The 57,671-nt window shown below is 42.9% G+C and carries 48 protein-coding genes and 1 other RNA gene (2 of these 49 cut by a window edge); 16 read left to right on the top strand and 33 right to left on the bottom strand.

From position 1 onward, the window contains the following. Positions 1-6 carry the start of a dicarboxylate/amino acid:cation symporter gene (locus HRQ85_RS22365; RefSeq protein ID WP_048614334.1) on the bottom strand. 1,269 nt of this gene lie to the left of the window's left edge, so only the first 6 of its 1,275 coding nucleotides appear in the window; the start codon lies at positions 4-6; the stop codon falls past the left edge of the window. 392 nt (positions 7-398) lie between these two features. Then, positions 399-980: a nucleotide exchange factor GrpE gene (gene grpE / locus HRQ85_RS22360; RefSeq protein WP_172380639.1), complete on the bottom strand. Its 582-nt coding sequence runs from the start codon at positions 978-980 to the stop codon at positions 399-401. A 143-nt stretch (positions 981-1,123) separates the two neighbouring features. Between grpE and nadK the strand changes: the two genes are divergently transcribed. The 3 genes from nadK to bamE all read left to right on the top strand — a co-directional run bounded on the left by nadK (position 1,124) and on the right by bamE (position 4,480). After that, a complete protein-coding gene (nadK, locus tag HRQ85_RS22355) occupies positions 1,124-2,008 on the top strand; it encodes an NAD(+) kinase (protein ID WP_017066747.1) in 885 nt (294 codons plus the stop codon). A 280-nt stretch (positions 2,009-2,288) separates the two neighbouring features. Then, a complete protein-coding gene (gene recN / locus HRQ85_RS22350) occupies positions 2,289-3,953 on the top strand; it encodes a DNA repair protein RecN (protein ID WP_017059862.1) in 1,665 nt (554 codons plus the stop codon). A gap of 167 nt (positions 3,954-4,120) precedes the next feature. Further along, complete coding sequence (bamE, locus tag HRQ85_RS22345) at positions 4,121-4,480, top strand: outer membrane protein assembly factor BamE (RefSeq protein ID WP_009848326.1); 360 nt, start codon at positions 4,121-4,123, stop codon at positions 4,478-4,480. Between the two features lie 167 nt (positions 4,481-4,647). On the opposite strand, the gene HRQ85_RS22340 is transcribed toward bamE, so the two are convergent. Together HRQ85_RS22340 and HRQ85_RS22335 are read right to left on the bottom strand one after the other, a co-directional pair. Continuing rightward, the gene (locus HRQ85_RS22340) at positions 4,648-4,959 is read right to left on the bottom strand and encodes an RnfH family protein (RefSeq protein ID WP_004735158.1); all 312 of its coding nucleotides are present in this window, start codon (positions 4,957-4,959) and stop codon (positions 4,648-4,650) included. A 3-nt stretch (positions 4,960-4,962) separates the two neighbouring features. Further along, a complete protein-coding gene (locus HRQ85_RS22335) occupies positions 4,963-5,391 on the bottom strand; it encodes an SRPBCC family protein (protein ID WP_012603332.1) in 429 nt (142 codons plus the stop codon). 119 nt (positions 5,392-5,510) lie between these two features. Between HRQ85_RS22335 and smpB the strand changes: the two genes are divergently transcribed. The 4 genes from smpB to HRQ85_RS22315 all read left to right on the top strand — a co-directional run bounded on the left by smpB (position 5,511) and on the right by HRQ85_RS22315 (position 8,638). Then, positions 5,511-5,996: an SsrA-binding protein SmpB gene (gene smpB, locus HRQ85_RS22330; RefSeq protein WP_004735156.1), complete on the top strand. Its 486-nt coding sequence runs from the start codon at positions 5,511-5,513 to the stop codon at positions 5,994-5,996. Positions 5,997-6,062: 66 nt separating this feature from the next. Then, positions 6,063-6,429: a transfer-messenger RNA gene (gene ssrA, locus HRQ85_RS22325) on the top strand. Between the two features lie 644 nt (positions 6,430-7,073). Then, on the top strand, positions 7,074-7,322 hold the full coding sequence (gene hipB / locus HRQ85_RS22320; RefSeq protein WP_017110259.1) for a type II toxin-antitoxin system antitoxin HipB: 249 nt from the start codon (positions 7,074-7,076) through the stop codon (positions 7,320-7,322). After that, positions 7,322-8,638: a type II toxin-antitoxin system HipA family toxin gene (locus HRQ85_RS22315; RefSeq protein ID WP_172380638.1), complete on the top strand. Its 1,317-nt coding sequence runs from the start codon at positions 7,322-7,324 to the stop codon at positions 8,636-8,638. The genes hipB and HRQ85_RS22315 overlap by 1 nt, the downstream gene beginning before the upstream one ends. Positions 8,639-8,768: 130 nt before the next feature. On the opposite strand, the gene HRQ85_RS22310 is transcribed toward HRQ85_RS22315, so the two are convergent. The 4 genes from HRQ85_RS22310 to HRQ85_RS22295 form a co-directional block, all read right to left on the bottom strand. Continuing rightward, the gene (locus HRQ85_RS22310; protein WP_172380637.1) at positions 8,769-10,658 is read right to left on the bottom strand and encodes an ATP-dependent zinc protease family protein; all 1,890 of its coding nucleotides are present in this window, start codon (positions 10,656-10,658) and stop codon (positions 8,769-8,771) included. 305 nt (positions 10,659-10,963) lie between these two features. Then, positions 10,964-11,773: a M15 family metallopeptidase gene (locus HRQ85_RS22305; protein WP_172380636.1), complete on the bottom strand. Its 810-nt coding sequence runs from the start codon at positions 11,771-11,773 to the stop codon at positions 10,964-10,966. A 99-nt stretch (positions 11,774-11,872) separates the two neighbouring features. Then, the gene (locus HRQ85_RS22300; protein ID WP_172380635.1) at positions 11,873-12,601 is read right to left on the bottom strand and encodes a DUF429 domain-containing protein; all 729 of its coding nucleotides are present in this window, start codon (positions 12,599-12,601) and stop codon (positions 11,873-11,875) included. A 45-nt stretch (positions 12,602-12,646) separates the two neighbouring features. After that, positions 12,647-13,441, bottom strand: a complete 795-nt coding sequence (locus tag HRQ85_RS22295; RefSeq protein WP_172380668.1) for a YeeE/YedE thiosulfate transporter family protein — start codon at positions 13,439-13,441, stop codon at positions 12,647-12,649. Between the two features lie 187 nt (positions 13,442-13,628). Between HRQ85_RS22295 and HRQ85_RS22290 the strand changes: the two genes are divergently transcribed. The 4 genes from HRQ85_RS22290 to HRQ85_RS22275 all read left to right on the top strand — a co-directional run bounded on the left by HRQ85_RS22290 (position 13,629) and on the right by HRQ85_RS22275 (position 19,853). Continuing rightward, complete coding sequence (locus tag HRQ85_RS22290) at positions 13,629-14,156, top strand: hypothetical protein (RefSeq protein WP_172380634.1); 528 nt, start codon at positions 13,629-13,631, stop codon at positions 14,154-14,156. A gap of 26 nt (positions 14,157-14,182) precedes the next feature. Further along, on the top strand, positions 14,183-16,204 hold the full coding sequence (locus HRQ85_RS22285) for a DNA phosphorothioation-associated putative methyltransferase (RefSeq protein WP_172380633.1): 2,022 nt from the start codon (positions 14,183-14,185) through the stop codon (positions 16,202-16,204). Positions 16,205-16,274: 70 nt separating this feature from the next. Next, entirely contained in the window at positions 16,275-18,575 is a 2,301-nt protein-coding gene (locus tag HRQ85_RS22280; protein ID WP_172380632.1) for a DUF262 domain-containing protein, read from the top strand. 183 nt (positions 18,576-18,758) lie between these two features. Continuing rightward, a complete protein-coding gene (locus HRQ85_RS22275) occupies positions 18,759-19,853 on the top strand; it encodes a cysteine desulfurase family protein (protein WP_172380631.1) in 1,095 nt (364 codons plus the stop codon). Between the two features lie 53 nt (positions 19,854-19,906). Here HRQ85_RS22275 and HRQ85_RS22270 read toward each other — a convergent pair whose 3' ends face one another. Genes HRQ85_RS22270 through HRQ85_RS22240 form a run of 7 tightly spaced genes read right to left on the bottom strand, consistent with a single transcriptional unit; the run spans position 19,907 to position 29,978 of the window. Then, positions 19,907-20,401 (bottom strand): hypothetical protein, encoded by a 495-nt coding sequence (locus HRQ85_RS22270; RefSeq protein WP_172380630.1) that lies wholly within the window; start codon positions 20,399-20,401, stop codon positions 19,907-19,909. Beyond that, positions 20,395-22,446 carry an AAA family ATPase gene (locus HRQ85_RS22265; RefSeq protein WP_172380629.1) on the bottom strand — a complete coding sequence of 684 codons (2,052 nt, stop codon included), beginning with the start codon at positions 22,444-22,446 and terminating at the stop codon, positions 20,395-20,397. The genes HRQ85_RS22270 and HRQ85_RS22265 overlap by 7 nt, the downstream gene beginning before the upstream one ends. After that, the gene (locus HRQ85_RS22260; protein ID WP_172380628.1) at positions 22,443-22,652 is read right to left on the bottom strand and encodes a hypothetical protein; all 210 of its coding nucleotides are present in this window, start codon (positions 22,650-22,652) and stop codon (positions 22,443-22,445) included. The genes HRQ85_RS22265 and HRQ85_RS22260 overlap by 4 nt, the downstream gene beginning before the upstream one ends. Next, complete coding sequence (locus HRQ85_RS22255; RefSeq protein WP_172380627.1) at positions 22,649-24,844, bottom strand: DEAD/DEAH box helicase family protein; 2,196 nt, start codon at positions 24,842-24,844, stop codon at positions 22,649-22,651. Before HRQ85_RS22255 ends, HRQ85_RS22260 begins: the two co-directional genes overlap by 4 nt. An 8-nt stretch (positions 24,845-24,852) precedes the next feature. After that, a complete protein-coding gene (locus tag HRQ85_RS22250) occupies positions 24,853-25,803 on the bottom strand; it encodes a phosphoadenosine phosphosulfate reductase domain-containing protein (protein ID WP_048615222.1) in 951 nt (316 codons plus the stop codon). Then, positions 25,800-29,057: a hypothetical protein gene (locus HRQ85_RS22245; RefSeq protein WP_172380626.1), complete on the bottom strand. Its 3,258-nt coding sequence runs from the start codon at positions 29,055-29,057 to the stop codon at positions 25,800-25,802. Before HRQ85_RS22245 ends, HRQ85_RS22250 begins: the two co-directional genes overlap by 4 nt. A gap of 6 nt (positions 29,058-29,063) precedes the next feature. After that, positions 29,064-29,978 carry a DUF4007 family protein gene (locus tag HRQ85_RS22240; protein WP_172380625.1) on the bottom strand — a complete coding sequence of 305 codons (915 nt, stop codon included), beginning with the start codon at positions 29,976-29,978 and terminating at the stop codon, positions 29,064-29,066. A gap of 464 nt (positions 29,979-30,442) precedes the next feature. On the opposite strand from HRQ85_RS22240, the gene HRQ85_RS22235 reads away from it, so the two are divergent. From HRQ85_RS22235 to HRQ85_RS22220, 4 genes are all read left to right on the top strand, one after another. Further along, positions 30,443-31,381: a hypothetical protein gene (locus HRQ85_RS22235; protein WP_172380624.1), complete on the top strand. Its 939-nt coding sequence runs from the start codon at positions 30,443-30,445 to the stop codon at positions 31,379-31,381. A 197-nt stretch (positions 31,382-31,578) separates the two neighbouring features. After that, on the top strand, positions 31,579-32,346 hold the full coding sequence (locus HRQ85_RS22230) for a 1-acylglycerol-3-phosphate O-acyltransferase (RefSeq protein WP_172380623.1): 768 nt from the start codon (positions 31,579-31,581) through the stop codon (positions 32,344-32,346). A 147-nt stretch (positions 32,347-32,493) separates the two neighbouring features. Further along, a complete protein-coding gene (locus tag HRQ85_RS22225) occupies positions 32,494-33,864 on the top strand; it encodes an MBL fold metallo-hydrolase RNA specificity domain-containing protein (RefSeq protein ID WP_172380622.1) in 1,371 nt (456 codons plus the stop codon). A 454-nt stretch (positions 33,865-34,318) separates the two neighbouring features. Further along, entirely contained in the window at positions 34,319-35,866 is a 1,548-nt protein-coding gene (locus HRQ85_RS22220) for an alanine/glycine:cation symporter family protein (RefSeq protein WP_172380621.1), read from the top strand. Positions 35,867-36,011: 145 nt separating this feature from the next. Here the strand turns inward: HRQ85_RS22220 and HRQ85_RS22215 are convergent, their stop codons facing one another. The 5 genes from HRQ85_RS22215 to guaB all read right to left on the bottom strand — a co-directional run bounded on the left by HRQ85_RS22215 (position 36,012) and on the right by guaB (position 44,687). Next, the gene (locus HRQ85_RS22215) at positions 36,012-36,605 is read right to left on the bottom strand and encodes an acetate uptake transporter (protein WP_010440610.1); all 594 of its coding nucleotides are present in this window, start codon (positions 36,603-36,605) and stop codon (positions 36,012-36,014) included. Positions 36,606-37,470: 865 nt separating this feature from the next. After that, positions 37,471-39,021, bottom strand: a complete 1,551-nt coding sequence (locus HRQ85_RS22210) for a Na+/H+ antiporter NhaC family protein (protein ID WP_145575581.1) — start codon at positions 39,019-39,021, stop codon at positions 37,471-37,473. A gap of 274 nt (positions 39,022-39,295) precedes the next feature. Continuing rightward, positions 39,296-40,993 (bottom strand): chitinase, encoded by a 1,698-nt coding sequence (locus HRQ85_RS22205; protein WP_172380620.1) that lies wholly within the window; start codon positions 40,991-40,993, stop codon positions 39,296-39,298. Between the two features lie 311 nt (positions 40,994-41,304). Next, the gene (gene guaA, locus HRQ85_RS22200; RefSeq protein WP_172380619.1) at positions 41,305-42,858 is read right to left on the bottom strand and encodes a glutamine-hydrolyzing GMP synthase; all 1,554 of its coding nucleotides are present in this window, start codon (positions 42,856-42,858) and stop codon (positions 41,305-41,307) included. A 365-nt stretch (positions 42,859-43,223) separates the two neighbouring features. Next, a complete protein-coding gene (guaB, locus tag HRQ85_RS22195) occupies positions 43,224-44,687 on the bottom strand; it encodes an IMP dehydrogenase (protein WP_017062496.1) in 1,464 nt (487 codons plus the stop codon). Between the two features lie 269 nt (positions 44,688-44,956). On the opposite strand from guaB, the gene xseA reads away from it, so the two are divergent. Then, positions 44,957-46,303 (top strand): exodeoxyribonuclease VII large subunit, encoded by a 1,347-nt coding sequence (gene xseA / locus HRQ85_RS22190; protein WP_172380618.1) that lies wholly within the window; start codon positions 44,957-44,959, stop codon positions 46,301-46,303. A 94-nt stretch (positions 46,304-46,397) separates the two neighbouring features. Here xseA and ureG read toward each other — a convergent pair whose 3' ends face one another. The 13 genes from ureG to urtA all read right to left on the bottom strand — a co-directional run. After that, a complete protein-coding gene (gene ureG, locus HRQ85_RS22185; RefSeq protein WP_048614361.1) occupies positions 46,398-47,036 on the bottom strand; it encodes an urease accessory protein UreG in 639 nt (212 codons plus the stop codon). A 46-nt stretch (positions 47,037-47,082) separates the two neighbouring features. Further along, on the bottom strand, positions 47,083-47,763 hold the full coding sequence (locus HRQ85_RS22180) for an urease accessory protein UreF (protein ID WP_048615213.1): 681 nt from the start codon (positions 47,761-47,763) through the stop codon (positions 47,083-47,085). Between the two features lie 42 nt (positions 47,764-47,805). Next, positions 47,806-48,402, bottom strand: coding sequence for a HupE/UreJ family protein (locus HRQ85_RS22175; RefSeq protein ID WP_172380617.1), 597 nt, complete (start codon positions 48,400-48,402; stop codon positions 47,806-47,808). 62 nt (positions 48,403-48,464) lie between these two features. Further along, the gene (gene ureE / locus HRQ85_RS22170) at positions 48,465-48,917 is read right to left on the bottom strand and encodes an urease accessory protein UreE (protein WP_172380616.1); all 453 of its coding nucleotides are present in this window, start codon (positions 48,915-48,917) and stop codon (positions 48,465-48,467) included. Positions 48,918-48,994: 77 nt separating this feature from the next. After that, on the bottom strand, positions 48,995-50,698 hold the full coding sequence (gene ureC / locus HRQ85_RS22165; protein WP_172380615.1) for an urease subunit alpha: 1,704 nt from the start codon (positions 50,696-50,698) through the stop codon (positions 48,995-48,997). Between the two features lie 39 nt (positions 50,699-50,737). Next, complete coding sequence (locus HRQ85_RS22160; protein ID WP_004735120.1) at positions 50,738-51,073, bottom strand: urease subunit beta; 336 nt, start codon at positions 51,071-51,073, stop codon at positions 50,738-50,740. Positions 51,074-51,084: 11 nt separating this feature from the next. Then, a complete protein-coding gene (ureA, locus tag HRQ85_RS22155; protein ID WP_172380614.1) occupies positions 51,085-51,387 on the bottom strand; it encodes an urease subunit gamma in 303 nt (100 codons plus the stop codon). 132 nt (positions 51,388-51,519) lie between these two features. Next, positions 51,520-52,467, bottom strand: a complete 948-nt coding sequence (locus HRQ85_RS22150; protein WP_050619867.1) for an urease accessory protein UreD — start codon at positions 52,465-52,467, stop codon at positions 51,520-51,522. Then, positions 52,464-53,159, bottom strand: coding sequence for an urea ABC transporter ATP-binding subunit UrtE (urtE, locus tag HRQ85_RS22145; protein WP_017090946.1), 696 nt, complete (start codon positions 53,157-53,159; stop codon positions 52,464-52,466). The genes HRQ85_RS22150 and urtE overlap by 4 nt, the downstream gene beginning before the upstream one ends. A 1-nt stretch (position 53,160) precedes the next feature. Then, positions 53,161-54,003: an urea ABC transporter ATP-binding protein UrtD gene (gene urtD, locus HRQ85_RS22140; protein WP_052879463.1), complete on the bottom strand. Its 843-nt coding sequence runs from the start codon at positions 54,001-54,003 to the stop codon at positions 53,161-53,163. Continuing rightward, positions 54,000-55,172 carry an urea ABC transporter permease subunit UrtC gene (gene urtC / locus HRQ85_RS22135; protein WP_052879462.1) on the bottom strand — a complete coding sequence of 391 codons (1,173 nt, stop codon included), beginning with the start codon at positions 55,170-55,172 and terminating at the stop codon, positions 54,000-54,002. The genes urtD and urtC overlap by 4 nt, the downstream gene beginning before the upstream one ends. Before the next feature lie 10 nt (positions 55,173-55,182). Next, positions 55,183-56,811 carry an urea ABC transporter permease subunit UrtB gene (urtB, locus tag HRQ85_RS22130; RefSeq protein ID WP_172380613.1) on the bottom strand — a complete coding sequence of 543 codons (1,629 nt, stop codon included), beginning with the start codon at positions 56,809-56,811 and terminating at the stop codon, positions 55,183-55,185. Between the two features lie 160 nt (positions 56,812-56,971). After that, positions 56,972-57,671, bottom strand: partial view of an urea ABC transporter substrate-binding protein gene (gene urtA, locus HRQ85_RS22125; protein ID WP_004735113.1) — the 3' portion only. Its footprint extends 587 nt past the window's final position; 700 of the gene's 1,287 nt are visible here — the last part of the coding sequence; its start codon lies off the right edge, out of view; its stop codon occupies positions 56,972-56,974.

Genomic DNA, 57,671 nt, shown 5'->3' with positions numbered 1-57,671 from the left:
ATCCATCGTTCTTCTCCAGTTTGTTGTGTTTAAAATTTGTACTTTTATAGTTATATATGCGACCAGAATCGCTATATTGCAGTGGATTTTACATACAAAGATAACAATTAAAAGCATTTATTTACAAAAACATTACAAGTGTGACATCGAAACATTTCTTCAATTACAACCAGTTTCATAATATAAAACTCTAAATCATTGTTCTGGATAAAATAAAAAGAACGACATTCTTAATGCCATATTGGTGACTATTTACGTGGACTCTCAAGTTATAGGCATAAAAAAAGAGAGGCATATGCCTCTCTTTCCATTTCACGTTAACCAGTGAATTATTTTGTCGCCGCTATTTTGTTACTTCACAATTGCCATTATCAACTGCTTAGCAAACGGCCACTCAATTACTTAGCAACCATTACCATTGCAGGGCGAATAACACGGCCGTTAAGCTCGTAGCCTTTCTGCATAACAAACATCACAGTGTTTGATTCGTGGTCTGGGCTTTCTTGAATAGACATTGCTTGGTGGTATTCAGGGTTGAATGCTTCACCTTCAGGGTTGATCTCTTTAAGACCAAACTTAGCAACTGTGTCTACGAACGTTTTGTGCGTTAGCTCAACACCTTCATACAGTGGCTTAACCACTTCGTTTTCAGCGTCTGCCGCTTGCATTGCACGCTCTAGGTTGTCGATTACAGGAAGCAGACCTTCAGCAAACTTGTTCAAAGCGAATTTACGCGCTTTATCAATTTCTTGTTCGCTACGGCGACGCATGTTTTCAACTTCAGCTTTCGCGCGAAGAACAGAATCTTGCTGCTCTTTCACTTTAGATTCGCTAGAAAGCAGTGCAGCTTCCAGTTGAGCGATTTTTGCTTCCTGCTCATCAGCAGCATCTTCATTCAGTTCAGCTTCTTCAACTTTCTCAGCTTCAGCGATGATCTGATCTAGCTCTGCTTCGGTTACTTTGTTTTCTTCGTTGCTCATGATATCTCCAGAATTCGTTTTCAATGCAAGTGACAGGCGTGTTTGCGCCCCAAATTGATATAAAACACTCGCATAGACGTTCAACTTGCCTTTATTATGGGGATGAAGAATTTTGATTCAAGCCTAATTCGTTTGGAAACGTTATGAAAAAGCCATTTGAAGTCATCGCCATTATCGGTAAACCTCGAGATCAGCAAGCAATTCAGACTCATAGAGAGCTCTATCAGTGGTTAAGTGCTGAGGGTTATCAAGTGTTTGTTGATGACAGACTCGCCACTATTTTAGACGACATCCCAAAAGAACATTTTTCTAGCCTGATTGAGTTAGGTAAACGCGCCGATCTCGCCATTGTGGTCGGCGGTGACGGAAATATGCTCGGTGCCGCTAGAATCCTGTCACGTTTCGACATTTCAGTAATTGGTGTTAACCGAGGCAACCTTGGTTTCCTAACCGATCTCAACCCTGAAAACTTCCAGAGTGCACTGACTGATGTACTCAAAGGCGAGTTCATGGAAGAAGAGCGCTTCTTACTTGAAACGGAAATTCATCGTCACGGCCAGATAAAAAGCCACAATGCAGCACTTAATGAGGCTGTACTGCACCCCGGACAAGTTGCTCACATGATCGAGTTCGAAGTGTACATCGATGACAGCTTCGCCTTCTCACAGCGCTCTGATGGCTTAATCGTCTCAACACCGACAGGTTCTACCGCCTACTCGCTTTCTGGCGGCGGCCCTATCCTGTCATCAAGCCTAAATGCTATTTCACTCGTGCCAATGTTCCCGCACACCCTTTCAAGCCGCCCACTTGTAGTAGATGGCAAGCGTCGTATTAAGCTGATCGTATCGCCTGATAACCGCGGAACTCAGGAAGTGAGCTGCGATGGTCAAATCTCTCTGCCTGTTTCTCCTGGCGATGAGATCCACATTTACCAAAGCCCAAATGTGCTCAAACTGATCCACCCTAAAGACTACAACTACTACCACGTTCTGCGTAACAAGTTAGGCTGGTCGAGCAAGCTGTTCTAAGTAAAAAGCGAACGATTTTAAAAGGCTGACGACATTCGTCTGCCTTTTTTATTGCCGATTCAAAGCCCACCGCCTCTATCTTTACGCCAATTCACCACATCGTCATTCCCAAGAGGGAGGAACGACTGAGTTGGGAATCTATAGCGGTTTCAGTGATCTACAGACAAGCTCAATTCTGAGAGCTGTCGCAAAAAATTTTCACCTGTCGACTTTACTGTGTAAAGAAACAGTATATACTGAGCTTATATACAGTATTGTTCAGTTATACAGGTAAATAAAAATGCTGGCTCATTTAAGTGTTAATAATTTCGCTATTGTTAAGTCTTTACAGCTAGAACTCTCTAAAGGCATGACAACAATCACCGGGGAAACTGGTGCGGGTAAATCTATCGCTATCGATGCTTTAGGCTTATGCCTTGGAGGAAGATCCGATGCAGGAATGGTTCGACAAGGTGAAGAAAAAACCGAAGTCAGTGCCGCTTTTTTACTTGAGAACAATCTGCATGCTACCCGCTGGTTAGAAGACAACGAATTGCTTGATGGCAGTGAGTGCATCCTGCGCAGAACCATCTCAAAAGAAGGTCGTTCTCGTGCATTCATCAACGGTAGCCCTGTCCCTCTTTCGCAATTGAAATCACTTGGACAACTGCTGATCAACATCCATGGTCAACACGCGCATCACCAGTTGATGAAAAGCGACTACCAAATGGCCATGCTTGATCAATACGCAGGCCACTTGAATCTATTGAAATCAACACGTAATGCTTACCAAGCGTGGCGACAAGCGGATAACCACTTAAAAGAGTTACGTGAAAATAGCCAGCAAAACCAAGCTCAAAAACAACTTCTTGAATACCAAATCAAAGAGTTAAATGAGCTGTCTATTGGGGAGGAAGAATATGAAGACCTCGAACAAGAGCATAAGCGCCTCTCCAATAGCGGAGAACTGGCCACAACCTGTCAGCAAGCTATCGAGCTTATTTATGAAGGCGAAGAAGTTAATGCGCTTGGTATTCTGCAATCGGCCAATAACTCCTTAATTCAACTAGCTGAGCTAGATGAAAGATTAGCCGAATTACCAAACTTGCTTTCCGAAGCCATTATTCAGATTGAAGAAACCAACAACGAGTTAAGAACATACCTAGACAGCATTGATGTTGATCCCGGCCGTATGGCTTACGTTGAGGAGCGTTTCTCTAAAGTGATGTCGATGTCTCGTAAACACCACGTGTTACCTGAAGAGCTGTATAAGCACCATCAAGACTTACTACAACAAGTTGAAGCGCTTGATTGCTCTGATGAAAAATTGGAAGAATTGGCAAACGAGGTAGAAAACCAATACCAATCGTTCGTTGCTAAATCAGAGAAGCTTCATAAATCTCGAACTCGTTACGCAAAAGAGCTCAACAAGCTGATCACGCAAAGCATGCACGAACTGAGCATGGAAAAAGCGCAGTTTGCCATTGAAGTGAACAACACCAACACACACCCTTCTCCACTGGGTATGGATAACGTGACCTTCATTGTTTCGACCAACCCAGGCCAACCGATGCAGCCAATTGCGAAAGTGGCCTCTGGTGGTGAGTTATCACGAATTTCATTAGCGATTCAGGTGATCACAGCGCAAAAAGTGGACACACCAAGCCTGATTTTCGATGAAGTCGATGTAGGTATCAGTGGACCAACCGCTGCGGTTGTCGGAAAAATGCTACGTAAGCTGGGCGAATCGACACAAGTTATGTGCGTGACTCACTTACCTCAAGTTGCCGGTTGCGGTCACCAACAACTGTTTGTAGCGAAGAACACGAAATCAGGTAAAACCGAGACTCAAATGCACACGCTTGATGAGCAACAACGCGTTTCAGAGCTTGCTCGACTGCTTGGTGGCAGCCAGATTACCGAATCGACGCTTGCCAACGCAAAAGAGTTATTAATCGCAGCTTAGGTTACATATTCAGCAACTTTCTGATAATTTACCGAAAAATCTTGGCAATTTTGCAACTTAATTCAAAATTGCCAGTCATAACAAGCTCAAAGCGCAAGGAGCTTTTTACTTCTTGCTGGAGCTTGTTTATTATCAGGCAGTATTTTAGCGAAGAAAGATCTCAAACTATGCGAATTAAAAAGTGGTTAGTTGCAGTTCCACTTGCACTAACAATGTTGACCGGTTGCTCTCTATTAGAGAAGTTGGTTTATCGAATTGACATCAATCAGGGTAACTATGTTGAACAGGAAGCTGTCGATCAGCTAAAGTTTGGCATGACAAAAACACAAGTTCGTTACGTTATGGGCTCACCTATGCTTATCGAAAATGGCTATCCAGATACGTGGTACTACATTTACCACCACCAAAAAGGCCATAACGACCCTATTCAGAAAAACCTTGTCGTGAACTTTGATGCCACTGGCACTCTAGTAACGATCAATGGTGATTTTGAAGCCAGTGATGAGTTCTTCGAAAGCCTTCGCTAGCTTTCCAGTCAACAAAGCTCTCAGTCGACAGAGCCAGAATCGCAAAAGCCTGCTCAATGAGCGGGCTTTTTAATATTCGCTAACAAATTAACTCACAGTGCCTAACTAACAGGCACAAAAAAGCTCGCCAATATAGCGAGCCTCTTCTTAGTCAAATTTGTTTGGTATTACGACTTAGCAGCCGCCGCTTTTGCTTGTTCAGCACGCTTACGGCGAATCTCTTTTGGATCAGCCAACAATGCGCGGTAGATTTCGATACGATCTTTATCGCGAACCGTCGCATCAAGCTTAACGTTACGACTGAACACGCCAACCTTATTTTTCGCTAAGTCGATCTCTGGATACAGTTCCAAAACACCAGACTGCGCAATAATCTCTTCAACGGTCGCGTTTTTGTTCACCACCAAGGTAAACACACGCTGTTCGTGCGGAAGTGCAAACACAACCTCTACGTGGATCATATCTGATTCAATAGTCATGGCTTAGTAAACCTGTTTCGCACGTTGAGTAAAAGCACTGACCATATTACTCGTCAGCTCATTGAAAACCTTACCAAATGCCATTTCAATCATTCGGCTAGAGAATTCAAACTCCAACTTAAGCTCAACCTTACACGCTTGATCGTCGAGCGGAGTGAAATACCAACCACCCTGCAGTTTCTTAAATGGGCCATCCACCAGCTCCATCAAGATCTCAGCGCCATCCGCTAAGCGGTTAGACGTAGTAAATGTTTTGCTGATACCGGCTTTAGATACATCAACCGAAGCCACCATAGCTGAATCTGAAGATTCGATCACACGTGAACCAGAACACCCTGGCAAAAACTCGTGATAACGAGCAACATCATTGACCAAGCTGAACATCTGGTCGGCACTAAACGACACTAATGCTGAACGAGTAACCTTTGGCATATAGACTCCTGTTAAAGACAGCGTTACATTAACACAAACTGCAATTTTAATTGTATTAGGCCAGAGCGCAAATAAAAAGGATTCCCCAACTAGGGCGCAATCCGTATAATGAGGCCATTATGGCAAAGAATAAATCAAAATCAAAAGCCGGTAGTAATACCATTGCGCTTAATAAGAAAGCTCGCCACGAATATTTCATCGATGATGAGATAGAAGCGGGGCTTGAGCTACAAGGTTGGGAAGTAAAATCCCTACGTGAAGGTAAAACCAATATCGCAGAAAGCTACGTCTACATCCGAGATGGCGAAGCATTCATCAGTGGTATGACGATCACTCCGCTGACTCAAGCGAGTACTCATATCGTGGCGAACCCAACACGTATCCGTAAACTCCTGATGTCGAGAAAAGAACTCGATAACCTTATCGGTCGTATTAACCGTGAAGGCATGACACTTGTCGCAACCGCACTTTACTGGTCTCGCTCTTGGGCGAAGATTAAAGTTGGCGTAGCGAAAGGTAAAAAGCTGCACGATAAACGTACTGATATGAAAGAAAAAGATTGGGCGAGAGATAAAGCACGAATTATGAAGAGTAATTTGCGTTAATTTTAAGCACTTAAACGCACAGTGCTAGACAGGGTAAGCTTTTCTGGTACTATGCAAATAACACTTGGGGCTGATTTAGGATTCGACAGGAATTTTGAAGTCTGAGGTGCATGCCGTGGGGCGGTTGGCCACGTTAAAAGCCGCAAAAAAATAGTCGCAAACGACGAAAACTACGCACTAGCAGCTTAATAACCTGCTCAGAGCTCTCTTACCCTAGCTTCCGCTCGTAAGACGGGGACCAATAAGAGATCAAACCCAAACTAGCTAGCGTGGCTTCTCCCACCTGAGAGGAAAAGCGCGAATTATAATTCAGGTTAGCCTTTAACTAGCGTGTCGGTTCGCAGGTTGCTGGTGAAATTAAAGATCGACTAAGCATGTAGTACCAATGATGAATGATTTTTGGACGCGGGTTCAACTCCCGCCAGCTCCACCAAACGTTTGGAAAGGGCGGTAACTCATTGAGTTATCGCCCTTTTTGTATTTATAATCATTAATTATGCTATTAGTACTAAAAGCAGGTACTAAACGCGCCACCTTTCACTCCCGGTAAAAGGTACCTTGCACTTTCGCTTTCAAGCTCCCTCTCGCTTTCAACACACCTTCAAAAGTCGTAAATAAATCAAACGCAACCTCCGCACATCCAGCTTGGATGATGATAATGCCTTGCGTCACCATTATTTATTTCTTAATCACCTGTGCTTTCACTCACAGTGTAAGTGCTTTTGATTGCCATAACTTTAGTTTCGAACCATCTCATTGCGCTTCAAAGTCAGTATTTCTAATCAACTTTGTGTGGCATATTTGATCTACTTACGTGTAACCATCATCTCACCTTACCCGCACGGATAATCGCTAGTCGACAGAAGAGCTTAGCGAAAAGTCCAACAAAGGCTGGTATCCACCTTCTTGCAATACCTCTTTAAGCTAAAGGCTTTAATAATCCTACTTTATCCTCTACAAGGTATATAGCTTGCAATATCCCCTATAAGGTATAAAGTTACATATATCCCTTTGTTGGGATAGCATGACCTATATCCTCTCATGGGGATGAAACCTCATAGTAAGGAGTGATAACTTGTGATTTATAGCCCACAACAATTAGCTAATACTTTACTGCTAATACGCCAAAAAAATAGGTGGACCCAATCTGAGCTGGCAAAAAAAGTAGGGATAAAACAAGCAACCATTTCGAACTTTGAAAATAGACCAGAAAAGGCCACTATTTCAACAATGTTCAAGCTCATCCAAGCATTAGATCTCACCCTTAAAATCGAACCCAAAGATGCAAAAAATAGTCAAAGCACTGTTGATGAGGAAGATTGGTAATGCAACAACTTAATACCTATATGAATGGTGAGTTGGTCGGTACTCTAACAAAGCAAAACAATGGCTCTCATGAGTTTAAATATAATGAGTCTTGGCTAAGTAGCGACAAATCTCGCCCATTATCTTTATCCCTTAAACTACAAATACCTACGCTAACTTCTGATGCCGTTATCAACTACTTTGACAACCTGCTACCAGACAATATTGCTATACGTAATAGGATTGTTGCACGCTATCAAACGGCTTCAAATCAACCTTTTGATCTTCTGAAAGAAATTGGCAAAGACAGCGTTGGTGCCATTGCTCTGCTCCCTCCAAGTCAACCCTATATCGAGAACAAACTGTCATACGAACTTCTTGATGAATCTCGGCTTGAAAAAATCTTAGCAGCCCATCATTCCGATATTCCATTAGGTATGATTAAGGAAGAAGATGATTTCCGAATATCGGTTGCTGGTGCTCAAGAAAAAACAGCATTGCTAAGGTTGAATGGAGATTGGTGTTTGCCTAAAGGGAATACACCTACAAGCCATATCATTAAGCTACCTATTGGTGAGATTAAGCAGCCCACCTCTATTCTAGATCTGACTGAAAGTGTCGAGAATGAGTTCATCTGTATTGAGTTAGCTAGAGAGTTGGGATTTGATGTTCCGACAGTCGAGATCATCACAACCCATAATTATAAAGCCATTGCTGTTGAACGTTTTGATAGACGTTGGATTAAGGATCGTACACACCTACTGCGCCTTCCTCAGGAAGATATCTGTCAAGCCAAAGGAATCCCTTCATCGATAAAATACGAAAGTGATGGAGGCCCCGGAATCGCCGATATTATGAAGCTACTTGAAGGCTCATCAAATGCACTGGAAGACAGATATAACTTCATGAAGTTTCAAGTTTTCCAATGGGCTATAGGCGCTATTGATGGGCATGCAAAAAACTATTCAATATTTATTGAAAAGCAAGGTAGTTATCGCTTAACACCATTTTATGACATTTTGTCTGCTTACCCTATCACGGGGAAAAAAGGACTAAACATCAGAAAATTAAAGTTAGCAATGGGATTAAAAGCTAGTCGTGGTAAGAAATACCAGATAAGCAAGATCTACTCTCGCCACTTTCTTGATACCGCCAATTCAGTTGGCTTTAATTCTGATAGCATGCAAAGCATATTGGATGACATGCAAACTGAATTACCCAAAGCAATTGAGCGCCTCGCCGCACGCTTGCCTGAAGATTTCCCAAAACACATAACCGAAGCTATCTTTGATAACTCTATTGCCATGCTTAACAAATTGAATTTGAGCAAGAACTAGATCATTTCCCTCTAGAGAAGATAGAGCTTGATGTGCTTTATAGAGCACTCAACAAAAAGCCACACACCCCAATACTGAAATGTGTGGCTGTTTAGAACTATTCTGATACGAACTTAGATAAGTTTAGGGATTACTCCATATCACCTAACAAGTAATCTTCATCGCTACTCACTACTGCGCCGTGCTTTAAGAAGTTCTTACCTAGGATCATGCTGTATTCGAAGCGAGAGCGGTCTTGAAGGTTTACCCTCACCTCTTTCTCTAGGTCTCCGAGCTTAACCTTCATTTCAACGACAGGGCGAATATTCACCTTCTCGCCTTTCTTGGCTTTGATGCGCATTACATCGATCACTGGCTTGGTGAAATCTTGCTTATCACCTTGGTTGTTTTGATAAGTAAAGCTCACCATGTCTTGGCCGTCTTTCTTAAATCGTTTGATGTTGACTGCGTTCATTGAGCTTACATCCGCACCAGTGTCGAGCTTCGCCGGGAACTTCATGCCGTTCACTTCTACTACTTCAATGTGCCCTACTTTAAAGAGCGGCTCAGCTTTCAGAAGGTAATCAGAACGCGTATTAACGTAAACGCCCTCTTTTGCCATCTTCTTACCTAAAATAAAGTACGCTTCTTTCTCATTTGTATTGAGCACGTCTATGGCAAACTCTTGCGTGCGCACTTTCTTTCCAGACACCGCAAACTCACCACTTACAACCGGACGAGTATCATCCCCGACTTTAAGCTTCTTAATAATTGGCTTGGTCACCTTCTGCTTCTCACCATTTACATCCGTAAGATAAAATTCAACGGAAGCATCTTTACCTTTACCTTTACCTGTCATTTCAAAACTGTCGACCTTCAGCAAAGGCGTATTGACAGTGAAAGAAGCCACAGCCTTAAGCGGGAAGTCATCTAGGGTGATGTCCTCTTCCGGCGAAATAATCATAGGCTCACCAGACTCAGCCACATCACTAAAATTCTCTGAACCTTCTGATAAAATATTCTCAGCACTGGTGTCAATCATGAAGAGTTCGCTGGCAGTGCTGGTTCCAAATCTCAACTGCGACTCACTACTCGAGCGCTCACGTAGGTACACTAGAACGTCTTTAGTCGTATTTTCATCGAGTTGAACAGGCACATACACCAAAGGTCTCTTCTTACCGCTCACGCTTAACATACGAACCAACGGCAACGTCATCTCTTTTGACTTACCGTCGTTGTCGAACATATCAAACGTCACTTCTTTGTTCTTTTTGTCTATGTCGATGTCTTTGGCATGCAAAATGCTGTAGCGGTTCTTTAAAGAGAAGGTCGCATTCATCGCCATTCCCGAGATAGACACCACCTCTTTACGGCCAACCACTGTTGCGTTCTCTTGCTCTTGTAAGTAGTCGTAGCCTGCAAACACCAGCGCGTTATCTGCAAGGAAGGTTTTGCCGATCAATACTGGCGCAGAGAAATGGCTTCTGTCGGTCAGGTTAACGTCTGTTTTTAATTCTTGATCTGCAATGGTGAGCGACATTTTTACGGTAGGACGAAGTAAAGGCGTGCTGCTAGTGCGGCTGCGTATCATGCTGACACGCTCTAAAGGCGCTTCGATTAATACCATATCTCCCGTGCGTGGGTTTTGGACCTTAAAAGAGACCACAGCTTCATATTTCGCAAAGGTGCTGCCATCCCAATCATCGTAATCAACATCGGAATTGTTCAACAGGTCTTCGGTTAACGCCGCCATCAACTCTTTGTCTTTGAGGTTTTGGTAGTCGGCATTAGAGCTCTTCACATGAATGTCTTCAGCATGCATAGAAGTGGTTTCTGCACCGGTATCAATTTTACCAATGAAAGGAACGTCTTTTAGCCCTTGAACGCTAGATAAGTACACGTTCTCAGTGCGACCTAATACCGACTTACCATCGAGTTCGTAAGTGGGATTTTGAGTAGTATGTGAAGTGTCAGTAGCCAAAGTGTATTGTGAAAAAAGTAGAGTGCTTAAAAGAGTTAGAGCCAAAGGTATCTTTTTCATTAGTTGGTCCGTTGTGATCAGTTAACTAATAATACTGGCGTTTCAGCGAAGAGTTCCCCCACCAGCAATGGTTCTCACATAACGTTAACGCTATGAGTTTTTCAATGACAAACCGATGACTTTGCGCTGCATTCGCTTATCGATTATTGACTAATGGATACCCAATAACCTTTTCAATGCTCGGTGTTCTATTGAAGAAATGAATACAAAAAAGGCCAACGACGAGCGCTGACCTTAGCTATTCAAAACACACCTGAAGCGAGTTTAACTTGCTAAAACACAAACGGTTCTAGATAAACATAGCACTAAAAAGTCCCGACTGTTTTCTTTGCGCAGATAGCCCGAGCTTTTTCTGCGTCCTCACCTTTATTTTTGAGATAGCACTGTCGATAAGATTCGACGTAGCCCTCAAATAACACCTTGGCTTCAGGTTGTGGTTTAGAGAGCAGTTGGCTAACGAACTTTCTTGATCCAACCTCAAAATGCTGAGTATCGATTGGGCTATTCCAATCCCCTCCCCAGATCATAAATCCGTGATGGGCAAACAGCTCCACCACATCTTCAGCCATGCCGCGGCGTTCTATTTCATCACGCGCACGAAAGCGAGTACGGTTCACATAGCTTGTCGCAGATTGTGAAGGCTTTACCGTTATTCTTCCGTTGCTATCGAACTCTAAGAAAGGGTTTTGAACTGGGTTGATGTCTATCGCCACACCATAGGCATGCTTCGACCAACCTCCTCCGCCGGTAATAGGACGAGCATTAAACGCGCTGCTGTTGTTCGCGTCCATTGAGGCGTTATCATCACCTCTGAATTCACGCATAAGGCGAGCAGAATGAAGAGGGAAATTACGCTGTTTGAGTTCTGAAAAGATTTGTTCAACCGCAGGTGCAACCACATCAAGCACGATCATATTGCCCTGTTGCGTTTCCCCTTTGAAATTAATGAAGTCGAAATCCACTTTGGATAGTCGCTCACAACCAACAGGCGCACCACTACTCAAGACATTGTTCTTTTTCATCATGTCGCATTGCCATTGAGATATAGGGGCAACTTGGGCATAACTCGCAGCACTGAGCACAGTGGCCAGCCAGCCGACAATAAAACGTTTCATATCAAAAACTCAAAAATAGTAAGAGTGAAAAGTAGCAGATGTTGGAAAATCGCATAAGTTAGAAAGTAACATATTAAGCCAAGTGGAGCGCACGCTTTGTTAGCGCGTTTTGTTCCAATAGACAATCTCTCGAACTCGTCCATTCTGGTCGACATCCACTTTTCCACCAACATCAGAAAGCTCAGGTAAGGTCGATAATTGCGGAGCGTTATAGGCAACTAACATCAATACAAATGCATCATAGATATCGTCTATCGCAACGTCTTTACGTTTAGTGTTTGAAATGGCCAACGACAAGCCTTCACACCATTGAGGGGCGAGTTGCTGAATAATAGAAAGCCGTTCCTCTTTGCCCTCTTGCGTTCGTTTTGAAAACGTCAGCGGTTCGCCCTTCAAAGCTGCAAACACCACCTCTGGATGTGATTCCCTGATAGAAAGACTGGGGTAAGATTCAATGAGCTCATCAAGCTCGCGGATCTTGGGCACTATTCCCCAAGTCTGTTTAGAAAACTTCTTATCAAGCTGCTCCACATTGGCACTGCACGCCGCAACGTAATCGGTTTGGTAAACCGCCTCTCGGCACGGAACAGGAAACACGGAAGAGCCACGCTTGCTGGTGAGAAAACGCCTTGCCGCTTTATCGCATAATCTATCTGGAGTAAGCGAATCGCTAAAGCCAATAGGCATGTCGATTAACGTTGTTGCTTCGGTAAGATCACCAACCAACTCATCGAGCGTCTTTACCACCTTCAACTCAGGAACCTCACTGTCAGAGAAAATCCAAGCGATCCACCCCGCCTTGCAGCCATCAATTCCGATGTATTTCATTGTGTTCTCAAATTGCAAACTTACACTAGCTTGTACTGTCGCTAACTATCGGCTTTGAATCAACTTAACTCCGGTATATATACCAACAATGATACTCAACACAGAAAAAACACCCGCCAGAGAAAGTACAGGCATCGCTACCAACAGCTGAGTATCGTTCCCTCCACCAGCCATCACAGCGCCAAGCCCCATAAGCACACCAGCAACCAAATGTTTACCCAATCGACGTATAGGGCTTAACCTCAGTGAAAACGACCCAGTAAATAACGCGGCGCTAACCATTCCAACTAACAGCGAGATCATCAAGATAAAACGCTCGCTGCTTGGCCAATCTTCAGCTTTACTGTGCCAAAGAGAAGTCCCCATAGATTTCAATAAACCACTTGGCGTCCAGTGTGGTTCATAAAGGAATACAAAACCTGCCATTAAGCCAATTCCCAGCATTGATAACCATAACTTACGATTTACCGCATTCATGAAATAGCAACTCACCACAATAATGAACGAAATGCTCCCAAGGAATGCATAGCGAGAAAAATCAGACAATACCAATTTATCTCCCTTTAACTCGTTAGGTAAAACGGGAGCAAATAACAACCAAGCAACAAACCACCCTAATATCGTCGCCAACATCACAACTTCGCCACGAGCTAAACGGCTTACGGTAGATACCCCGCAACCACTATTAATTGCCGCTCCAATACCAAACAGAAAACCACCAAACAGAGAAAACAGACTCGGCCAAAAAGCGGTGGATAAAAGCCGCCCTTCTACGACAGAGCCAAGAGCCATAGAAACCCAAGCCAGCGAACCACTAAACACAATCGCGATGATGAACATCGGTGATCCGTTTATTGCCTCCTTCACTCCTCTCACCATACAAAGGCCCGTAGTTTGGGCAAGATACCCCAACAAAAAGATGCAGAGTAAAGCGAGAATAAACAACATACATAGCCCCCGAATTGCATTGATTTTACTGCTGTCGTTCGTTAAATATAGTAGCAACCTAGAACCCTAAGGACAGAAAATGCACCACAAGCTTATTGATTGGCATAAGTCTAGGCATCCTAATTACTTAGGAGACAACAAGGTTAATAAACTTTCTGCCACTGAGCTTCGGTGTTTAGTGGTTCAAATTTTACAGCCTATCGAACACTCACTAGGAGAGGTAACGGTGACCTATGGTTATACAAGCCATCCTCTTTTAAGGTGGATATTGAAAAATAGCCCTGGAGATATGGCGCCAGATATTGACCAACATGCCGCTATGGAACTCAACTCCCGGGATAGCCGTATCTGTAAGCGCAATGGGGCTGCATGTGATATTTATGTTGAAGGGTATGAGCAACGTATGGATGAAGTCGCTCGATTTATCTGCACGCATTTAGAGTTCGACCGACTCTATTTTTATGGCAAAGATAAACCTCTGCATATTAGCGTTGGGGCTGATAATTCAAAATATGCCCTTATCCGACAACGCCGAAGTGATGGGCTTCGCGTAAACACAAAAAGTGCAAAAGGCAGCGCCACACAGGCATTGTTTGATGATTTATAATCTTCAAAAACACCTAAGGAATAGGAATGAACGAAGAGCTATTTGCTGAACTTACCTCTCAAATAAAAGTTGGAAAACAACTTCCCGATGCCATTTATCTTCATAAAGACGCATTCAGCGCATTGCCTAAAGCATTAACACAGTTCATTCCCGCCGTAGCAAAAGCCGTTAACTTAGATGAAGAAGAGTGGAACCTCGTTAAGCTGTTTAAAAAAGAGTTCCGTTTATCTCTTCTTAATTACCCTGATTTTTATACTGACTCCTATCCCGCATTAGAACAAAGCCTCAATGTCGATCTCTCTAAACTAAGCCACAAAATTACAGGCTATCGCGAATCTGAAAACCCGCCGATCTTACATAGAAAAGAAACCATGGTTTTGCCAACAAGTGAATATTACGAACACTTCGTTTCACTCACACAAGAAGGCGAAAATGCAGGCCTGTACGAAAACAGCCGTTTGATTGGTTTTAAACGTTCTTGGGAAAACCTAATAGCACGCCATGGTTACGAGCTTGTCGATGGTCGACTATTCCGATGTTCCTCTGTGACAACGCAAGAAGAGGCTGGAATTGATAGGCACAGAACAGCCATAGTGCGTCATGAACTCTCCGCACCAATGAAGACTCTCGTTAAACATGGTTACTTAAAAGGCGAGCACTCAATTTTCGATTACGGCTGCGGCCGCGGAGACGATTTAAGAGAGCTCGAAGCACATGGCCTCGACGCTCTGGGTTGGGATCCGAACTTTCAACCCGACAACGACAAATCCAATTCTGATATCGTAAACATAGGGTTTGTTCTTAACGTAATAGAAGATCAAGATGAAAGACTCGATGCCCTACTAGGCGCATGGGAGCTAGCAGATAAATTTCTGGTGGTTTCTGTCATGCTAGCCAACGAAAACTACATTGCTCAGTTCAAACCTTATAAGGATGGGGTCATCACCTCTCGTAACACCTTCCAAAAATACTATGCGCAATCAGAGATCAAAGCGTACATAGAGAGAAGCCTACAAGAAGACGCCATTACCGTCGCGCCTGGTATTTTCTATATCTTCAAAGACAAATTGGAAGAGCAACAGTACCTGCAGAGTAAATACAAACGCCACCATAAATGGCAGCAGCTGACTTCGCCAGAGCCTATTGAAGCCAAAGACAAAGCCAAACTGCTTATTACCCAGCATCAAGACTTGTTTAATGACTTTTGGAACACCTGCTTAGAGCTAGGGCGTATTCCTGCCAATGATGAATTTGAACAATCTGACAAAATTCGAGAGTTAATAGGCTCACACAGAAAAACCTTTAACTTACTGCAAGAGATGTTTGATACCCAAGAGTTTGAACAAGCAGAAAAAAGCCGAAAAGAAGATCTTCTCCTCTACTTTGCTATGGGACTGTTTGAGAAAAGAAAACCCTATACACAGCAACCAGAACCCCTTAAGCGCGACATCAAAGCCTTGTTTGATGATTACAAAACCGCGATCAACCTGGCTGCAGAATTACTGTTCGCGATTGCAGACACCAACTTAATTCATCAGCAGTGCGAGAAAGCACACGGCCTACTTCCGGCAAGCCTTCTTAATAAAGGGCACTCATTGATCCTACATCGAGACTTTATCGATGATTTACCACTACTGCTGCGAGTCTACGTTGGTGCAGGGTTGCAAATGTATGGCGAACTGGATGAAGAAATAGACCTAATTAAAATTCATATCACATCCGGGAAACTCACCCTGACCGCTTATGATGACTTTGAAAAATCGGTGCCTTTCTTAGTAGAACGCATAAAAATCAAGATGGCCGACCAAGACATCGACTTCTTCGACTACGTCAATGAAGATCGCAGGCCGCCACTGCTAAACAAAAGTAAACTACTCGAAACTAGTAATAAAAACTATGAGAAACAAAAGAGTCTAGATCGAAGGTTGGCGAAACTAATGCAGCACGAAGTTGATTGTGAAGTAAATTATCAACGTTCCGTATGGCAAGGGTTACTAACTAGTAAAAACAAAAAAATCAGTAGCTATAGGATTTTAAATTTAGAATAATCAATGCATTAAGCTTATACAGCATGATACACTTATAGTCTTAAAAAACGTCCACCTCTAGGAGCTTCTTTTGCTGATTAATATTCAAAATATATTTAATGCAGAGTCAAGAGATATTCAATCTCTATTCAACCCAAAACCTGGAGTTGGATTTTTTATACCTATTTATCAGCGTCAATATACTTGGGGGAAGAAGAATATTGATCGCATGATGGAAGACCTACGTTCATGTATCGAGCGTTTAAAGGAATACGAAGACTCTGTAACCTTCATTGGAACTGTTATTACAGTTGCGAATAATGAAGGAGTAGCGAAGCACGACAGTCTAATCAATGAGCTGCCAACACAAGTGCATCACGTCATAGATGGACAACAGAGACTGACGACCTACTCAGTTATCTTAATGGCGTACTATTCTCTGCTTGACGAGGTAAACTTACACTACAAAAAAGATATAATGCCTAACCTTTCAACTCCGTTGAAAAGATGGATTAACAGTAAAGTTAGTGAAATACAAAAAACAATTAAAAATAGCCTTTCAATCGAGATGGGCGACGAAAGTGACCCGGATTACAAGTTTTATCCAAAAATTACTCGGGCGGATGGAGACTCTTGGTCAAAGTATGAAGATGATGCCGCTTATCAATCTCCAATAGCTGCATTTTCCCACCAGTTTATCAAACACCACATAGCACATTCGAGCAATAGTGATAAATTTACAATAGCAACTCCAGTAAATGAGCTCCACAAATCTGTGAGTGAAAACTATAAACAAATCCGAGATGAATTAGTAACACTATCCGAAAGTGAAGAGCTTATTAGTGTCTCTTCGATTAATCAATCTGATAAAATTTTGTCCAGATTTTTAAACGCTAACTCAGGTTTCCCAGCAGAACTTACGGAATCTGAAGTACTGTGTGCTAGTGAAATAATTAGAACCGTGATGCTAGGTAATTTTATCTTGAAGCGGGTCATAGCTACATTTGTTGAAGTATCCGATGACAATTATGCTTTTGATATGTTTGAAGCTCTTAACACAACAGGAGAACCTCTTACTGCATTTGAAACTTTTAAACCCAAGGTTGTAGAGTATTGCAATAGTCAATACGCTAGCAGTAGCCATGTTGTTGACTATCAACAGACAGCTGAAGGTAAAGAGCTGAACAAAGCAGAAGCGCTACTTGGTAGATACAAAAAGGCAGAGGAAAAACATAAAAAGACTACAGCGTTATTTCAAGCGTTTCGTTTAGCCTACGATGCAAAATCATTGAGCGGTCATTTAAGTGAACAGCGCCGCTATATCAACAACGCTTTTGAACAGTGCACGGAGAAATTTTCGTTCATTCAACTATTGAGCTCTACAAGTGAATTTATTTTCGAAGTATGGGAAAACTCAGAACCTAGCTTAGTCCCGCAATCTTGTTTAGCAAACATGACTAATCCAGCAGAGATAAAAAGCTTAATTCTAAATCCTAGACTCGAAACAGCTAACTTTTGTATTAAAGTTCTAAAATCAGCAAACCATAAGATCGTATGCGGGTTATTTGCCGATTTTTACAATCAATTCAAAATCGATAATTATTCTATTGATGGGTTAGAAAAGCTGATCGATATTATTCTTGCAACTACAAGCTTCTTCGTGCGATATCGAGCGTTTAGTTCTGGTACTGATGGTATAGACAATGTTTATCGTGAAATCCTAGGAAAAAGCATATCTAACACTAAAGCACCATACCGAAATACTGCTGATATCATTGAACAAATGAATAAAATGCTAATTGAAAAAGGCCGTGGTGACGAAGAAAGGTGGGTTAAAGAAGTAAAATCACAAGACCTATACAAAAACCGCAAAGACCTTTCTAAACTAATGCTTTTGATGGCTTTTGAAAACAGTACTTATGATGAATCGAATATTGGTCACCTTTGTAATGGAACAGACTCATTAGATAGCTATTTACGATTAAAAGTTTGGTCTGAGTTCAACAGCGTAGAGCATGTATGGCCTCAAACACCAGACACATCTTGGCCTGAAAGCTTGGATACAACTCTCCACTTAAACACTATAGGCAACTTATCAATCCTACCTATTTCTGAAAATAGTATTCTTGGGAACAAACCTTGGCCTGACAAAAAATCAATTTATGAAATTCTTGCAGAAAAAAGTAGTGAATCAAAGAGCACGTTAATTTCAGAAGCTGTATCAAGGAATGTTCTAACACAAAATCAAGGTCGAATCTTAAAAGATCTATCCGTACTTCATCCTCATATCATAGCTATATCTCGATGTGAGTTGTGGGATGATGTTTATGTCAGTCAACGCGCTGAAAACCTTCTAAAGCGAGTATGGTCAGCAACTGAGAAATGGTTGTAGTACTTTATAGTTGAGAGGCTATAACAAAGCCTCTCGACTTTACCTTTATCGCCTTGTTTTGAATCGCTTCTTTCAGTCGCTGTTAAACGATTTAGCCAAATTCATTTCCCTCAAAAAAACCACTTGCAGCATAACGTCATCAATTATACTGTTTCCTCTACGGAACTGACTCAAGTAAATACTATGTACCTAGACTATCTCGCAAGCACACCACTTCACCCAGAAGCTCTACAGGCCATGACTACTGCATTTCGGGACGTTTATGCAAACCCGTCATCTGATCACACGTGTGGTAAGCACTCTCAAGATTTACTTAAAGATTGCCAAAGAACTATTGCAGATAAAATTGGCGCAGAAGCTAGCGAAATCATATTTACTTCAGGTGCAACTGAAAGTAACAACCTTGCTATAAAAGGTTTAGCTGAGTTAAACTCGCACCGTGGAAAACACTTAATAACAAGCCAAATAGAACATAGTTGTGTTCTGAGCATATTTTCTTTTCTTGAAAAGCAAGGCTTTGAAGTCACTTACTTGGAACCTAACCACATGGGTATCCATACTGCTCAGCAGATCGAACAGGCAATAAAAGAAGATACGATCCTTGTTAGTATCATGCATGTTAATAATGAGCTCGGTACGATTAATCCGATTAGAGATATAGGAGCTCTCTGTTTTAGGAAGGGCGTAACTTTTCATTCTGATGCAGCTCAATCAATTGCAAAATTAGACATTGATGTTGTCGACGATTATATCGATGCTCTATCTGCATCAGCACACAAATTTGGCGGACCAAAAGGTATTGGCTTCTTATACTTGAGGGAAGCTAGACTGCTCAGTATAGAACCAGTCATACACGGCTCAGGGCAGCAAATAGGATTGCGTGGCGGAACGATACCTACTCCATTAATTGTAGGTATGGCTGCTGCTATAGAATCGTTCAAGTTTGAACAGACTTACTTGGAAAGTCTTCGACATGAGTTTTTAGCGACTCTAGATCGCCAAAATATTAAATATAAAATAAATGGAGCTAACACACTCAGCAATGTAATTAACCTTACATTTGAGTGTGATGAAGATTACGCGAAGTACACATCTCAAAAAGGGATCTGTGTTTCACAAGGCTCTGCATGTAATTCACAACACGTAGAGCCTTCACATGTTCTTACAGCAATGAATGTAAGCGCTAAGGATTCATTTAATTCTGTAAGAATATCCTTTTATAACGACACTCTTATTAGTTCATTAGATTATTTAAATTCAAACATTCAAATAGAATAACAAAAGCACTATCAAGGGGTATAATCATATTACCCCCTAAATAAACTAAGGACTTAGAACGAAGAAATATCCAAATCGCCCTTATTATTGAAATTATTAGAATCTAGTTCCAACATGTAATTAATAATAACATCAGGGTTATTATTTGAATCTTTTAACCAGCTAGATATTATAGAAAGACCACCATTAGAATATTTTTCAAAGATATCGATTGCCTTATCTACTTGTTCAGCTCGAAGAACATCCATAGTTTTCTCTTCATACATTGCAATTAAAAATATCAATCCATGCTGACCTAAGCTACGGTCATTACCAACACTTCCTTTACCAGAGTAGGTTTTTAATGTAATACCATTAGAAGTTGATTCTTTATCAATACTTTCTTTTACACCTTCTTTCAGGCCTAAAAGTGCACTAAATATCATGAGGTCTTTTAAATACTTAAATGCTGGAGCGTTTGACTTAGTCACCAAAGTATCTTCTATATGTTTATACTTCTTATTTCTACGTACATTCTTGTCGAGATCTTCAAGACTCAAATCTAGCATGGAACCTCCATTTCTATAATTTCAGAATATGACTTTTCAGCATCATAAGCATTCAATATGTACTCTTTACCCAACACTTTTATAGAATCTATTTTTTTATCACCTTTGTTTGAGTTTTCATGTAGTTTTATATAATATTCTTTACCTACGCTAGATCTGATATTAGACTCGACTTCCCCCTCCCAGTGACTAGAAGATAGAAATAAGACCACTTGCCTTGCATATGAAGGCAAAATATTAGCAACGTGACCTCTGTATGTTTTATCAAGCTCTCCAAAAGGTGCATCAATAACAAAAGGAGCTGTAGTACCAGGTAATAAAATACCGCCTTTAGCATTGAGCCTATTTTCAGCATGTTTGATTAATGAAGCTGTAAACACCATATTTAGCAATAATCTTTGCCCATCACTTAAATTAACAGTTTTTTTATAAGCATTAACAAGAGATACTGAAAAATCAGATTCAAGCCTAACACTATAATCATTTCTCAAGAATTTTTTAATGTTATCACTTACTAATTTCAGTAATACGTTTCTTGTATCTTTTTCAGTATTAGTTAAAACATCACTAATTTTCTTACATAACAAATCTACAGCTGATTGTTGCTCTTCTAATGCAATTTTCTGATGGTCATTATTACTATGTTTGGAACGCTCAATTTTCAACCTATGCAACCTTTTTCTTGCTTCCTCAAGCCTCCCTTCAGATTTTCCTAATTCATGTATGTTATGGCGTAACGATTTTTCCTTTTCTCTTCTTGATAAGTTTGCAATCTTAGCCGCTTCAATAACTGAATCAGGGTCACCTTCAAATTTATCAAATGCGCGCTCTATTCTATCTTTCGCCCTATCGTATTCATCTTGCTTAGAAAATGCCTCTTTTTCTTTATTAATTGCCTTTGTTAAACTCGAGAAAGCCCCTGAATGGTCATCGCTCAATTTTTGCGCCCAAGCTTTTACATTAAATACTCTTGATTGTAATTGAGGGTCTACTGCTTTATTCAACAAACTCTCTATTTTAAGTCTTGCTTCAGTACCGTCTTCAATGCTGTTACCACATATACAGAGTTTTTCTTTTAATATGTCATCAATTAACGTTTTATTATAGGGCTCTGGTAACCTTCCTTTCAGCTGTGACTCGTCTATATAATCAAAAACTTTTTCACCAAACTCTTTACCAAACACGCTCCAGCCAAACTCACCAATGAGTGCATTTTTACTACGTCTATTACTCTCTATCTCGTTATTGTTTTTTGTAATCTTTGCTTCAATATTTATTCTTTCTGAGCGAAGACTTTCAACTGCAGCAGAGTCTAAACCTTTAAGTTTTTCATCAATATTTGATATATCTATTTCTGCGTTATTGATATTGTCATTCAGATTTATGATTTTTGATTCCAACATCTTAATCTCTTCATCTGAATTAGAAATATCCGTTGATATTTTTAATAAAGCAGTATTCTCGTTATTAAGCATTGAAATCTGCTTATTATAATCCTTAGATATATCTGATAAGTCTGAAATTGCTTGTGTTGCAGGCCTAAATCCTAGTATATCCTTAATAGCTATCTGAGTATTTGATACCTTACCTTTTTTTAATGCCGAGCTTCCTTCTCCTTGGAAAAAGAAATATTCAGACATTTCTGGCGGCAATACTGTATTGACAAACTCTTGAGCTTTTTTTTCTCCTAAGCTTTGACCTAATAAACTATCCCTATCAACAATAGGATAGACGTCAAAGCCGTTAGGTGTTCTCACAGCTCGAAAGTGATCGTTTTCAGTTGTAATAAAGTCAACTTCCACTTTAATTAAGCTTTGTTTTGATTCATCTGCAGCTTGATGATTTAAAAGATCACCTGAATTAATAAAATTATCAGTAAATGTTTTAAATAAACACCATTTAATAGCATTTAAAAGAGCTGTTTTACCAACTCCATTCTCAGCATGTATTAATGTTACGTTTTTTTCCTTATCTATCGAGAAGTTAACAACTTGCTCTCCATAAAACTGGCGATAGTTTTTAAGTTTTACACACTTTATAATCATGAATCTTCCAATATTTTTTTATAGTTTTTAATTATTACTTTTTTTATATCTGGCTTTCTAGACTTAGAGTTTCCATAAATAAAATCTTTTTCAATTTTCATTATTTCATTTATAACTCTATTTACTGTGTGACTTTCTCGTTCTAAAATCTCATCTTCAGCCTCAGAAACAGCTGCTTTGAAGATATCACTAATATTACTGGTCAAATTAAACACTCCAACTCATCTAAATTAATATTATGTTCACTTAATAGTTCTCTAATATAAATATTTATTTCTGCTGAATTCAAAGCAAGAGTATTAGACTCAACAACTCGACTAAATTCCGACTTCAATAAGGATTTACCATATCCAGCATCCATAATATCTTGTGATGGGATAATGAGAAAATCGTGTATGTCAGCAGAGAGCTTACCAGGTGATTTTCTTAGTATACGCCCCCGTCTTTGTATGTATTGTCTAGGGTTTTTACTACTAGCTAAAATAAATGCTCTCTTACAAACGGGTACATCAATCCCTTCATCAAGTACCTTTATTGCAATTAGTGCATCGATTGCACCATCCTTGAAAGATTTCATTATTTGATGCCTTGCGAGTTTCCCTTCGGTTGACGTAAACTTTTGATTAGTCCAACCAAGTTTATTAACTAAACTTGATACCACATCAACTTGCCTTCTATTTTCTTGGTTATCAATATCTACGTAACCATCACCACAATATACTAAGCTATGACACTTATCATCTTTTGGTATTTTTGACATTGCTATTTTTAATGCATCTAACTTATTATCCAAATTAGCTAACAACCGAGACCGAGCACTAAGTAAGCTAGATAAGTTAGACTGCTCTGAGTCCAAGCTTTCTCCCATAGCAAACTTATGACCAATTTCTTTACTTAAATTTATGTATTCTTCACTTTCATTTTCATTCAGAAAAACAGGGTGGATAAAATACTTATAAGGCGTTAATACATCATCTCGTAGTGCGTCACCTAGATCGTAAGTAGAAACCACTTCACCATAATAGTTCGATAGAATTTGTTTCCTTTCATCAGAATACTCAATAAGTGAATCCTCTTCATAATACGGTGTCGCCGATAGTCCCATGCGAAATGAAGAGTTTGGTAAAGCCTTTGCTAGTCCTAATGAAGAATGATGATGACACTCATCCCCGATAAAAAATTGATAGGTTATTTTATCGATCTTACTTATATATTCTTGAAACACTTCCTTTCTTAGCGTTTTATTTATGACAACTAAACATACATTATCAATCGCTTCAGTAATTAGCTGTTGCTGTGCCTTATTAAGTTCACTTTTCCACTTAGAGGAAGATCTATAACACTTTATAGGATCAAAACCAAAAACCCTCAAAATATCAACCCATTGCTCTGCAAGGTTATCATATGGAACAGCTACTACTAGAGAAAACTTCTGCCCTTTAGTCTTAAGCATGTTATAGAGGCGAACTGCACACGAAATTGATGTTATTGTCTTTCCGGCCCCTGTAGCAAGCTTTAGTATCCCTCTTATACCATTCTGTTCGGAACCAATTTTCTTCCAGTTTTCTATTGCTTCTAATTGATGTTTTTTCAACTCAAAAGGTATATCATTCAGAAGCTTGGGGATATTTGGGCCTGCTCGCTTCTGATTTCTTTCGAATATTTCAAGTTTCAACTCTTCATCTAGGCTAAACTCACTTGGAGTTTTTTTTGCATTTTTTGTTATTTTTTCGTATAGAGAGGAAGATACATCAAAAGTAATCGTATCATCCTCTTCATTGTCCCATAGCCGTTGAAATCCATAAGTAAATGGCTTTGTATATTCATTGAAAATTTCTTCTGGTGCCTTCCAATTAGCGAAAACCATTATGCTTTCAAAGTTTTTACTCGACGCATTAGCAAATTCTGTTTCATTTGCCGAGCCTTGAAATACGACTTCATTTCCAGCATCGTCCGAAAACCTCCCTATTTTCTCGTGATACATTCCTGTTCGTCTTAGTGCAAACTTAATTTCCAGTTGACCATTTAGAATAAGGAACTTAAAAACCTCTAATCGATGAATTGAAGACTTCGTATCTAAGCTATTTACAATTTCCTCATACTTATTCTCTAAAAATGATTCTACTTCTCCAAAGTCTTCACTTTCTTTTACTATATTAAACTCATCCGAACTCAATGGATGGCCAATAATAAGCCTCATCTTTCCATTATTATAGACAAAACCAGAGAGACCTTTCAGAGCCTCATAAAACAAGCTACTAGAGAAATAGCCTACAGCACGGTCATATGATGAAGATGCATGCAGACAAGGAATATAAAAGTCTTCTAAAAGTGAGTCGTTATTACTTCTATATACTGACTTTAAAAGTATTTCATTTAACAGATTAGTATAAGACAAGGTCAATCCTATTTATAACAAGTTACACACGCACCGCCGCCTTCCTGCTCATCGTAGATTTCATCCATAAAATCTCGATCGACATCACTTACATCTACTTGTAGAACATTTATTCGTTTGCGCTTTAAGAAGCGTTCACGTTTCTTATCATGCTCAGCTTTTATACGAGCAATTCGCTTCGGATCCTCGAGTGTGGATAAAGGGGTATCTTTACCTAGCCAATAAAATGTGCCATTACCCTCGTCATCTTCAGCTCTTTTCTCATAATTCTTCGCTTCTTCGAATGCCTCAGGGTGACGCTCTCGAAGACGAACCCATTCGATTTTTCTTTGATAGAAACAGAATGTGCAGCCACTACGTGATCGCCAATCGTAATATCCAGGCAACCCTTGAGCTTGGGCACTCTTAGGGTTATTTCGAGCTTCTTCCGTATCAGCGAATAAATCTGCTTGCTGTAAAATATCTTTGACGCCCGCCAAATCAATACCATCATCCCGAAACGGCATTACAGTAACAATGTCACGATTACTTGTTGCCTGGTATCCTTCGCGATAAGGCTCATCGGCTCTGATGCCAACATATGTAATTACTTGATAACCGTCATCTAAATACTGTTGTATCCACTTCTCAAATGGAACGAGCTTCATTTGTATAGTGCACCAACGAGCTTGTGGTGAAGGCAGATAGTCATTGTGCTCTTTCAACCAGTAATCAAAGTCCTTTTTCTCTCGGTTTGACGTACAAATCTCCTCATAGGGATCTATTATTTTCTTGCCTATATAGCCCTCTAGTCGATTTACAAACTCAATCACCTCAGGTAATTCCTTACCGGTATCAGTAAAGTAATAAGTCAAATCAACTTCCGGGTGCTTGTCACGCATATAAATAGCTAATGCAGCGCTATCTTTACCGCCTGATAACCCGAGTACATGGAGCTGTTTCTTATTAGGGTCTATCATTTTGTTTTTTCTCCTAGCAACGCTTCAAGAGACTTCATTAGTATGATTTTCTGCTCTTGCACTGACACACCAGACAACATTTTATCTATTTTATTGAGAGCATCTTGATGGTCTTTATCTTCTAACGATTTATCAACATTGCCGATATTACTAGCGAAATACTCAGCTAATTTAAAGCGTTCTACAAATACAACCAACTCTGAGTTAGCCTTCTCTATTGCTAAATCATTCCAATTTCGCTCTGCTTTAGCTGACAAAAAGGAGATCATATTAGATGTCCAGTCATCTGTATCTTTACTAGTAAATTCACCAAGACGTCTGGAAAACGTCTTCAAGCCTGAATCAGCAGTATAATTTTCAACACTAATTGCACGCTCAAGAAACGCAGCGTTTACAGGCCCATTGAATAATGTATTAATACGTCCTCTAAACTCACTCAACATTCTTCTATGAGCAGACTTCAGCTCGTCACAAACCTCAGTTATAACGCTAACTAACTCCTCATCATCTTTGGTATGCAGAACCGCAGGTAGATCTTCAAGTAAAAACTTATTCGGGTCATCCGCTTTCAAGGCCACTAGCCTAAATGCTCTTGCGTTATTCGACAATTGTTGAGTGCTCTTAACCCACCCAGATAGGCTTGCAACAAATGAAACAAAACCTTGAGCTGCATAAAGTGTGGTTTTCGTTGCGTCTGATTTATTTATTATTCTGCACAAAGATTCAATATAGCTTTTCTTTACGCCATCATCTTCAAAGTACCTTACACCTACGCTCTGTGGCTCTTTAATTAGTTTGTTTACAAACTCTTCGTCAGCACCTGTTATATAGATAAATTTATTAGTTACATCTTTATCATAAAAAGCTAGGTTATCTCTTTGTGCTAATACAAGAGACAAAATCCAGATAGGAATTAAACCATTTGTTAAACCATAAGGTTCGGCCGACCATAGGTCTACGACATCACTTAGAGGAACGACGCCATCATGGCTACGTTTCTGAATAATCGCGATTGCGTCATCCCACAACTCACAAATTTTTTCTTGATGCTTTTTCTGTACTTCACTAGCTTCAGGGTCAATTAATGGCATTACAAAATCAAAATCACCATCGCTATTTCCTGTATGTAAATTGAGATTTTGTAAACAGGATTTATACATAGCCATTTCAGGTGGTGTACCTTCAATGGCCAGATCTTTTTCAAAATACTCATCTACCATCTTCACCATCAATTTCTTTCTTGCTGAAACTGCGGCACCTGATGGTTTTGCTCGATTGATTAGTTCGTTATAAAGTCTCGGGCATTTTGGATAAAGATCTTTTGCCAAATTACTTGCTACTGTTGATAAATTTACACCATCAATTTTTTTGCCTTTGTTATGCCAAGTAGCACTTTCAAACAAATCAGCATAAATATTATCAAATGCCACTTTCGCCAAATTAACACGCGACTCTAATTCTCTACGAGCTATACGGTCATGTTGAATGACTGGGTTGTGTCGTGAAATATTATCTAAACAGATTAAGTCGTTAATGATCGACTTTAACTGATCAATTGCCCTCGGAGCAGTTCCAAAAACGTATTCAGGATGCTGTTTTGAAATGATATTCGCGACATCGGAGTCACCTGATGTCAACAGTATAAAAACCGAGAACTCAGTTGAATTAAGACTATTTTTTTTCTTAAATTTCTTTGCATCAAAACTGCCGGTTTCAAAAGCCATTTTCATCCAGCGTAAAACACCAATTTCATGATAATGGCTTTTAGCAACAACATGATCTGACTTAGTCTCTAAAAACTTTTTCCATTCATCACTATTGCTCTGTTTAACTCTTTCATTTGCAAGCTCTTCGTCAATATCAACATCACTTCCCTCAAATACAGCATATGACTGCAAGTGATTACGATAAACGATTAGGTTTTGCTGTTTTAATTTTTCAAGAGATAAATCTATTTCATCAGCATTGTATTCATCTAATGCTGCATGCAAGACACTCTTAGTAGAATAAATACCTAGCTTACGGCCAAACATATTCAAAATGGCAACAGTCTTAATCAACTCTTCAACAAAGCCCTTTTCTCTGGCTTGCGTACGCTCCACGGCATCTTTAGCTTCTGACCATGCTCTTGCGTCTGGTGAAGATAGTATTAGATGATCTAAATTTGCCTCAATATAGTCATATAAGTCAGATAGGCGATACAGTACTTCAGCTTTGTTATTACCGATAAAAGACTGAAAACCATGATTTTCTACAGAGCCTAAAAAACCAAACGTACTGCGCTCGTTCTGACTAAACCTGCGCTTAGAAAGCGGACCTAATAGTAATGTCGTTAACGGATGAAGTGGCAATGCTGATTCTAATTTGGACTTAATATTCACAGATTTGGAGATTCGAGTATCTTCCAATGCTTTGAGAGTATTCTCAACAATCAAGTTATTAAGTTTGTATGATGGCTCTTGAACAATGCTATTACCAATTAATGTTACTGTTTCATCTTCAGAAACATTGAATAAAAGATCTGTATAACGACCTTGAACTTTGGCCCACCCTTCTTTTATCGACTGTGATTGTCCACGAGCATACTCAGCAAAAGCTTGGTGCAAAAAGCCTAAAAACAAGACAGGAAAATCTTTACGCGTTGCTTTCTCGGCAAGGTCTTGAAAAAATTGAAGATCTAATTGCTTTGAATTAAGAAACTCTAATGATTTCCCCATTTCATCAAATAATATGACAATCCCATCAAGAGATTTTTCAACTGACTTGGTTACTTTATTGAATGCAACAAAAAAAGACTTCTCGTCTACAGGTGTAGTTATATGAGAAATGTCGATCTTGTGAGCATCTGCCTCAGTAACTATTGATGTCCATAACGCTGTTATTGGTGATTCAAAGCTACAAACAGTTTTAACTACAAACCAACCATTTACTACAGGGATTTTCTCGTAAAAAAGATCTGAAAACTCAGGTTTAACAACCTCTGATGCAACACTCCTGAGTTTTTTTTCTGAAGATAACAAACCTGCCAGTAATAGAGCTACCGTTGACTTGCCAGTCCCATACGGGCCAGTAACCGTATAGGTTTTACGGTTAGATTGTTGATAACCCTCGGCGATAGTCCTTAAAGTATTCTCTGCAGTACCATGAAAAACAAAGCCATTAAAAAACTCACCATTAAGATCTAGGTCTGAATCTATACGTGTTGAACGTTGAAAGCGAATATTAACATTAATATGTTCTTTTAAATTTGACACGAGAACCTACTTATAAATCTTTGCGAGAAAGGTATTTTTGTTTTTTAAGACAGCTATATCTTTAATTTGTATTTGACGAAGGCCTTGAGTATCCGTCCAACCAATAGCCTCCGAAGTAAGCTCTGAAGCTCGTTCTAATCGGTTTTCTACTTCTGTCTGAGCCATACGGAAGACACGGGCAGGGCTACCTGGATCAAGTAAGAACGAATCAAATGACATCGTAATTGCACCATCTTTACCCGATATCATCGAAAAGTAATCAATCAAAGCAAAAGTAAAAACTTGATCGCTTAAACTATTTCTTGGCTCCAACTCGCATAAAAACTTCTGTCTATCAAATTGCTTCAACAGCCCTAATTCACTTAACGGAGAAGAGAAACTATCCTCCGATACTTTGCTTGTTTTACTTTTTGCGTAGGTCAAAAAGAAGGTACTGATATCTTTTGTTAAACTATTGTCTGCAGGTAACTGCAAGATACTTTTTTTCTTGGTGTCTGATTCAAACTGTTTTGTTGCAAACAACTCTTTTATGAACACTAGGAGTGATTCTTTATCAACCTTTTGTCCATTATAAAAATTAAAAAATATACGATAAGCTGTCAGTTCGGAGACATCTCTGCATAGAAGCCAATGAATAAGCCACAGTGAGCTTATGTTTTCTAAGTGCTCGTCTTCTTGATCTATATGAAAATACTCATCGCTGACCTTATGGTCATCTGTCTGATCATAGATACCTACACGTCCGGCCCAATATTTTATTCCATCGACCATATTCTTACCTACACCCCACTCAACCATTAACTCATCGGTAGAAAGTGTATCGAAGCCTTCAAGCTGACTAGTCTGATAAAATTTATAAAGCCACCCATAGCGAAGTGGAAAAGTTTGGTGTCCAGAAAATCGTGCTGTATATTTATTCAAAATCAACCCTAAGATAGCTCCCCCACAAAAAACAAACAAAAAACCAATATTAAACAACAAGTTAAATGCAGGGAGTAATCATGTATAAATCAAAAATATTTGCGCTATATTTTACCGTTTTTATACCAGACTACAAGAGAGCTCTGGCATCGCCGTTCTAATTTCACACTCGTAACCGTTAAGTTTTTTTCCCTAAATTCAATTCAGGAACAGCATATTGTTAAGTCACAAAGTATACTCAAAGAACACCTTATGGCTTACCACTTTACGCCACGTCACAAGATTGTTACCCCCAATGCATAGTTAACCTGTATAAACCTACTTATACTGATGACAAATTGTGTTACTAAATGGAAAACATCTAATATTAAGTTAGGAAAGGGGTATTTTGTTATAAAATGAATCTCTGAGAATGTTACACCCCAACCTCTCTGAATGTTGAGCACCAAACCGATAGAAAACTAATGAACACATACTCGCACATAGATACCCCATTCAACCTGCGCCACACCTGTTGGTTTTGTGGTGAACCTTCCAGTAACGTTGTTGAATTTCCTAAGACAGCGCAAGCTGTTGCCAAGATTGGCCATTCACCGATAGCACTGCCGGCTTGTAATGAGTGTGCGAGAATTAACTATTCAAAGAATCTGACCTCAATTTGGTCTGTGCGCGATCAGATAAAACACACTCTGATAGACAAGTACGCTAAGCACCTTGGCATCGGTGAGAACTGGACAGAGCAAGAGCTTATTGATTCTGATTTCTCGGGCTCGACGCTTGGCGGGTTTGGACGCAGCGCTTGGAAGATGTATCAAATCGCCAAGCAACGCGTCGATTATAAAGGCTGGCCTTTGTCGGTTGATGACATCCCACTTGAGGTATACGACGAAACCAGTGGCTTTGAGTTTGACGGTACTCGTTATGCCTCAATCAATTCATGTATCGACTATTTCACCAAAGCAGCAGGCGTAGACAAAGAGCTGTTGTCACAGCTTGTCGACATCGTTTCATCAGACCGATTTAGCTACGCACTGCGAATCGCCAAGCTGAACAAGAATGTCTCTAATACCAAGCGCTCGGAGATCGTCGAAGAGGTGCTGCAACAGGAGTCTGAACAAGAAGAGATATTGCTTGAGCAAGCTAATTCAATGTTTAACCCAAACGTCGAAGAGGTGAATATTTCAGGCTCAATAGCGCCTGTATTTGCCATTCAATGGGCGCTGGCTAACAAGGTTAAAAATTTAGCCCACCTTTGTGCTCTCGAAGATGAGTATTTTGACTATTTTGAGCACCTCGGCGGACCTGCAGCTTTCATGTCTTATAATGGCCTACAACTCTACTTAGAATCGCGTCAAGATCCTGAGTGGGTAGAAAAATCGGATCCAAATAAACAGTATTGGTGATCATAAGCCATTACTGGTGAACACGTGTAAGCTCGATAACTGTGTCAAACACCCATTGTTAGTCCTTGTTTTATATAAAGATCTAAAAATAGCCCCCTATCACAGTTAATTGTTGCAATTCGGTTAAATAGAGTGAAAACTTCAAGCATCTAAAACTATTTAATCACTGCCATCTTGCGGTGAGTAAGGAGTGAATTGTGCTTGCTGTTCTTCGTATTATTTTGGCTACGGTGTTTATTATTTTCACCACTCTATGTGCTTTTGTTTACTGCTTGTTTAGCCCCAAGAACCCCAAGCATGTGTACGTTTTCTGTCGTTGGTTCAACCAACTCCAAAAGATCATCGGTGTAAAACTGGTGCAGCGCGGCCTAGATAATGCGCCTACACCAGAAAACAGCGTCTACATCTCTAACCACCAAAGCATATTGGACTTTGTAACCGACCCAGGAATGCTAAGACCACGCACTGTTTCATTGGGCAAACGCGATTTGTTGTACGTGCCTTTCTTTGGCCTGCTGTATTGGATCACCGGTAACATCATGATTAACCGCGAAGACAAGTCCAAAGCACGCGATACCATCAAGCAAGTGGCGGAAGCGATTCATCAGAGAGATCTGTCTGTTTGGGTTTACCCGGAAGGAACCCGTAGTAAAGGACGTGGATTACTGCCATTCAAAACGGGCGCTTTCCGAATGGCGATTGAAGCTGGCGTGCCTATCACCCCGATGTGTACCAGCACCACACACAATAAGATCGACTTTAGTCGTGCCAATAATGGCATTGTGATCACCGAGATGCTGGAACCTATCGATGTATCCGGATACAAGCTTAGCGACGCAAGAGAGCTGGCCAATCGCTGTCACGCAATTATGGCTGAAAAAATAGCAGAGCTTGATGACGAAGTGGCTCGTTTAGAGGCGCAGCAAAAACCAGAACTGGATTCAGATCGTTCTTCTACGAACTAACTCGCAACGAACCCACTGAGTCATCGCTCAGTTACTTAAAAAGATACTCAACGATCGCAACTCTCATTGTTCTTGTTTTACATGCTGCCGCTTATCCGCAAAATAAAAACAGGCGTTAATGGCTTTATAGAACAATGGGAGTAAACGATGGAAGTGATTCACCATGGCGGCAAACATACCGTCACAGGATCTTGTCACGAGCTAAGAGATTCAGGCCAAGCGGTGCTCATCGATTGTGGCCTGTTTCAAGGTTTAGATCTTCAAGGTAAAAAGCTTCAAGGTGAAGATGCACGCCCTCTTGATATTGAATTTGAAACATCCCACCTTAATGCTCTGCTGCTGACCCATACTCACATTGATCATATTGGTCGATTACCTTGGTTACTCGCCAGTGGGTTTAACCAACCTATTTATTGCACGCAAGCCACCGCTGAACTTGCCCCTTTAATGATTGAAGATGGATTAAAACTGCAAGGGCTCAGCAACAAACAGTCGAAGCTGATACTCAAAAAGATTCATTCGTTAGTTGCTCCCAAGCCTTACGGGGATTGGTTTCCAATCACGTCTAAACAGCAAAACAACGGAAAGAATCATCATAGGCCAAATACTCTGCATGCCCGCTTTCAACCTGCTGGGCACATCTTAGGTTCCGCCTATATCGAGATTAAGTTACCCAGCCAAGAAGTAGTTGTGTTTTCTGGAGACTTGGGTCCGAGTAACACACCACTGCTGCCCGATCCTCAGTCACCACAGCAAGCCGATTATCTGTTTATCGAATCCACTTACGGCACCAGTACACATGATGATATTGCTACGCGATCTGAGCGTCTCAAGGCCATTATTGATCGTTCACTACTCGATGGTGGCGTTATTCTAATCCCGGCTTTTAGTATCGGCAGAACTCAGGAACTGCTGTTTGATATCGAACACCTGATCTTTGAGCATCAACTCAGCAGCGATATTCCTATTATTCTCGATTCTCCGATGGCTCAAAAAGTGACGCGTTCATACCGACGCTTTAAAGAGTTGTGGGGACAAGAAGCAAAGCAGCGTCTTGAACTGAAACGCCACCCACTCGCTTTTGAGCAGTGCATTACCGTTGATGGACATAGAATGCACAAGAAAATCGTGAATCGCCTCAAGTCGACAGGTGAACCCGCAATTGTGGTAGCAGCTTCTGGAATGTGTCAGGGCGGCAGGATAATGAACTACTTATCTGCCTTGCTTCCCGATAAACGAACCGATGTAATTTTAGCGGGCTATCAAGCGCACGGGACGCTCGGACGAGAGCTGCAACAAGGTGAAATGCAGGTTTCTATTGATAACAAAGACGTTGAGGTTAATGCTCAAATTCATGGCATGTCTGGCTATTCTGCCCATGCTGATAAAGAGGATCTTTACCGATTTATAGACGGCATCGCGACTCCACCGAAAGAGGTGCATTTGATTCACGGCGAGCCAAATACTCAGTCTGAGTTCGCTAAAGAATTACAGGCGCGAGGGTTCGTAGTTGTTTAAAACAGGCATCAAATTAGCCACTTTCACTAGGTCGATATTAAAGCCTCAATTATCGAACCTTCAAAAAACACAGTTTCTTAGACCTGCTAGATCACACGATGCAGGTGATATATTCCAACCTACTTATCCCACCATACCTATATCAGCTGTTTATGCTAAGCGGCTTTAACCGCTGTTTTCGCGATTTCATTTCTTATGAGTACCTCAAGATCCCCTTTCTGTATTAATCACTATTTATTCACTTTGCAAAACACAACAAGTAACAACCAGTTGCATATCGGGTTAAATGGAACGATTCTCGAATTAGCACTAAGCATTAACAAACACCCTCTATAACTTGCTTTATGTCACAGTAATCCTAATGCGCAGTTAAATAATTTAACACTCGGGTTACAAGTGAAGTATTGTGTTGTTCGAAAAACAATCATAAGCAAAACTAACAGGGAAAATACTCATGCAGTCATTCGTTGATTTTTTGAATGGAATAATCTGGAGTCCAGTACTTATCTACCTATGTTTAGGTGCAGGTTTGTTCTACTCCATCATGACTCGATTTGTTCAAATCCGTCACTTCTTTGAAATGTGGCGCTTGCTACTATCGGGTAAAAGCTCATCAAAAGGCATCTCGTCTTTCCAAGCTCTAGCCGTTTCGCTATCTGGCCGTGTAGGTACAGGTAACATTGCTGGTGTTGCTGCCGCTATCGGTTTCGGTGGCCCAGGTGCCGTATTCTGGATGTGGGTTGTAGCCTTCTTTGGCGCCGCAACTGCTTACGCAGAATCTACGCTAGCGCAAATCTACAAAGAAGAAGACGAAGGCCAGTTCCGTGGTGGTCCGGCTTACTACATTGAAAAAGCAATGGGTCAGAAGTGGTACGCATGGATCTTCGCTATCGCGACTATTTTTGCATGTGGTATTTTGCTTCCAGGTGTTCAGTCAAACAGTATCGGTAATGCTGTAGAAGCTGCATTTGGCTCAGGTGACATGATTGAAACAGCTGTCGGTACATTCAGTTTCGCTAAAATTTTCACCGGTACTGTTGTTGCTATCATCCTTGCTTTCATCATCTTTGGTGGTGTTAAACGTATTGCGAACTTCACACAAATCGTTGTTCCTTTCATGGCATTGGCTTACATCATCATCGCGTTCGTTATCATTCTGCTAAACATCAGCCAAGTGCCAACTGTTTTCGCAATGATTGTTGGTGATGCATTCACACCTATGGCAGGCTTTGGTGCTGCAATTGGTTGGGGTGTTAAGCGTGGTGTTTACTCAAACGAAGCGGGTCAAGGTACTGGTCCTCACGCGGCAGCGGCTGCAAGTGTTGATCACCCAGCTCAGCAAGGTTTGGTACAAGCGTTCTCTATCTACATCGATACTCTTCTAGTATGTTCTGCTACTGCGTTCATGATCATCATCACTGGTGCTTACAACGTTCATGGCGGCGCTGAGGGTGTGTTCCTTGTTCAGAACCTAGCAGCAAACATTGGTGCGAATGGTCCTGTATTTACACAACTTGCTATTGAAAGTGCCCTACCAGGCATTGGTAAGCCATTCATCGCATTTGCTCTGTTCTTCTTCGCATTTACAACGATTCTTGCTTACTACTACATCGCAGAAACGAATATTGCTTACCTACGTCGTACCATCAAGATCCCTGGCATGATGTTCGTACTTAAGCTTGTTCTTATCACTGCAGTTTTCTATGGCACAGTTAAAACAGCGAACCTTGCATGGGCAATGGGTGATGTTGGTGTTGGCTTGATGGCATGGTTAAACATCGTTGGTATTCTGATCATCTTCTTCATGTCTAAGCCTGCGCTTAAAGCTCTAGCTGACTACGAAGAACAGCAGAAACAAGGTGTGACTGAGTACACGTTCAACCCTGTAAAACTAGGCATTAAAGGTGCAACTTACTGGGAAGAGAAGTACAAGCGTAAAACAGGCAAGTCTCCTGAAGCAGAAGCTGCAGACACTAAACCTGTAGAGCAACCTTCATCGTAAGATTGCCTTAGCAAATAGATCGCTTTAAAAAATAGCGCTATTAATAACGCATAAAAAAGGGGTTAGCCATTTCGGCTAACCCCTTTTGTTTTATTCATAACCAATAAACGGCTTATAACAAACTAACTGTTCCCGAGTTAGAGTATTAAGCAGCGATTTCTTGTGTTGCCATTTGAGGTGCTTTCTTCTCACCGATAGGCAGTACTGTGCGGCCGTATTCGTTGTTGATTACTTGTGCCATTGCAAAGTAAATAGCTGAAGCGCCACAGAATATACCTTCAAAACCAGCGATAGTGCCGATTAGTTCGCTGCCAGTGAAATCACGAGCTGCAAGTAGGAAGAACAAGATAGTTAGTGAACCGAATACTACTTGCTTCGCCACTGGGTAGCATAGAGAGCCGATGAACATGAAGCCTGTGAAGATGCCCCATAGTAGTAGGTACCAACCCATGAATGCTGCAGGGCTTGCAGGTAGGCCCATGTAAGGCATCACGATTAAACCAACCAAAGACAACCAGAATAGACCGTAAGAAGTAAACGCAGTTGTACCGAACGTGTCACCACGTTTGAAACACATTGTGCCCACGATAACTTGGCTCAAACCACCGTAAAAAATACCCATAGCAAGAATCATTGAATCGATTGGAAAGAAACCTGCGTTGTGGATATTAAGAAGAATAGTGGTCATACCGAAACCCATTAAGCCTAGTGGCGCTGGGTTAGCTAGTTTGGTCGACATTGCGAATTTACCTTATTAAAGTGGTTGATTAAAAAAAAACGATAAAAGTTATCAGAAAATTTTAATCTATAAACCGTACAACTAGGTAATCCAGTTATCGAAAACTAAGATTGTGTAAATGATCTTATGGAAAATTAGTTTCATAATAATACCAATCAATTCACAGAAACTATAAGTAAATAAATTACCTGTCACGTATCGACTCATTAGATCGTCATTCCAGAATCGAGGGACGAGATATCTGGAATCTGCCCTTAGACATAAATACCAACCGTAAACGCCAGACATTCCCTATCACGTTCGTTCCTCACTGTAGGGAATGACGGTGGTGTGTTTAGGTACGAGTAAACGAGATACGGGATGCGAAGAGCATGTTTAGGTTGAAGTAAGTGATATGCATATGAAAAAGATGCGGGTAACGAGATACGGGATGCGAAAAGAGTCTTTAGATTTGAGTAAGCGCCCCCTGAATAGCAAACGTAGGCAACAGAGGGCGAGCTCTTCGCTACTCGTTTACTCGTATCCATATCAACTCATTGAATCGTCATTCCAGAATCGAGGGACGAGATATCTGGAATCTCTTCTTAGACATAAATACCGACGATAAACGCTAGAGATTCCCTATCGCGTTCGTCCCTCACTGTAGGGAATGACGAAGTTTGCTTAGATGCCAGCAAACGGGATGCAGGATACGAAGAGCGTGTTGAGATAGAGTAAGCGTGAAACTAAATAGCAAACACGAATAATAATAGGGCGATCTTTTCGTTACTCGTTCACTCGCATTCCGCATCTACTCACTCAGTCGTCATTCCAGAATCGAAGGATGAGATATCTGGAATCTCACCCCCTCGTTTGTAATCTTAAATTACGCTTGTTGTGTTTTAGATTCAGACACTTGAGATTGAACGTCTGAAGAAGCGTTTTTACTCGCGTCGCGCTTAGCTAACAGAGTTACAAGAATAAGCTGAGCAACAAGAGCGCCTAACACAACCAATGCACTTCCCGTAAAGCCTGCGACTACAAAACTAATCAGAGCAATAGAGCCGTTCATCAATGCGTAAGGGAGCTGCGTCTTAAAGTGTTCAAACTGATCACACCCTGCCCCGGTTGAAGAAAGAATCGTGGTTTCAGAGATCGGTGAGCAGTGATCACCAAACAAGCCGCCAGACAACACAGCGCCAATTGCGACGAGTAGCGGTGCATCTATCGCAATCGCGGTTGGAATAACCAATGGCATCATTATCGCGAAGGTTCCCCACGATGAGCCCGTTGCGAATGAAATAATGGCAGACAGCAAGAACGCGACCGCAGGTACTAACCAATATGGAAAGCCGCTCTGTGCTTGCTCAGCAATATAAGCTGCCGCACCCAACTCTTTACCAACGGTGCTTAACGCCCAAGCCAATACCAAGATGATCGCTACGGGCATCATGTTTCCCATACCTTTTAAGTACACAGAAACACCATCAGACAACTTTCTTACACCGTAGTAAGCCATTAGCGAGATCAAGGTAATCGCGGCAAAGAAATAAGCCGATGATAATGCCGCTCTGAATGATGAACCTGCGACCTTTTGGAATGGGAAGCCTTGTGGAACCAACATGGCACACAACACCACCAACATCACTAGAAGCGGTGCCCAGACAAAAGAGGCCTTTGCATTTTTATGCGAGAACGGATTTAATGATTCGTTATTCACACCAGAGTTAATTCCCGCTTGGCAATCACGCTCGGCTTTTGCCATTGGCCCAAAATCTAAACCTTTAACGGACACAAGCGGAACGATGAAAATCGCGAGGAATGCGTAGAACTGAAAAGGAATCGCACCGATGAACGCATCCCAATCGGACATGTTGACATTCAACGCCGTAAACTCTTTTTGGATCAGGCTCATGATGTAAACACCCCATCCAATGAAAGGGATAAGAATAGCGACGGGCGACGAGGTTGAGTCGATGATGAATGCTAGCTTCTGTCTTGAGAGTTTCAGTTTATCGAAAAGGGGACGAAAAACAGGGCCAACAATTAACGGAGTACCTAAGTCTGAGAAAAATATAACGATTCCACCCAACCATGCTGACAATTGAGCTTGGCATTTATTGCTTACCCACTGAGTCACTCGCTTTGCAAACGCAACACCACCACCCGACTTCTCCATTAGAGCAACAAAGCCACCGATGAACACCAACAGCATGATCACACCTGCGTTATAGCTATCAGTCAATTGAGGGACTAAGTAACCTTTAACCATGGTACCAAACGTATCAAGCGGATTGAGTTCGCTGAACATGCCAGTCAGCATCGCAACGCCACTTAGCACGCCAGCAAAAAGCCCTATCACCACATTCCTTGTCGCCAACGACAACACCAAAGTAATCACAATGGGGATGAGTGACGTGATATCTGTCTGTTCCATAGGTACACCTTAACCCTAAAATAAAAGAATAAATATAAATTAAATTTGAATATAAATTCACACCAAGCATTTGTACAGAACTTTATCCTCTAACTGGATAATTAGTCTTTAAATGCGCTTCAACATAGCCAAATAGACCAATCGCCCTGCTTAAATAGCCAAGTTCGAAACGGAAAAAAGCCGAAAGTAGAAACTTTCGGCTTTTGATTATTTATATCACTATGGTCGTACTACTGAGCTCGTAACTTAGGCCACCTCTTCAGTATTCAGACGATCAATTACAACTGATTTCATCCCAGAACCAATTCGACTGAATAGGGCTTTCCCATACACCCGGGCCGTTTTTAGCCACGAAGCATTTACCGTTATGTGTCACCTTATCACCGTTACTCACTTGGCTAACGCCCGCTTGCCATGTGATAAACACCGATGGGTCAACAACGACAGGCGGCTCAGTAACTGGCGGTTCAACTGGTGTTGGGTCTACCGGAGCAGGATCAACAGGTGTAGGATCGGTGACGACTGGCGGTGTAGGCTCTCCAGCAATCAATTTCCAAGGGCCGCCATTGGCAGGGTTATCCCCTTGTGTCCACCATTTCGCTTCGTAGGTTGCGCCATTATGAGTCACTTGGTCACCCGCATTGTAAACCTTGGTCGCACTCCAACCATTACCACCCGGATCAGTGCCAGGGTCTACCGGATCCAGCTTATCGACTACTTTCACTTCAGGCCAACTCGCATGAGAACCATAAAAGTTGGTCACACACTTCTCGTAATCTCCAGCCACCAGCGCAGAATAAGCCGTTTGGAAACCAACAAGCTCACACTCAAATGAGTAACCTTCTGGGCGGTCAGCGTAGTATTTCCAGTTGCCATCCCAGTTGGTGTACAACACATCCGTTGCTCCGTTGAGGTTTAAGCTTCCGTAAGGCGTTTGCTGCCAACACGTATTGGCTTCATCCGCTTCTACCGGAATTTCGTAGTGCGCCGCTAGCCCTTCCCAGTAACGAATACGGTTAACGGGTTGGCCTTTGTCTTTGTTCTGCTCGCCACATTCAATACCACCATTGATCACGTTGATCGTGGTACCAAATCCATAACCAATACCTGCATCCAATTCGCGTTGAGATGGCGTCCAAGTACGGTCAATAACATGCAACATGGCTGGTTTAGGGGCTTGAGGGGTAAGGAAAAACCAGATAGCAGAAGCCAAGTTCAACCAAGAGTCCGCCACTAAGCCCGGATTGTTGAGAAGCACAGTCGCATCACCATCAAACATCACTTCAGATAACGCGCCGTAATTAAAATGGTAAGAAAGCTGTTTAGCACCACGTCCAAAGTAACCCTGCCCCGCAGCACATGGCCAGCGGGCATTCTGCCAATCATTCTGACCACAACCTGTGGTGTAACCTTCTTGGCCTTCAGACCAACCCATTTCACGAACATGCACCAGCGCTTGCTGCCACTCTTCGAGAGCTAATGGATTATCAGAGGTGTTGTCTATCGCGATGTGCCCACCCGTCTCTTGTGAGAAATGAGCAAAGGCTGTGATAATGGATTTTTTACAGATGGCGTCGGAGTCACGGCCATCGGTGTACTCTCCACAGAAAGCTGGAAATTTGCCAATTGCACGTAAGAAGCGAGTGTAGGTGTATTCTGGCGCTGCCATCTGAGTGAGGAAGTCCCATTCAGATTGAGGGAACACGCGCTCTACACGCTTTACGTTTTCAGGATTCGAGGGGGAGCCAGGTTCAATCGCTTCAACGATGGTGTTCGGGCGAGTTTGAAGGGCCTGTGACCAGATAGCATACATAGGATCGGATGTTTTCGCTTGTTCAGCAGCTTGTAAGGCCGACTTTTCAACAAGGTAACCATTCGGATTTTGCGGATCAGGTTGAATGTTCAAAGACGCATGACTTTGCGCTGCTAATGTGCAGCCCAGTACTGTCGCCAAATATTTGATTTTTAACATGATGGATTCTCTTATCTGTCCTTAATAAGTCCATCAAAGAGTATGCTTCACATGTGAAATGGCCTAGCTGTAGCTGTGTAAATTTATAAAAAGTGCGAGTGATCTTTTTGATATATAGCTCAACACAACAAAGCGTCTCATGGTTTCTTGAGCTGATATCTAGTTTCCAACTCATTTGGTTTCTAGGTATTGTTCATTTGATTTCGAGGTATTGCTCATAAGCCTTTAATATAATGAATCGAAAAGAAAAAAGCCCCGAACTGAGTTCGAGGCTTAAGATCTTAATCAAAACTGGTTAAATCTCTAAAAGACTATTCCCACTCGATAGTTGCTGGTGGCTTACCAGAAATATCGTAAACAACACGTGAAATACCGTTAACTTCGTTGATAATACGGTTAGATACCTTACCTAGGAAGTCGTATGGTAGATGTGCCCAGTGAGCAGTCATAAAGTCGATAGTTTCTACAGCACGTAGAGATACAACCCAATCGTACTTACGGCCATCGCCCATTACGCCAACTGAACGTACTGGTAGGAATACCGTGAATGCTTGAGATACTTTGTGGTAAAGGTCAGCAGCGTGAAGCTCCTCAATGAAGATAGCATCTGCGCGACGCAGTAGATCACAGTACTCTTTCTTCACTTCGCCAAGTACACGAACACCTAGACCTGGACCCGGGAATGGGTGGCGGTAAAGCATGTTGTATGGAAGACCAAGCTCTAGACCGATCTTACGTACTTCATCTTTGAATAGCTCACGTAGAGGCTCAACAAGGCCCATTTCCATATCATCAGGAAGGCCACCAACGTTGTGGTGAGATTTGATTACGTGTGCTTTACCTGTCTTAGATGCTGCAGACTCGATTACGTCTGGGTAGATAGTACCCTGAGCAAGCCATTTAGCATTCTTCAGTTTCTTAGACTCTTCATCGAAGATATCTACGAATACGTGACCGATGATCTTACGCTTAGCTTCTGGTTCAGCTTCGCCTTCAAGAGCATCAAGGAAACGTTGCTCAGCATCTACTTTGATGATGTTTAGGCCAAACTTGTTGCCGAACATCTCCATAACCTGCTCAGCTTCGTTTAAACGAAGAAGGCCGTTATCTACAAATACACATGTTAGTTTGTCGCCGATAGCGCGGTGAGCAAGCATCGCAACTACAGATGAATCAACACCACCAGAAAGACCAAGGATAACTTCATCGTCACCTACTTGTTCTTTAATACGTGCAACTGCATCTTCAATGATTGAAGCTGAAGTCCACAGACCTTCACAACCACATGCGTTAAGAACGAAGTTCTCAAGCATTTTTAGGCCGTTCTTAGTGTGTGTTACTTCTGGGTGGAATTGTACGCCGTAGTACTTCTTCTCTTCGTTTGCCATAGCAGCGTATGGGCAAGTGTCTGTTTCAGCGATCTTTATGAAATCAGCTGGGATCTCAACCACTTTGTCACCGTGGCTCATCCAAACATCTTGAGTAGACTCAAGGTCTGCGAAAAGTGCAGACTCGCCAGTCACTTGTACCGCTGCGTAGCCGAACTCACGCTCAGTAGACGTTGCTACTTTACCGCCAAGTTGCTCAGCCATAGTTTGCATGCCGTAGCAGATACCGAAGACAGGAACACCTGAATCAAATACGTACTGAGGTGCACGTGGAGAGTTCTCCTCCGTTACACTTTCAGGGCCACCAGATAGGATGATGCCGTCTGGATTGAATTCACGAATATCCGCTTCTTCTACGTCCCAGCTCCAAAGTTCACAGTAAACACCGATCTCACGAATACGACGAGCTACTAGCTGTGTGTATTGAGAACCGAAGTCCAGAATTAGAATACGTTGGTCATGAATATTTTTAGTCATTGTAAGCAGTCTTATTGGCTATGTGATAAAACGGAGGCGAGTTTACTCACCTCTGATTAACTCTTCAAGAAATAAAGCAAACGTTTTCGTTAGATATCTTTAACCACGTGTTTTGAGAAAATCGGACTTTTAACAAAACAGGCGGTAGATATAATACCAATCACAGTAAGTAAATGTTCAGGAATAGCGTAGGAAAAAAGCTTGAGAACGAGGCAGGATTTTCTGATAAGTAGTTATTCTACAATCAAAAATCCTAACGAAGTTATCGAGGTTTTTAACAAGCTAGGATGACCAGTTATTTACTACGATTGGTATATTAATGTGCCGACTAAATCAGCACATTATTCAAACGTTTGGACGTATTATTAACCTAAACGGTAGTTAGGTGCTTCTTTCGTGATTTGAACATCGTGTACGTGAGATTCTTTCATGCCCGCACCAGAGATACGAACAAACTCAGCTTTAGTACGCATGTCTTCAACAGTTGCAGAACCCGTTAGGCCCATGCTTGAGCGTAGACCGCCCATCTGTTGGTGAACGATCTCTTTTAGACGACCTTTGTATGCGATACGACCTTCAATACCTTCTGGAACAAGCTTATCTGCAGCGTTGTCAGATTGGAAGTAACGGTCAGAAGAACCTTGAGACATAGCGCCAAGAGAACCCATACCACGGTAAGACTTGTAAGAACGACCGTTGTAAAGAATAACTTCACCCGGTGCTTCTTCAGTACCCGCGAACATTGAACCAACCATCACACAAGATGCGCCAGCAACGATAGCTTTACAGATATCGCCAGAGAAGCGGATACCGCCATCTGCGATTACTGGAATACCGTATTCGTTAGCTACTTCAGCTGCGTCTGCGATTGCTGTTACTTGAGGAACACCAACACCAGTAACGATACGAGTCGTACAGATTGAACCCGGGCCGATACCTACTTTAACCGCACTAACACCCGCTTCGATAAGAGCACGAGCGCCAGCGCCAGTTGCTACGTTACCACCGATGATTTGTAGATCAGGGTATGCAGCACGAGTTTCGCGGATACGGTTAAGTACGCCTTCAGAGTGACCGTGTGAAGAGTCGATAAGTAGAACGTCTACGCCAGCTTCAACTAGAGCTGCAACGCGCTCTTCGTTACCAGCACCAGCACCAACAGCTGCACCTACACGTAGGCTGCCGCGCTCATCTTTACAAGCGTTTGGTTTACGTTCTGCTTTGTGGAAATCTTTTGCAGTGATCATTCCAGTAAGTTGGAAGTCATCATTTACAACAAGAACTTTTTCAACACGCGCTTCGTGCATTTTCTCTTGAACTTCTTCACGAGTTGCACCTTCTTTAACCGAAGCAAGGCGAGCTTTAGGTGTCATTACTACATCAACTTTCTTAGAAAGGTCAGTAACAAAGCGAACGTCACGGCCGGTAATAATACCAACAAGTTCGTTTGTTTCAGTAACAACAGGGAAACCGGCAAAGCCGTGTTTTTGGGTAAGGGCTACAACATCAGCGATTGTCGCGTCAGGGCTTACAGTTACTGGGTGAGAAACCACACCTGCTTCGTAAATTTTAACCTGGCGAACCATTTCAGCTTGCTGTTCAATAGACATGTTCTTGTGAATGAAGCCTATTCCGCCTTCTTGTGCCAGTGCAATCGCTAGGCGAGCTTCTGTCACAGTATCCATAGATGCAGATATCATTGGGATGTTTAGGGAAATATTCTTCGTCAGCTGAGTGCGAAGATCAGCTGTATTAGGGAGAACGGTGGAGTGTGCTGGCACTAGCAGTACGTCGTCGAATGTCAGCGCTTCTTTGGCAATTCTTAGCATTTGCAATATCTCACAATAATAGGAGTAAAAAGAAACAATCCAATCTCATCGTTTCGCCTAATGAGGGCAGCCAATTAAGGAAAATCAAACTGCATTTGGATTAGATATTGCGGACGGATTATACGGCCAACGAAATCGCTTGGCTACACATTTTTGTATTTTTAATTTGCATTTACCCCCTTGCTATGTATTATATTGCCGCTATCTTCCATACTCACGCCCTGTGAGATTCCAAGAAAGACCTTCCTTCAAGGAAAGATAGTGCTTCTATGACTAATCCAAACATCTTTACTGTTTCTCGCCTCAACTCAGAGGTTCGTCTCCTATTAGAAAACGAAATGGGAATAGTCTGGCTCGTTGGTGAAATCTCAAACTTCTCTGCACCTGTATCTGGTCACTGGTACCTCACGCTTAAAGACTCTCGCGCTCAAGTTAAGTGCGCTATGTTTCGTGGCAATAACCGCCGTGTCACTTTTAAGCCCCAGAATGGTAATCAAGTTCTAGTTAAAGCTCGTCTGTCTCTTTATGAGCCACGCGGTGACTATCAACTGATCATCGAAAGCATGCAACCAGAAGGTGACGGTAAGCTTCAGCAAGAGTTTGAAAAGCTGAAGATGAACCTTGCCGCAGAAGGCCTGTTTGCTCAATCGAGTAAGCAACCGCTTCCTGAACACCCAAAGCGCGTTGGCGTTATCACGTCGAAAACCGGCGCGGCGCTGTTTGATATTCTTGATGTACTGAAAAGACGCGATCCTTCATTGCCTGTTGTGGTTTACCCGACCATGGTTCAAGGCGAAGAGGCGGCAATTCAGATTGCTCAAGCGATTGGACGAGCTAACGAACGCAATGAGTGTGATGTGTTGATCGTGGGTCGTGGCGGCGGTTCATTAGAAGACTTATGGTGCTTCAATAACGAGATCGTTGCTCGCACAATTGCAGCAAGCCAGATCCCGATTATCAGCGCAGTTGGCCACGAAGTTGACGTCACTATCGCCGATTTCGTCGCAGATATGCGAGCTCCAACTCCATCAGCAGCTGCAGAATTGGTTAGCCGTGACAACAGTCATAAAGAGCAAGCTTTTGCCTCTAAACGCGCTCGCTTAGTGAGTGCGATTCGTCATGTGTTAATCAAACAAGCACAATCCACTCAAACGTTGAAATACCGCTTAGAGAAGCAACACCCGAGCTACCAACTTCAAAAGCAGAGTCAGCAACTTGATGACCTAGACATGCGTTTGCGTCGTGGTATGACTCAATACCTAAAGCAGCATGCACAGCGTGTTGAGCGCAAACAGCACCAGCTTCAGCTGAACTCGCCAGTGAAACGCCTTGGTGAACAGAAACTGCATTTACAACGCTCTGAGCAGAAGCTATTAGATGCGATGGATAAAACACTGCTAACCACTCGACACCAGCTGGCCATGGCTGCTGAGAAGTTAGAAACCGTTAGTCCACTAGCAACCCTAAAGCGTGGCTACAGCATTACTCATTCAGCATCGAGCAAGACTGTGTCATCGATTAACGATGTTGAGGTGGGCGAAGTGATCACCACCCAAGTTGAAGACGGTGTGATTGAATCGCAAGTGACAACAAAAGTCGTTAAGAGTGAGCTTTAGGTTCGACTAGAACGTTGAAAATCATTTAAAACCAGAAAGCCCTATCGATAATCGACAGGGCTTTGTTCTATCTAATGGTTTTGAAATTCAAACTCTACTCAGTAGCAGAAGGCTCCTTCATGGTGAGCATCCCTTCCGTCACAATAAAGTTGATGATGAAATCTAAACCTTGGCTCTCTTTTAGGTTAGTGAACACGTATGGCTTGGTTGGTCGCATGCGTTGAGTGTCTTGCTCCATCACTTCAAGTGACGCACCCACATATGGTGCTAAATCGATCTTGTTGATGACTAGCAGATCAGAACGCGTAATACCCGGCCCGCCTTTACGTGGGATCTTCTCCCCCTCCGCTACATCAATCACGTAGATGGTCAGGTCGGCTAACTCAGGGCTGAACGTGGCACTGAGGTTGTCGCCACCGCTTTCGACGAATACCACATCGAGGTTTTTGTGCAGCTTAGCGAGCTCTTCTACCGCAGCTAAGTTCATCGACGCATCTTCACGGATCGCCGTGTGCGGACAGCCACCCGTTTCAACACCAATGATACGATCCGGTTCTAGCGCTTCTGCTCGCGTGAGTATCTTTGCATCTTCTTGGGTGTAGATGTCGTTGGTTACCACGGCAATGTTGAGCTTGTCGCGAATCGCCTTACATAACACCTCTAACAACGCTGTTTTACCAGACCCTACCGGGCCGCCAATACCAATTCGAAGGGGTTGCTTATAACTTTCCATTGTCTACTTCCTTATATTCTTTTTACTACACCGTTCGAGCTGACCGCTACGAACGAAATAGTCTCGTGTATTGTGTTTCGTGCAGTGAACTTGCTAATGCCATTGATGGCGAAAAGCTGCCTACCATCCAATCTTCTATCGCGTGGGCCTTTTCGATCACCTCAGGAAAGGTGTTGGTGATATTAATCAATGCCAACTGCCCGTCGGTTTGACCTAAAGGCACCAGTTTCACGCCTGCAGTAACGATATTTTCAAGCCAACTCCATAAGTAACCTTGCTTAAGGCTTTCTAAATCAATGCCCCAATGCTGGGCTGCCATACACATACCCAACAATTGGTTTGGGTGACTATCAACAGAGTCCACCAGTGAAATATCGATATCTAAGCGCTTCAACAAAGTATTCAATGCCTGCCCACGTTGCTTCTCTTCCGCCCGCAATTCACTGGTTTCACGGCTTGAGTACAGGTAATTACACCAGTGCTCAATCTCATCGAGTTCACCCTTTTCTAGAGCGTGGTAAAGACGCTCTAAGATGGGCAATTCCAAAGTCGCGACACTGGAACTGACGATGGTATTAAGCCACTGTTCCATGCTGTTGCGATCGGTCACCCACCCCGCTTCAACCGCTAACTCTAAACCTTGCGAATAAGTGAACCCACCAATCGGCAATGACGGACTGATCAATTGAAACAGACGATAGATGGCGACATTTTCTGTTGTGGTCATAACCGTGCCCTCAGTCTTCTAGAATCAAATAAGTTCGAGAGCCTACGCGCTTAACAGTAATAGTGCGCTTGCTGAAGCCACACCAACCGACATCCATTTTGAGTAAACCGCGCGGCCAACCAATGTACCGATAACCATCAGAGCCAAAGCTGTGATGCTCATACCCGCTGCAAACTGAGTTAGGTTACTTGCCGCTTCAACGCCATGCGCATAACCATGGAAAAACAACATGCCAATCGAAGCCGCTAATACACTGTTCACACGCTTAGTCGATGGTGAGAACACGTGCCATAAGCATAAGCTGACAACGAATAGAGAAGCGATGATTGCAGGTTCAACAATCACAGAGAAACCTAAGGCTTGGCCTGCGATGAGCCCTACCACTAAAGACGCCAACCCACCGCCAATCAGAGCGGCTTTTGTCTTGCTGGAAAATGAAAGTGCGCCAATTAACAGACCAAAAGCGATCAACATGATCAGGTGATCCATACCTGTCACAGGGTGAGTTAAGCCAGACATAAATGAGTGAGACTCATGAACCGAATGCGAACCGTGCCCCGGGTGAGCCAATGCCATCGTTGATGTTGTTAGAGAAGCTATTGTGAAAGTGCATAAGCCTGCTGCTGTTTTAAAGTTCATCGCGTCTTCCTTGCGTTTATCGTTATTAATATTTGTTGTTATATAAATCGTTTAGTGAGTCATTAATGATGGTGATGATGTCCACCTGAGCGACCGCCATAAGCGCCGCCTTCTGGCTCAAACGGTTGTTTCTCGGTAGTCACCTTCGCGCCTAAACCTTCAACCATTTCATCCAAAACATGGTCGTGTTGATAACGAACCCAGCCCGCTTCCACTTGCAGCGGAACATGACGGTTACCAAGGTGATACGCCACTCGCGTTAAAAGGAGCAAGTCTTCACAGTAAACAGTCGAAACGGTTTCTGGTGCCGCTTTCACTTCTACGACTAAACCACATTCACTTAAGAGTTGTTCGCCACCACGCAAGATATGACCTCGCGGTAGAAACAGTCCGGCATTGCGCCCGTCATCTAGCATCACCTTAAGGCGGCTTTTGATGCGGCTATCGATCGGCAGGCTTAAGTAGCCGTCCGGTGCATTTTGTATTTGAGTATTCAGTTGAGTCAGTTCAATCATGCTATTACCTCAATCTCCTTGTGAGATTTATAACGTTCAAAATAGGGTCACTAAAATAAGATTCTTTAGTCAAAGGCTTAGAATAGAAAGTACCGCTGAGCCATTGGCAGCTCTTCAGCTGGTTCACACGTGAGTAACTCACCATCGGCGCGCACTTGGTACGTCTGAGAGTCGACTTCAATCTTCGGCATCCAATCATTGAGCTTCATATCGGCTTTGCTGATGTTTCGGCAGTTACTCACAACACCAATCAAGCTCTGCAAACCCAATTGCTTATCGATATTCTGCGCCTTGGCTTCCTTGGAAACAAACAACATTGATGTGTTCTGACACGCCTTGCCGTAGCTACCAAACATCGAGCGATAGTGAACTGGCTGAGGTGTTGGGATTGAAGCGTTAGGGTCACCCATCGGTGCCATGGCGATCATGCCGCCCTTCAAAATCACACTTGGTTTCACGCCAAAGAAGGCTGGCTTCCATAAAACTAGGTCAGCTAATTTCCCGGCTTCGATCGAACCGATTTCATGAGACATACCATGAGTGATCGCTGGGTTGATGGTGTACTTAGCGACATAGCGTCTTAAACGGAAGTTATCGCTGTAGTCTGAATCTTCTTTTAAGCTACCACGCTGCACTTTCATCTTATGCGCGGTTTGCCAAGTACGTGTTACTACCTCGCCTACACGCCCCATTGCTTGGGAATCCGAGGCGATCATCGAGAACGCGCCCAAGTCATGAAGAATGTCTTCTGCGGCAATGGTTTCACGGCGGATACGCGATTCGGCAAACGCGACATCTTCAGCAATCGATGGTGACAAGTGATGACAGACCATCAACATGTCTAAGTGCTCATCGACGGTATTGATGGTGTAAGGGCGTGTTGGATTGGTTGAGGAGGGCAAAACGTTCGGCTCACCTGCAGCACGAATAATATCGGGAGCATGACCACCGCCCGCACCTTCGGTGTGATAGGTATGAATCACGCGATCACCGATTGCGCCAAGTGTCGATTCAACAAAACCAGATTCATTCAGAGTGTCGGTATGAATCGCGACTTGTACGTCCATTTCATCGGCAACGCTCAAGCAGGTATCGATTGAAGCGGGTGCGGTTCCCCAGTCTTCGTGCAACTTCAAACCCACAGCACCTGCCGCTACTTGTTCGCGTAGAGCTTCTGGCTGACTGGCATTGCCTTTGCCTAACAAACCAAAGTTCATCGGGAATTGATCGAGTGACTCCAACATGCGGTGCATGTTCCAAGGCCCCGGCGTGCATGTGGTCGCGTTAGTACCTGTGTTTGGCCCCGTGCCACCGCCAATCATGGTTGTGACACCTGACGCCAGTGCTTCTTCAATCTGTTGTGGGCAGATAAAGTGGATGTGTGAATCAATGCCACCAGCAGTCAGAATTGAACCTTCGCCGGCTAAAATTTCCGTGCCCGGGCCAATCACAATATCAACGCCCGGCTGAACATCAGGGTTGCCCGCTTTACCTAATGCCTGAACTCGACCATCTTTGATGGCGACATCTGCTTTTACGATGCCCCAGTAATCCAACACAATCGCATTGGTGATCACCAAATCTGGAGTTTCGGCACTTGGACGCTGGCTTTGCCCTTGTCCATCACGGATAACTTTACCGCCGCCGAACTTCACTTCGTCGCCGTATACGGTGTAATCCTTTTCAACTTCTAGCCATAAATCAGTGTCAGCAAGACGCACTCGGTCACCGACTGTTGGCCCAAACATTTCGGCATAAGCCTGTCTGGATATCGTCGCCATGTTCAATCCTTTGTTATTTTCATTATTCCGTGGGAGCGCTTAGAGCTTGCCCATCACCTTTCCTTGGAAGCCATAGATCTCTAACTTACCGGCGTAACGCACTAACTCGACGCTGCGCGACTGACCCGGCTCAAAGCGGGTTGCAGTACCAGCAGGAATATTGAGTCGAAAACCTTTAGTGGCTTCTCGGTCAAAGATCAGCGAAGGGTTTGCTTCATAGAAGTGGTAATGAGAGCCAATTTGAACAGGACGATCGCCAATGTTTTGTACCTTAACGGACGTTGTGTCTCGGCCTTCATTGAGAGTGATGTCACCCGGTGCGGTTTCTACTTTTCCGGGAACGAATCCTGAGTATTGTTTTGTGGAACCAGCCATATTACTTCTCCCTACACGATAGGTTCATGAACGGTCACCAGCTTGGTGCCATCAGGAAAAGTGGCTTCGACTTGTACATCAGGGATCATGGAAGGGATCCCCTCCATAACGTCATCGACAGTAAGAAGTGTGCGCCCAAAATCCATTAATTCTGAAACGGTTCTACCCTCACGGGCACCTTCGAGAATGGCACTGCTGATCAGTGCAATAGATTCTGGATAGTTGAGTTTTAAGCCTTTTTTTTTGCGCTGCTGTGCCAGCATTCCTGCGCAGAAGATAAGTAGCTTATCTTTTTCTCTTGGTGTTAATTCCATTTAGCCGCCCGCTGTTAGTTTGTTTTCTTATTGCTCAAAAACGCATGAGCAGTAAGTGGGATTCAATCACAGCAAGCTTGAAAAAATGTACCTAGGGTCGGAAGTCACCCTAGGTACAAAAAGGGCTAATCGCTAAGTCGCCCAAATCCTTGGTAAATCAGGAGTCGTACCACATAAATGAGAGCGAGTTGCTTGCCATATCTGACCAAAGGCCTGGAGGATATCTTCACTCCAATTACCCAAGGCTCGCACCACAATCAATCCTTCTATCTGAGTCGCGCCCAATATTAATGTGGGTTCACTCGACGTTTTTGATGTAACTGATTGCTGTGAAGCTTGCTGTGTAATAGATAAGAGCAAGCTCTGTACCAACTCTAAATCTTGCTTCTCATTTGAGGTAATATAAAAGGTTCCCATCATTGAATAATCAAGTAACCCCATATTTATCATTAACTTATCGCCACCGTGAAAATTAAAACCTTCAGTCAGAAGCCTTTGATTATCAAGATAGATTTCTGTTTTCCCAACGAGATGACCATGCTCGAATCCCTCATTCTGTGCAGGACGTCCAAAACAGTGCATCTCCCAACCCCAAAATTGTGCACCCTTTTCTAGGCGAATTTCAGTGTCTAAACGAACGTGTGCATTCGGGAAAAAGATGTTCTCTTGCGGCATCCATTCCAAGCGAGCATCTTTCTTCACTCGTAGGGTCTGCTTCTGCTTAGCGTACTTGTTGTTTGAGCGATAGAACTTGGTCGCACCGGGTGTGGTGATCAACGCATGCGCACCGCTTTCGATGGTCGCTTCAATATTAAGTGTGTCACCACCTACCACTCCGCCGGGGGGATGAAGTAAGTAGGTGTGACACGTTTCCCCATCAGGATACAGGGGGCGTTGCACCGCAAGCGGACCAGACTGCTGACGATTCTTTAATACGGTTTTATCACCGCGGTCGACAAAAGTGAGGTTTAAACTCGCTTGCCAACCGTCTCGAATATCTTGCTCGATGGTCTCATTCAGAGACAACACTCCCGCTAAAGAAGTGTTTATTGCTTCACTCGAAGAATATAGAGAGCTCATACGGTTAGGTACTCCTTAATCAAAGACTCATTGAGCCCTTTCATTTCACCTTCTGCTACCTGACGACCACGGTCGAGAATGCAAAATCGGTCACCGACCTTTCTCGCAAATGGCAGCTTCTGTTCAACAAGCAGAACCGTGAGTCCCATCTTCTCGTTGAGCATACGAATGATGTCACCAATCTCTTGCACGATATTGGGCTGAATACCTTCAGTCGGTTCATCCAAGATCAACAGTTTTGGGTTGACCACCAGCGCACGCCCAATCGCCAGTTGTTGCTGCTGACCACCAGACAAGTCACCACCGCGACGATGCAGCATCTCTTTTAACACAGGGAATATATCGAAGATGAACTCTGGGATCTTACGGTCTCCCTTTTCTCGAATTGGCAAACCTACTTCTAGGTTTTCTTGAACCGTGAGCATCGGAAAGATCTGACGACCTTGCGGCACATAACCGATTCCCTGGCGAGCACGATCTTCAGCATCGGTTTTCAAAAGCGACTCGCCCGACAATGAGATGTCACCGCTTTCGACCTTAACCAACCCCATGATGCATTGCAGCAACGTGGTTTTACCGACGCCATTGCGCCCCATTAGCACTGTGCATTTTCCTTCTGGGATCTGCATATCCAAATCCCACAGCGTATGGCTCTCACCGTAATATTGATTAACTGATTTAACCTCTAGCATCCTATTCTCCGAGATAAACTTGTTTAACTTCAGGGTGAGCCTGCACTTGATCCATCGTGCCTTCAGCCAACACATGACCTTGATGAAGCACGGTGACATGGCTGGCAATTGAACGAACGAAATCCATATCGTGTTCAACCACTACCACTGAGTGCTTTCCTGCCAGTGAGTTAAGTAACTCAGAAGTACGGTCCATCTCTTGGTGAGTCATCCCTGCAACGGGTTCATCCACCAGCAATAGCCTAGGGTTTTGCATCAATAACATGCCTATCTCTAACCACTGCTTTTGTCCGTGAGACAGGTTACCTGCCAAATTCGCCGCTTCGTCTTTTAAATGAATCAACTCAAGCACAGAGGTCAGTTTGTCTTTCTGTTCACCAGACATCACAGCAGTGAACGTTGCCCACACTGAACGGTCACCGGCCATGGCTAATTCAAGGTTCTGCCACACAGTTAAACACTCAATCACGGTCGGTTTTTGGAATTTACGCCCAACGCCTGCATTGGCAATTTCAGCTTCATTCTTCTTCAATAAGTTGATGTTCGAACCCAACCACACCTCGCCAGTGTCCGGCTTAGTTTTACCTGTGATGATGTCCATCATGGTGGTTTTACCTGCGCCATTAGGACCGATAATGCAGCGTAGCTCTCCCTCTTTGATGTAGAGGTTGAGGTCGTTTATCGCTTGGAAACCATCAAAGCTTTTGTTGACGCCTTCGACATACAACAGCACGTTATGTCGAGTATCGATGGCAGGATGAATATCGGGTTTGAGGTAATCAAAGACTTCGTCTCGACGAGTGAACGCCTGAACCGATTCCTTTACGCTATTAAATGTGGTCATGCGATCACCTCCTTGGCCTTATGCTGATCATCCTTATCTTTATCTTGGTTTTTCCCATTTGATGCCTTGCGCAGCTGCTGCCACCTTTCACTAACAAAGCCAATCACACCTTGTGGGAAGTACATGGTTGAGAGTACGAATAGTCCACCCAGAGCAAACAGCCACACCTCCGGGAATTCAACCGTAAACCAGCTCTTGGCGTAGTTGATGATCAATGCCCCGACAATGGCGCCAAACAGAGTGGCACGACCGCCTAAGGCAACCCAAACCACAATCTCAATCGAGTTAAGAGGAGCAAATTCTCCCGGATTAATGATGCCAACTTGAGGAACATATAAAGCCCCAGCAATACCCGCGATAACCGCTGAAAGCACGAAGACCCACAGCTTGATGCCATCGACGTCATAGCCCATAAAGCGAGTGCGTGATTCCGTATCACGAATCGCTAATGCCACACGACCTAATCGACTGGTCACCACCATGCGACACGCGATGTAGCTGAGGATTAGCGCAATACCAGTCGCAACAAACAGACCAATCTTGACCGCATCACTCTGTAAACTCAGACCGATGATATCTTTGAAATCCGTCAGTCCGTTGTTGCCACCAAAGCCCATTTCGTTGCGGAAAAATGCCAGCATCAATGCGTAAGTTAACGCCTGAGTCATGATAGAAAGATACACCCCGGACACACGAGAGCGGAAAGCTAAATAACCGAACAAGTAAGCCAATGCGCCCGGCACCAACACCACCATCAGACAAGCAAACCAGAACTGATCAAAACCTTGCCAAAACCACGGCAACGCCGACCAATCAAGGAACACCATAAAGTCAGGCAAGATTGGATCACCATAAACCCCACGGTCACCAATCTGACGCATTAAGTACATGCCCATAGCATAACCGCCAAGCGCAAAGAAAGCGCCGTGGCCGAGGCTCAGTATTCCAAGGTAGCCCCACACAAGATCGAGTGCCAACGCCAACATTGCGTAGCTCAGATATTTGCCCATTAGTGAGATAGTGAAGGTCTCTACATGGAGCGGGTGTCCACTTGGTAACATGGTGTTAGCCAGTGGGATAAGAATGACGGCCGCTAGAATGGCAAGGATGGTCAGTTGGCCACCTTTGTCACCACGCATTGCCGAAAGTACAAATGATTTTGACTGCATGATGTTGTCCTTAACCTTCAGCCGCACGACCACGTTGCGGGAAGAGTCCGCGTGGGCGTTTTTGAATAAATAGAATGATGAAAACCAGTACCAGAATCTTGGCGAGAACCGCACCAGCCCATGGTTCTAAAATCTTGTTGAACAGACCAAGGCTTAAGCCTGCGACTAGCGTGCCCCATAGGTTGCCAACACCGCCGAATACCACCACCATGAATGAGTCGATGATGTACGCCTGTCCCATATTAGGGCCAACGTTGGTCAGTTGAGACAGTGCAACGCCTGCAACACCCGCAACGCCAGAGCCTAAACCGAAGGTCATCGCATCAACTCGCTCTGAACGAATACCCATCGCACGAGCCATGCCACGGTTTTGAGAAACCGCACGAACCTGCAAACCTAGTGGTGTCTTTTTCAGAACCATTAATAAGCCCATAAACACCAAACCACAGAAGAGAATGATGTAAAGGCGGTTGTAGGTCAGGGACAACATTGGGTTCAATTGAAGTGCTCCAGACATCCATTCAGGCGTGCTCACTGAGCGGTTCAAAGGAGAGAAAATAGAACGAACAGCCTGCTGCAAGATTAAGCTAATACCAAAGGTCGCGAGTAAGGTTTCCAATGGGCGACCATAAAGATGACGAATCACACTTCGCTCAATCGCAATGCCCACTAAGCCAGAAACAATGAATGCCGCTGGAATGGAAAGTATCAGCGCTAGGCCAATATGATTCGGCATCAACAACTGCAATACGTAGGTGGTATAAGCGCCAATCATGATCAGCTCGCCATGAGCCATGTTGATAACGCCCATCACACCAAAGGTAATCGCTAAGCCAATGCCTGCCAGTACCAATACCGAGCCTAAGCTCAAACCGAAGAATACGGTTTCTACACCCGAATAGAGTGCTTGGCTTTGTTGATAGCTATCCATCGCACGTTCTGCTGCAGCGGTAATGCTTGGATCTTGCTCACTGTTCAGTAGTTGGTTCAGTGTTTTCAGAACGACCGAGTGTTTGAAGTCGCCAACTCGTTCAATTGAAGCCACACGATCTTCAATGGTGGCACTGTTATTAAGAGAAGTGGCAATCGCTAACGACAAATCCATTAGCTCAGCTACTTTGCCATCTGATTCATTGGCTCTGAGTTCAGTTAGTCGTTCGATAATGTCAGCGTCTTTGGTTCCTAACAAATCCAAAACCGCCTTATAACGCACATTAGGGTTGCCGCTGTTCAGTCCAATCGAGGCTATTTCACCGCGTAATATCCCGCGAAGTTTGTTATTCACACGAACCTTTTTAAACTGTCTCGCATTCTCGATATTAAGCGTTGAATCATCCCATGCTGACTGAGCTGACGTCGCTGTTTTGATGCTTTGAATGAGGTAGAGCTGTTTGTACTGCTCGCTCTGTTTCTCATTGAAGTAGTAAAGGTTTCCGTTTAACCAGCCATCTAAAATAGGTTTCGACACATCTTCCGTTTGCGTTTCAATCACCCAATCGATAGCTAATTCTTTATCCGATGTTTTCTTACCAACTAGCGCCTTGGTAAAGCTAGCTTCATCCGTTATTCCAGCAAAAGCCAACTGAGCACTGACTGCCATGAGCAACAGCGCTTTAAATACGTTTAATACGTTTTTCATCCCTGCTTCCTTAACCAACCAAGTTAGATATTGTTATTTTTACTTGGAGGATGTGTGGATAGTGGTTGTTACCTGAAACGATGAGCCTTCCGTTCGCTTCGCCCGTTAAACAGACGCGTTCTTCCCAAACCGGAAGGCTCAATATTCCTGAATTGACGATCTAGTTACCGCCAGAACACTTCTTCGTTTCGACGTTAAACGCACCACATGAGAATGGCTTCGACCAGCTAGAGAACAGTTTTGCCGATTCAGGTAAGTAACTCGACCAAGCATCACCCGCCACTAGTCCAGTGGTTTCCCAAACGATATCGAATTGACCATCGTCTTGGATTTCACCGATCAGGACTGGTTTAGTAATGTGGTGGTTTGGCAGCATGGTAGAGTAGCCGCCAGAAAGGTTAGGTACAGACACGCCAATCAAGGCATCTTGCACAGATTCAGGATCGGTTGTGCCCGCATTAGTGACCGCTTGAGCCCACATATTGAAGCCAACATAGTGCGCTTCCATTGGGTCATTGGTGACACGCTTTTCACTCTTGATGAACGACTGCCACGTTTCAACGAACTCTTCATTAGCTTCAGTATCAACACTCATGAAGTAGTTCCATGCCGCTAGATGACCAACCAATGGTTCTGTGTCCATGCCTGACAGTTCTTCTTCACCAACAGAGAATGCAATAACTGGGATGTCTTCAGATGAAATGCCTTGAGCGCCTAGCTCTTTATAGAAAGGTACGTTCGCATCGCCGTTTACAGTAGAAACCACAGCGGTTTTCTTGCCTGCTTCGCCGAACTTTTTGATGTCTGAAACGATAGATTGCCAATCAGAGTGACCAAATGGCGTGTAGTTGATCATGATG

Origin of the sequence: Vibrio sp. Vb339, assembly GCF_902751245.1 — a bacterium.
Lineage (GTDB): Bacteria > Pseudomonadota > Gammaproteobacteria > Enterobacterales > Vibrionaceae > Vibrio > Vibrio coralliirubri.
This window is presented reverse-complemented; position numbering and strand designations above follow the sequence as displayed.

What these genes read in the sequence shown, in the direction of transcription:
- grpE (WP_172380639.1), bottom strand. Translation starts at nt 980, where the DNA reads ATGAGCAACGAAGAAAACAAAGTAACCGAAGCAGAGCTAGATCAGATC.
- nadK (WP_017066747.1), top strand. Translation starts at nt 1,124, where the DNA reads ATGAAAAAGCCATTTGAAGTCATCGCCATTATCGGTAAACCTCGAGAT.
- recN (WP_017059862.1), top strand. Translation starts at nt 2,289, where the DNA reads ATGCTGGCTCATTTAAGTGTTAATAATTTCGCTATTGTTAAGTCTTTA.
- bamE (WP_009848326.1), top strand. Translation starts at nt 4,121, where the DNA reads ATGCGAATTAAAAAGTGGTTAGTTGCAGTTCCACTTGCACTAACAATG.
- HRQ85_RS22340 (WP_004735158.1), bottom strand. Translation starts at nt 4,959, where the DNA reads ATGACTATTGAATCAGATATGATCCACGTAGAGGTTGTGTTTGCACTT.
- HRQ85_RS22335 (WP_012603332.1), bottom strand. Translation starts at nt 5,391, where the DNA reads ATGCCAAAGGTTACTCGTTCAGCATTAGTGTCGTTTAGTGCCGACCAG.
- smpB (WP_004735156.1), top strand. Translation starts at nt 5,511, where the DNA reads ATGGCAAAGAATAAATCAAAATCAAAAGCCGGTAGTAATACCATTGCG.
- HRQ85_RS22315 (WP_172380638.1), top strand. Translation starts at nt 7,322, where the DNA reads ATGCAACAACTTAATACCTATATGAATGGTGAGTTGGTCGGTACTCTA.
- HRQ85_RS22310 (WP_172380637.1), bottom strand. Translation starts at nt 10,658, where the DNA reads ATGAAAAAGATACCTTTGGCTCTAACTCTTTTAAGCACTCTACTTTTT.
- HRQ85_RS22305 (WP_172380636.1), bottom strand. Translation starts at nt 11,773, where the DNA reads ATGAAACGTTTTATTGTCGGCTGGCTGGCCACTGTGCTCAGTGCTGCG.
- HRQ85_RS22300 (WP_172380635.1), bottom strand. Translation starts at nt 12,601, where the DNA reads ATGAAATACATCGGAATTGATGGCTGCAAGGCGGGGTGGATCGCTTGG.
- HRQ85_RS22295 (WP_172380668.1), bottom strand. Translation starts at nt 13,441, where the DNA reads ATGTTCATCATCGCGATTGTGTTTAGTGGTTCGCTGGCTTGGGTTTCT.
- HRQ85_RS22290 (WP_172380634.1), top strand. Translation starts at nt 13,629, where the DNA reads ATGCACCACAAGCTTATTGATTGGCATAAGTCTAGGCATCCTAATTAC.
- HRQ85_RS22285 (WP_172380633.1), top strand. Translation starts at nt 14,183, where the DNA reads ATGAACGAAGAGCTATTTGCTGAACTTACCTCTCAAATAAAAGTTGGA.
- HRQ85_RS22275 (WP_172380631.1), top strand. Translation starts at nt 18,759, where the DNA reads ATGTACCTAGACTATCTCGCAAGCACACCACTTCACCCAGAAGCTCTA.
- HRQ85_RS22270 (WP_172380630.1), bottom strand. Translation starts at nt 20,401, where the DNA reads ATGCTAGATTTGAGTCTTGAAGATCTCGACAAGAATGTACGTAGAAAT.
- HRQ85_RS22265 (WP_172380629.1), bottom strand. Translation starts at nt 22,446, where the DNA reads ATGATTATAAAGTGTGTAAAACTTAAAAACTATCGCCAGTTTTATGGA.
- HRQ85_RS22250 (WP_048615222.1), bottom strand. Translation starts at nt 25,803, where the DNA reads ATGATAGACCCTAATAAGAAACAGCTCCATGTACTCGGGTTATCAGGC.
- HRQ85_RS22235 (WP_172380624.1), top strand. Translation starts at nt 30,443, where the DNA reads ATGAACACATACTCGCACATAGATACCCCATTCAACCTGCGCCACACC.
- HRQ85_RS22225 (WP_172380622.1), top strand. Translation starts at nt 32,494, where the DNA reads ATGGAAGTGATTCACCATGGCGGCAAACATACCGTCACAGGATCTTGT.
- HRQ85_RS22220 (WP_172380621.1), top strand. Translation starts at nt 34,319, where the DNA reads ATGCAGTCATTCGTTGATTTTTTGAATGGAATAATCTGGAGTCCAGTA.
- HRQ85_RS22215 (WP_010440610.1), bottom strand. Translation starts at nt 36,605, where the DNA reads ATGTCGACCAAACTAGCTAACCCAGCGCCACTAGGCTTAATGGGTTTC.
- HRQ85_RS22210 (WP_145575581.1), bottom strand. Translation starts at nt 39,021, where the DNA reads ATGGAACAGACAGATATCACGTCACTCATCCCCATTGTGATTACTTTG.
- HRQ85_RS22205 (WP_172380620.1), bottom strand. Translation starts at nt 40,993, where the DNA reads ATGTTAAAAATCAAATATTTGGCGACAGTACTGGGCTGCACATTAGCA.
- guaA (WP_172380619.1), bottom strand. Translation starts at nt 42,858, where the DNA reads ATGACTAAAAATATTCATGACCAACGTATTCTAATTCTGGACTTCGGT.
- guaB (WP_017062496.1), bottom strand. Translation starts at nt 44,687, where the DNA reads ATGCTAAGAATTGCCAAAGAAGCGCTGACATTCGACGACGTACTGCTA.
- xseA (WP_172380618.1), top strand. Translation starts at nt 44,957, where the DNA reads ATGACTAATCCAAACATCTTTACTGTTTCTCGCCTCAACTCAGAGGTT.
- ureG (WP_048614361.1), bottom strand. Translation starts at nt 47,036, where the DNA reads ATGGAAAGTTATAAGCAACCCCTTCGAATTGGTATTGGCGGCCCGGTA.
- HRQ85_RS22180 (WP_048615213.1), bottom strand. Translation starts at nt 47,763, where the DNA reads ATGACCACAACAGAAAATGTCGCCATCTATCGTCTGTTTCAATTGATC.
- HRQ85_RS22175 (WP_172380617.1), bottom strand. Translation starts at nt 48,402, where the DNA reads ATGAACTTTAAAACAGCAGCAGGCTTATGCACTTTCACAATAGCTTCT.
- ureE (WP_172380616.1), bottom strand. Translation starts at nt 48,917, where the DNA reads ATGATTGAACTGACTCAACTGAATACTCAAATACAAAATGCACCGGAC.
- ureC (WP_172380615.1), bottom strand. Translation starts at nt 50,698, where the DNA reads ATGGCGACGATATCCAGACAGGCTTATGCCGAAATGTTTGGGCCAACA.
- HRQ85_RS22160 (WP_004735120.1), bottom strand. Translation starts at nt 51,073, where the DNA reads ATGGCTGGTTCCACAAAACAATACTCAGGATTCGTTCCCGGAAAAGTA.
- ureA (WP_172380614.1), bottom strand. Translation starts at nt 51,387, where the DNA reads ATGGAATTAACACCAAGAGAAAAAGATAAGCTACTTATCTTCTGCGCA.
- HRQ85_RS22150 (WP_050619867.1), bottom strand. Translation starts at nt 52,467, where the DNA reads ATGAGCTCTCTATATTCTTCGAGTGAAGCAATAAACACTTCTTTAGCG.
- urtE (WP_017090946.1), bottom strand. Translation starts at nt 53,159, where the DNA reads ATGCTAGAGGTTAAATCAGTTAATCAATATTACGGTGAGAGCCATACG.
- urtD (WP_052879463.1), bottom strand. Translation starts at nt 54,003, where the DNA reads ATGACCACATTTAATAGCGTAAAGGAATCGGTTCAGGCGTTCACTCGT.
- urtC (WP_052879462.1), bottom strand. Translation starts at nt 55,172, where the DNA reads ATGCAGTCAAAATCATTTGTACTTTCGGCAATGCGTGGTGACAAAGGT.
- urtB (WP_172380613.1), bottom strand. Translation starts at nt 56,811, where the DNA reads ATGAAAAACGTATTAAACGTATTTAAAGCGCTGTTGCTCATGGCAGTC.